This window comes from Lysobacter sp. Root916 (assembly GCF_001429785.1).
GTDB lineage: Bacteria > Pseudomonadota > Gammaproteobacteria > Xanthomonadales > Xanthomonadaceae > Lysobacter.
The window spans coordinates 57,672-114,635 of the sequence record NZ_LMJF01000017.1; the positions used below are offsets into that span (position 1 = coordinate 57,672).

Below are 56,964 nucleotides of genomic sequence, written 5' to 3' on the forward strand. Positions count from 1 at the left end.
GGCCGATCGGCCACAGCAATTCGTCCAGCGGCGATCCGCGATCGCGCTCGGCCGCCAGTTCCGGCGAATCCGGCGCGATCGCGGTGAGCACGAAGCGCTTGCTCTCCAGCGCCTTGCCCAATTGCGCCTGCTCGAAGTCCATGCAGTACGTGCGGCTGCGCGTGCACAAGTACACCGTGCCGTGACCCAGCACGCGTACGCGCAGCGTGTGTTCGACCGGGCGCACCAGCAGCCGCGCGAGCGATGAGGCCAGGGTCTTTTCGTCTTCGACGGCTTCGGCCGCCGCGGCGACGCCGCCCTGGACGGCGAGCTGCTCCTGCTGCAGGCGATCTATCGCGCCATCCAGCAGTTCGAGCACCGCCATGACGCGGAACGGAACCGCCAAAGCGAGCGCTTCGGCCGGCGCGGCCGGTTCGTGTTCGCGCACCAGCAAGCCCGACACGCCGGCGCGCACGCCGGGCCGGCGCAGGGTGCGCGTGTGCAGATACAGATCCGTGTCCGTGCTCTGCGCCCAGATCCAGCCGCGCAGGGATTTGGAGGCGACCACCTTCAGGATCGCATCGAGCGTCGCGTGTTCGTCGGCGTCGAGACCGTCGACGAGCAGGCGGAGAGGCGCAGTATCGCGTTCGGACGCCGCGCAAGCGGGCGTCGGATCGAAAATAGGGTCTGTATTCATCGGCGCGCACTCCCCTGGAATCGCTAATGCGATCGGCGGGTGCGGGGCCGAGTGGAACGGATGGCCTGCCGGTTCGAGGCAGTCGTTACGCCGCAGCGCGCTTGCGGGGCGCCAGGGCTGGGATAGACGCTAGTCCGGATCGCGAGGGCGTGTCAATTCTCGAAAATGCGACGACGATCACTAATCCGATCGGTCGCCATTCAGTGCCGAGGCCGCCAGCGCGTCGGCGGCGAACACGATGCCCTCGGCCAGTTCGGTCATTTTCCGCCGCTGCGAACGCGCCGTGTCGCGCAAGCGCAGCTCCGCTTCGCTGCGCGACAGCCGGTGTCGTTCCATCAGGATGCCGATCGCGACGCTGATGCCTCGCTGCTGGTCCAGCGCCTGCTCCAGCTGGCGCCCGGTGCTGCGCAAGCGGCTCAGATCGGCGGCGCGCTTCAAGGCCGCTTCCACCGCGGGCATGATTTGCGGGATATCGATCGGCTTGACCAGAAACCCCACCGCGCCCAGCTCGGTGGCCTCGTCGACCGTGGCTTCGTCGCCATAGGCGGAAAGGAACATGAAAGGAATCCCATCGCGCGCCTGCAGCTCGCGCGCGAGTTCGAAACCGCCGCGCTCGCCCATGCGAATGTCCAGCAAGGCCAGGTCCGGTCGCCAGCCGTCCAGCAGCGCGACCGCTTCGTCCACCGATTGCGCCGATTCGACCTGATATCCGGCGGCCTGCAAGCCGCGGCAGACCGTCGCGAGCACCAATCGATCGTCGTCCACCACCAGCAGACGGTGTATGCGGTTCATGCGATCGCCTCTTGGTCTTTCGTGCTTTCGCTGAGCACATCGGGCGCGTGCAGCGCGAGGGTGGCCACGACGCGACGGCCTTCTTCGGCCAGGCCGATGCTGGCGCCGCGCCGCGGCAACAGCGAGCGGATCAGACCCAATCCGTTACCGAGGCTGACGCCGGCGCTGAAGTCGAAGTTCGCGGGCAGGAAGCCCGGATTGCTGACCAGGATTTCCGCCCGTTGCGCATGCGCGATCGCGTCGATGGCGACGATGCCATTCACGCCAGAGCGCGATCGATGCTTCGCCGCGTTCATGATCAGCTCGTTCAGCACCATCGCCACCGGCACGGACTCCTCTTCGTTGACGCTGAATCTTTCCAGCGCCGCGCACCGATCCGATACCGTGATCGGTGCGTGCATGATGCCGGAAACGGACGCGGCCACCCTCACCATCAGCATGCGCAGATTGATCTGACCGTCCTTGGCCTCGCCGTGCAAGCCATGCACCGCCGCGATCGCCGACACCTGCGCGGAGGCGGCTTCGAGCAGGGGCTTCAGCAGCGGCTTGTCGGACAGGTGCTGGCGCAGCAGTCCGGTCACGCCTTGCAGGCTGTTCTTGATGCGATGGTGGACCTCGCGCACCAGGGCATCGCGTTGCGCGCGCGCGACCTCCGCCGAGTGCGCATTGGCCGCGCTGGACACGGCGTCCTCGATGGCGGCCACGATCACGCCATCGCCGCCGCCGGCGAACGAGACGATGGCGTCCACCGTGGCGCCGTTGGCACGTCGCAATTCCAGGCGCGTGGCGGGCCGGGCGCCTTCCAGTCCTGCGGCCGCCTGGTGCAGCGCATCCAGGCCCGCGGGCAGCGGTTGGCCCAGCATCCGCGTGGCATCGACCTCGAACAGGCGTTGCGCGCCGGCGCTCCACAGCACGATGCCAGCGCGCGGTTCCCAAGCGACGAATGCGACCGGCGTGTGCGACGACAACGCATCCAGTACCGCGATCAGGCGCCGCGACTCTTCGCGGCGCCCGTGGCGTCGCGCCGCATGCCAGGTCGCCAGCGGCAGTAGCGCACACGCGAGGATCAGCAGCAGCGCGAGAGAATTCATGCCAGCTAAGCGACCGGTGATGAGCACTGCCTGGCGGCGCCCGCAATGTCGGATCCATGCGAGCCCGCAGCCCTTTCCTACCCCTGCGTCGGCCGGGTATCGCCTACCCGCCGCCCTCTGCAAAGGTACCGTTGCCGACCACCGCCAGCAACACGGCCGCAAGCCGCGTGCTCGAGCTGCTGCGCCACAAGGCGCAAGGAGAACCCGGAGGCGGGTTCTCCTTGCCGCTGTCTGGCGACGCATGCGTCGGGATGCGCACCGACAAGAGCGAACTCGCGACGACACGCGACATGCAAGACCGCGCCTGCGTCACGCTTGGATCAGCGGGCAGCGCGAGCCGCGTCGGCGATCACCTCGGCCACCGCTTCCGGATCCGACGACATCGGCACATGGCTGGTCTGCAGCACGGTGGTCTTGGCCTTGAGCTTCTTCGCCAGCGCACGCTGCGCGCCCGGATCGATCATGCGGTCCTGGGCGGCGACGATGTACCAGGAGGGCTTGGCGGTCCACGCGGCGGCCGTGACCTTCTGTTCGAAGTTGGCGGCGCGCACCGGGCCTTGGGTGGCCGCGATCAGGTTGGCTTCCTGCGCGCTGACGTCCTGGGCGAAGTCCTGGGCGACGGCATCGGCCGGCAGGGTCAGGTAGCCGTCGGCATCGGCGATCACGCGGGCCAGGCCGGGGCTGGCCGGGAAGGCCTTGGTGCCCTCGCCCGAGCTTTCGCCCAGCGAAGGCGCGAACGAGGCGACGTAGACCAGCGACTTGACCTTGTCGTGAGTGCCGGCCTGGGTGATCACGGTGCCGGCCCAAGAGTGGCCGACCAGCACGACCGGGCCGGTCTGGGCATTGATGACGCGGTTGGTGGCGGCGACGTCGTCTTCCAGCGAGGTCAGCGGGTTCTGCACCGCGACCGCCTTGAGGCCCTTGGCCTGCAGCAGCGGGATCACCTTGTTCCAGGACGAACCGTCGGCGAAGGCGCCGTGGACCAGGACCACGGTGGTGGCGTCCTTGGCGGGGGCCGGAGCGGCCGCTTCGGCGGCCGAGGCGGTGGAGATCGCCGCCGACAGGGCCAGGGAGAGCAGCAGGACGGCGGAAGCACGGGGGCGCGAGGTGTTCATGGGTCTACTCCTGGAGGGCTGAGGGATGAATATCGCAATATCATTTATCGCGATAACGATAAGACTACACGAGCCCAAAAGACTGTCAAGATATTTTTTATCGTGATAAGCTTATTTCAGCTAAGTGCTTGCCTGAACAGGCTTCGAGGACTCCGATCATGGCCGGCAAGACCCCGTTTACGCTGGACGAGCAGCTGTGCTTCGCGCTGTACGGCGCCGGCATCGCGATCAATCGCGCCTACAAGCCGCTGCTGGACGCGTTGGGGCTGACCTACCCGCAGTACCTCGTGCTGAGCGCACTGTGGGAACACGACGGGCTCACCGTCGGCGCGATCGGCACGCGCTTGGCGCTGGAGCCCAGCACCATCACCCCGCTGGTCAAGCGCCTGGAACTGGCCGGCCTGGTCGAGCGCCAACGCAGCGCGCAGGACGAACGCCAGGTGCATGTGCGCCTGACCACCGCCGGGCGCGAGCTGCGCGCGCGCACCCGCTGCCTGGCCGAGACCCTGGGCGAACGTTCGGGCATGAGCGCGCAGGAGTTGGGCGCGCTGAACAAGCAGGTGCAGCGCCTGCGCGATGCACTGGCCCTGCCCTTGGAATGAGCGGCGATGACGTCGCCGCCCGCGTTGCGGCGGCGGCGCGCTTGCTGGCCTAGTCGGCGCCGCTGCGGCGTTGAGCGTGCGTCGCGCGCCTCAGAGCGCACTCAGCATCACGTAGTAGCCGTCGGGATCGCGCAGGGCGAACTCCTCGGTGCCGGTGTTCGGATTCACGCCGGGCTCCTCTTCCAGGGCCGCGACCAGCGCACGCGCGCGCGGCAGCGCCGCGGCGAAATCGTCGACGCGGAAGAACAGCAGCAAGCCGTTGCCGGGTTCGGCGCGCTCGCGGCTGGCCAGAGTCGGATGCTCGTGCGCGCCCCACTCGTGCAAGCACAGCAGCACCGTGCCGTCGGTATCCAGGATCTGTCCGAAGTAGCGATGCGCCGGCTCGGTGGCCGGCAGGCCCAGCAGCGACTGATACCACTTGAAGCTGGTGGCTACGTCGGTGACGCCGATGATGGTCCAAGTGCGTTTCATGCGACCCTCCTTGTTGCAACGGTTATTCGCTGCGCCAGCGCACCCGTCCCGGCAGCGCCGCAGGCAGCGGCATGGCTATCGGGGGCGACGCCCGTACACGCGATGGAGCGCATCCCGCCAGTCCAGCAGGTCGGCGAATTCCGCGGCCAGCGCGGCATCGTGCCAGCACTGGCGCTGGACCGGACCCAGCGCTTCGGGTCCGGCGCTGGGCACCACCGCTTCCAGCAGCACCGACATGCTGATGTCGGCGTAGCCGAAACGATCGAACAAGTAGCCCGTGCCCGCGCGCGCGAGCCCCGCACGCAGCGCGAGCAGCGATTCGCGGTGCGCGTTGGCTTGCACCAGATGCGCGTACTTGCGATCCAGACGTCGCGCCACCCGGCGCGCCACCGGCCTGAGCAACGCGCGACTGCCGCCGCGCAGCAGCGGCACCGACTCGTCCAGGGCGCGGTCGTCGGCGAGCACCGCGCGCACCACTCGCGTTCGTGCGGCGGCCAGGCCGCGTTCGCTGATCTCGTCCCAGGGCCGCGCCTCGGCGAGCGCGCCCAGACGTGAGTCGCCCGCGCATTGCGCCGCGTACTCGGCGATATTCCAAGAACCGCGGATCGCCTGCGCACGCGTCAACAGCACCGGCACCGACACCGGCTGGCGCCAGAGTCCCAGCCGCCAGCGCAGCCAGGGCTCGCTGATGCCAGGCGTGTATTCGCGATAGGCGTAGTCGACGCCGCAACGGTCCAGCGCCCAGCGCGCCTTAAGGGTCCATGGAGAGAATGCCTCGCCTACCAGCAGCGCCATATCGTCCACCTGGAGTCGTCCCGCCGCCGGTCTTCACCGCAGCCGACACGTCGGCCAACCCGTCCCGGCACGAGTATGCGCCTTGTCTTGCGGGCGCGATCGTCGCATCCTGATCCGGTGAAGAAATCGCCACCGACCGCCGCCGAACTCGCCATCCTGCGCATCCTGTGGCGGGACGGGCCGGCGACGGTGAAACAGGTGCATGAAGCGGTGTACGCCGGCACCGATACCGGCTACACCAGCGCCTTGAAGATCCTGCAGAACATGCTGGCCAAGGGCTTGGTCTCGCGCGCCACCGACGCGCGCCAGCATGTCTACAAGGCCGCCGTGTCCGAGCGCCCCACCCTCAACCGGCTGGTGCGCGGCTGGATGGACAGCGCGTTCTCCGGTTCGTCGCTGGCCTTGGCCATGCAGGCCCTGGACGCGCGCCCGATCGATCAGCAGGAGCTGGCCGAACTCAAGGCGGTGATCCAACGGCTGGAAGCCGGTTCCGACTGAGCATGGCACCGGCGACGCTGGCGTACGTCTTCGAGCTGCTGGCGTTCGCTCTGGGCGGGACGCTGCTGCAAGGCGTCCTGCTGTGGTCGTCGTGGCGCCTGTCCAGCCGGCTGATTCCCGTTGCCCGCCCCGGCCTTCGCTATCGCGTGGCCAGTGCGCATTTCGCGCTGCTGGCGGCCCTGCCCGTGCTCACGATCGTGTCGTTCCATCTGTTGTTCGCGACCATGGGCGGCGAGATTTCGCGCGAGAAGCCGGCCATCGATCTGCCGCCGCCGACGGTGAGCGCGGCCTACCTGGGCCTACTGGCGTCGGTCGCGGCATGCTGGCTGTGCGGCGCCGGCTGGCAGGCGATCGGGTTGTTCGGCGAACTCGCGCGCCTGGCGGCCATGCCGCTGCACGCGGCGCCGGCCGCGTTGGTCGCTACCGTGGATCGCTTGCGCGTCAACGACGGCGGGCACCGTCGGCTGGAGACGCGCATCGCCGCGGTCGCCGGGCCGCAGGTGATCGGCTTCCGGCGCGCGGTCCTGATGGTGCCGGCGGATTTCATGGCCCGCCTGCCGGCAGCGGAGCGCGAGGCCGTCCTGCTGCACGAGCTGGCGCACGCGCGCCGGCAGGATTTCGCCTGCAACCTGCTGCAGCGCCTGGGCCTGATGCTGGTGTGGTTTCACCCCGCAGCCTGGGCGCTGTATCGCAGCCTCGCTTTCGAGCGCGAGGCCGCCTGCGACGCGGCCGCGGTGCGTCGGGGTGCCGCGGCGAAGACGCTCGCGCAGGGGCTGCTGCGCCTGGCGGAAGACCGCCATGCGCATCCGGTCGCGATGGCGTCTTCCGGTGGCGCCGCGCTGAGCGTGCGCCTGCATCGGTTGCTGTCGCCCGAGCGCGCCGCGCCCTCGCTGCGCGCACGCGCGGGCGGCGCCGTCGGCGTGCTGGCGGTGCTTGGCGCCGCGCTGGCCCTGGCCGCGCCCGGCCTCAACGCCGCGCGCATGCAGGACCGCTATATCGCCAGCGGGTTCGGCCCCACCGTGGTCGTCAACGCGCGCGACCCGGCCGGCAGCTTCGCCTTGCGTATCCGCCAGGGCCGGGTCGTGCAGGCTTCGATCGAACGCCAGGCCGTGCCCAGCGAACGCATCATCCAGCAGGGCGATACGGTCCTGCTGCTGGGCGCGAACCGACGCCCGGCGGTGTCCTTGCGGGTGTTCGCGAATGGGCGAATCCGTTGGAATGCGCGCGGCTAGCCACCCGCCCGGCCCTGATATACGATGCGCGTCGTAGATAAGTACGACAACAATCGTAGAGGGATCGCATGGACCTGCTCTCCGGCCTGACCCGTTCCGCCCTGGCCGTCGCCCTGGCCGCCTTGTTGCTGCCGTCGCGCGCCACCGCCGCCCCCGACCCCGCCGACGCGGCCCGCGTGTTCGCCGAGGCGAAAGCCCTGTGCGAGCGCGACGAGGGCGCGCTGTGGGGAACCTCCTTGTGCGGCCCGATCCTGCTGGTCGACTACACGGATCGTTCGGTCGTGGCCAACGTCGCCGACAAGGAAGGCCGGCTGGTGGCGTCCGGCGCGCTGTTCGCCGGGACCTTGCCCGAGAGCGTGATCATCGCCAACACGCCCACCGAATGGGCGGGCGTGCGCTGGACCCAGCTGCTGTGGCCTTTGCCCACGGAGGCGGACAAACGCCAGGTGCTGATCGCGCACGAGCTGTTCCATCGCATCCAGCCGACGTTGGGCCTCACTCGCAACGAAGTCGGCAACCGGCACCTGGACACGCTGGAAGGCCGCTATCTGTTGCAGCTGGAATGGCGCGCCCTGGCGCAGGCCCTGAAAGCGACGACGCCCGCGCTGCGGCAGGCGGCCCTGAGCGACGCGCTGCTGTTCCGGCACGAACGCTATCGCCTGTTCGCGCAGGCCGCGCTGGAAGAAGGCCAGCTCGAGATCAACGAGGGCGTGCCCGAATACACCGGCGTCAAGGTCGGCCTCAACGATCCCAAGGCGCGCATCGCCCACGCCGAGTACGACCTGTCCGCGTTCGTGCAGGCGCCCAGCTTCGTGCGTTCGTTCGCGTACGCCACGGGCCCGGCCTATGGCCTGCTGCTGGACGAGGCCGATCCGGCCTGGCGCGACAAGCTCGGTTCCGGACAGCGGCTGGACCAGTTGTTGAGTGCGGCGATGCGCCTGCCCGATCCGGACCCGAAGACGCTAGCCGCGCGCGCCACGCACTACGACGACGGCGCACTGCGATCGGCGGAGGAGGCGCGCGACCGGCAAAAGCGCGCGCAGGCGGCGGAGCTGACGGCGCGCCTGGTCGACGGCCCGGTCCTGATCATCGCGCTCAAAAAGAGCAATCGTCAGTTCAATCCGCAAACCCTGATCCCGCTGGGCGAGCTGGGCATGGTCTACCCGACCCTGCGCTTGACCGGCGAATGGGGCGCGCTGCAGGTCGACAGCGGCGGCGCGTTGCTGACCGCCAAACAAGCGACGGTGTCCGTAAAAGGCGCGGACCCGTCCGGAATCAAGGGCGAGGGCTGGCGGCTCGATCTGGCGCCCGGCTGGTCCGTGCGACCGGGCGCGCGCGCCGGCGACCTGATCGTGGCGCAGACGCCGACGGATGCCGCCGGCACACCATAGCCGGCGCGGCGACGAGCGCTGCGAGCGCCTCGCGGTCGGGGCGCGCTGCACGGCGCCGCGGCCGAGCGCGGACCTCCACTACTCCCTAAGGTAGTAGGTCACCGAATCCGTTTCCGGGATCGCCACCGTCAGACCGCGCACCTTGCCCCAGGCGTCGCGACGGAAGTCGAAGACGATGGTGTAGAGCCCGGCATACACGTAGCGCGCCGGCCCCAGCGACTGCAAGCGCACCGGCTGCTCGCGTCCGGCCATCAGCAGCTCGACGGTGTCGCCGGCGACGTTCACGCGGAAGCCCGGGTAATCGAAGTTGTCGGCGGTGGCGCGGCGCAGATCCATCGGCGTCTGCGGGTCGAGCCGATAAGCGCCGACAAAATCCGGCGACGGCGGCAGACGCTGGGCCACCGCCCGTACCGGCGGGCGAGCGCCCGGCATGATCGCGTCGGCCAGGGCATTGCGGATTTCGTCGATCAGCACGCCGCCGTTGCTGGCGTTGGTCAGCACCACGTAGCCGTCGCCGGTTTCCGGATAACCCTCCATCAGGGCCAAATAGCTTTCGTTGGCGCCCATGTGGAAGAAATAACGGCTCTGGCCCGAGCCGCCCAGACGCGGACCCAGGCCGAATACGCTGGGCGAGACCTCGGTCATCATCGCCGTCGCCAAGGGCTGCGGCAGGAAATCGCCGCGCCCCTGATAGCTCTTGATCAAAGCGCCGACCAAGCGGCCCAGATCGTTCGCGCTGGTCCATAGCCCGGACGCGCCGCCCTCGCCGAAACTCTCCCAGCCGCGCGGCAGCGCGACCCGGTCGCCATCGAGGTCGTGGGCCTTGGCGATGTTGCCGCGCGCGGCCGACAGCGGGCTTTCGAAGGTGCTGCGGCGCATGCCCAACGGCGCGAATACCTGCGCCTGCGCCAGCGCCTGCAAGGACTGGCCGGACACGTCTTCCAGCGCGAGTTGCTCCACGGTGACGCCGCCGCCGGAGTAGTCCACGACCGCGCCGGGCGCATGCTTGAAGCGCACCGCTTCGCCCTTGGCCGGCGCCTGGCCGTCCAGCACCTGCACCAGCGTCGGCAGCGCTTCGTTCGGCTGGTAATCCGCGAAGCCGTGCACGCCCAGGCCCGAGGTGTGCGACATCAGCATGCGCAGGCTCACCCGCGGCGGCGATGCGTCCGCGACGGCGGCCGGCAGCTTCCAGCGCCGCAGGTAGTCGCCGACATCGCGGTCCAGATCCAGCCGCCCCTGCGCGACCAGGCGCAGGGTGGTGGTCGCGGTGGCGACCTTGCTGATCGAGCCCACCGAGAACAGCGTGTCGCCGTCCACCTTGTCCTGGGTGCCGGCCTCGCGCACGCCGTAGCCGGCTGCGCGCACCACTTCGCCGTTCTTCACCAGCGCGATCGCCACGCCGGGCACGTGGTAATGGCGCATGCGCTCGGCCAGCGACCAACGCGGCGGCGCCTGGCCGGCGGCGATCACGCTGGGACGCAGGCCGTGATCCAGAGCGGCGAAGGGATCCGGTTCGGTCGGCGGCTGCGCCTGCACCGTCGCCGCGACGACGCACGCGGCCAAACCCAAGCAACGCAGGCGCAGGCCGATGCCGGTGCCGCGCGCGGAGTTCGATGGACGACAGGCGGACTCGACGGGCATGGCGGCTTCCTTCTTGCGAGCTGACAGGCGGCCACCATACGTGCCGCGACGAGCTAGCCTACGGGCCGCGAGGCGTGGGCGCGCACCGGCCCGTCGCAACGCCGGAACTTTGCGCTAGGTCGCCGGCACGGCCGCGCGCCGCGATGCGCGCCGTCCGTACATCACCACTACCGCGGCCGGCAGGTACATCATCATTCCGTACATCAGCGCCGGCACCGCGATCTGCTCGGACTTCATCAGGCTCAGCGCCAGCAGGGCGGCCAGGGTCGCGTTCTGCACGCCGACTTCGATGCCGATGGTCAGCGCATCGGGCAGATCCAGGCGCAGCAGGCGGCCCAGGGCGACGCCGCCGGCGGTGGCGCCGCAGGCCAGCGCGAACGCGGGCAGGCCGACGCCGCGCAGCAAGGTCGGCAGATTCGCCCATTGCTGGACGATCAGCGCGACGATGATCGCGAACAACACCAGCAGCGCGAACGCGCCGGTCCATTTCTCGATCCGCAGCGCGAACGCCGGCGCCAGGCGGCGCACGCCCATGCCGACCAGGATCGGTACCAGCACCAATGCGGCCAGATGCAGCGCGGTGCTGCGGAACGGCACCTGCAGATCGGCGCGCTCGCCGGCGAACCACTGCAGGGCCAGATTGACCAGCAACGGCACGCTCAGGAAGGTGACCAGGCCGCTGATCACGGTGAGGCTGACCGCCAGGGCCACGTTGCCGCGCGCCAGGTAGGTCAGCGCATTGGAGGAAGAACCGCTGGGACAGGCCGCGACCAGGACCAGGCCGACCGCGAATTCCGGCGGCAGCGCGAACGCCCAGGCGATGAAGAAGCCCAGCGCCGGCAGCCACAGATAGTGACCGAGCACACCGACCAGCACCGGCTTGGGCCGTTCGCCTATGCGCAGGAAATCCGCGAGCGTCAACGACATGCCGATGCCGGTCATGATCAACGCGATCGCGATCGGCAGCAGCACCTGCAACAAACGGCTGTCTTCCATGCCTGCTTACCCCTGGGCCGGAGAGTGGGAATCCGCTGATTCTGGATTGACGCCCGAACCGGCCCCGAAGGTCAACTGTCGTAACCGGGGTTGAAGCGCTGCAGACGCCGCAGCAGCCCCGGCCACACCAACGCGCCGCCCAGGCCGCGCGTGACCTGCGCGGCCTGGGCCTGCATGCCGTCGACGATGGGCTGCGGCACGCGGACGAGCGCGCGATCGCCGGCCAGCGCGCGCACCTGGATCATGCAGGCCGCCTCGAAGATGTACAGCGCCAGGAAGGCATCGGCGATGCTGCGCGCGGCGGTCAGCAGGCCGTGATTGCGCAGCATGAGGAAGGTCTTGTCGCCGAGGTCGCGCACCAGCCTGGGCTTTTCGTCCTCGTTGAGCGCCAGGCCTTCGTAGTCGTGGTAGGCCAGCGACGACAGCACCAGGGTCGACTGCTGCGACAAGGGCAGCAGGCCCTGTTGCTGCGCCGAGACCGCGATGCCGTTGATCGAATGGACGTGCATCACGCACTGCGCATCCTCGCGGGCGGCGTGCACGCAGCTGTGGATGGTGAAACCGGCCGGATTGACCGGATGCGGCGAGTCGTCGAGCTTGTTGCCTTGCAGGTCGATCTTGACCAGGGACGAGGCGGTGATCTCGTCGAACATGTAGCCGTAGGGATTGATCAGGAAGTGGTGCTCCGGGCCCGGGATGCGCGCGCTGAGGTGGGTGAACACCAGGTCGTCCCAGCCGAACAGGGCGACCAGCCGGTAAGCGGCGGCCAGATCCACGCGCAGGGCCCATTCTTCCGCCGAAAATCCGGCACTCGTAGCGTGCGTATTTGTGCTCATGGCTTCGCCTCGGACCAGAAGCGCAGCACGCTAGCAGCCGCGCTGGACGGAGTCCGTCGGATTGCCGACACTCTGGCCATGCCCTTGTCGAACGCGAACGCCGACCCGTGGTTGCGCGACCTGCCGCCCGAAGTGACGGCCCTGCTGGCGAGCATGTCGCTGCGCAAGCGTCTGCGCCACGGCGAGCTGCTGTACGCGCGCGGCGACGACGCCGACGGCCTGTACGGCGTGGTGAGCGGGCGGATCCGGATCAGCCTGACCCATGCCGACGGCCGCGAAGTGCTGCTGACCTGGTTCGAGCCCGGCAGCTGGTTCGGCGAGGTGTCGATGTTCGATGCCAGCCCGCGCCCGCAGGACGCGCATGCGGTCGGCGACACCGAGGTGATGCTGCTGCCGCGGGCCAAGTTCATGGCGCTGCTGGACCAGCACCATCAGCTCTACCGGGCCTTCGCCAAACTGCTGTGCCGGCGCCTGCGCATGTCGCTGGACTTCGTCGAAGACATGATGACGCTGCCGTTGTCGGCGCGGCTGGCCAAGCGTCTGCTGGAGCTGGCCGGCGTGTACGGCAGCGCGACCCAAGGCGCGGGCATCGTGATCGACCTGCACCTGCCGCAGGAGGATCTGGCGCGCATGATCGGCGCGACCCGCCAAAGCGTGAGCAAGGAGCTCAACCGCTGGGAAGCGCTGGGGCTGATCCGGGTCGAGTACAGCCGCATCGCGCTGCTGGACAGCGAACGCGTGCGCGCCCTGACCGGCGGCGCGAAGCCTTAGAGCCTTGGGGGCCAAGCGCCGCGCGCGTGCGCGGCGATACTCAGGATTTGCCCGGTGCCGGCGACGGCTTGATCCGCACCTTGTCGCCTTCGCCCAGCAGCGCGTTCGGGGCCTGCACCACGGTATCGCCCGGCGCCAGGCCGGACACGATCTCGATCTCGCCGCCGAGGTTGCGGCCCAGGGCGACGCTGCGGAACTCCAGGGTCGCGTCCTTGCGCAGCGCCGCCACGCGCGGGCCGGCGCCGCCCTGGATCACCGCCGAGACCGGCACCAGCACCGCCGGCGCGGCGCGCGCGACCTTCAGGCGCACTTCGCCGACCATGCCGGCGGGAATGCGGCCATCGGCGTTGGGCAGACGCAGCTCCACGCGCATCGCGCCGAGATCGCGCGACAGGCTTTGCGCGCTGCGCGCGACTTCGGCCTTGAAGGTCTCGCCCGGCAATTCCGGGAAACGCACCTCCGCCTGCAGGCCGGCGTGCACCTGCAGCGCGGCGCTTTGCGGCACGTCGATCACGATCCGCAGCGGGTCCAGCGCATTGATCTCGAACATCGGCAGCGCCGAGGCCGCCGAATCGGCGACCACGCGGTCGCCGCGCTCGATATTGCGCGCCGAGACCACGCCGGCGAACGGCGCGCGCACGCTTTGGAACGCGCTGCGCTCGCGCGCACTGGTCAGACGCGCCTCGGCGGCCGCGCGCGCGGCGGCGGCGGCGTCGCGGTTGGCCTTGCGGTCGCTGTACATCTCCTTGGAGATCGCGCCCGAGCCGACCAGCACCTGGGCGCGGTCGAAGTTGACCTGGGCCAGCTCGCGATCGGCGTTGGCCTGGTTGAGATCGGCCGCGGCCTCGCGCACGGCCTGATCGACTTCCGGCGCGGAGATCGTCGCCAGCACCTGGCCGGCGGCGACGCGATCGCCCAGATCGACCTGGCGCTCGCGCACGAAGCCGGTGGCGCGCGCGTAGATCTGCGCCGACTCGCCGGCGTAGGCGCGCGCCGGCAGGCGCAGTTCGAGTTCGCTGTCGGCCGGCTTCACCGCCACCGCCAGCACTTCCGGCAAGCCCTTGGCCGGCGTGGTCTCGGCTTCGCTGCGGCTGCAGCCCGCGCCCAGCGCGAGGGCGATCGCCAGACTCAAGGCGCCCGCGGCGCGGGCGGAGCGAGCGTGCGTGCGGTCGGAATGGATGAGCAGATTCATGGGGTCGCTCCTGCCTCGGCGGCGCCGGCGGCGGTGGGTACGGCGTGCGCGTGGCGCGCCGCGCGTCGTTTGATGTGGCGGCCGAGCACGGCCAGGATCGAAGGCACCAGCACCAGGGTGGCGGGGGTGCCGAACAGCAGGCCGCCGATCACCGCGCGGCCCAGCGGCGCGTTCTGTTCGCCGCCCTCGCCCAGACCGATCGCCATCGGCACGATGCCCAGCACCATCGCGCTGGCGGTCATCAGCACCGGGCGCAGGCGCACCGCGGCGGATTCGTAGGCGGCCAGTTCGGGATCGTGGCCTTCGGCGATCAGGCCGCGCGCGAAGCTGGTGACCAGCACGCTGTTCGCGGTCGACACGCCGATCACCATCATCACGCCCATCAGCGCCGGCACGCTCAGCGGCGTGCCGGTCGCGAACAGGCCGAAGGCGGCGCCGGCGATCGCGATCGGCAGGCCCGACATCGCCACTAGCGGCTGGATCCAGGACTGGAAGTTCACCACCAGCACCAGGAACACCAGCACCGCGGACATCAGCAGACCGGCCGCGAGTTCGCCGTAGGCGCTTTGCATCTCGCCGGCCTGGCCGGCGATCTCGATGCGGTTGCCGGGCTTGAGGCGGGCTTCGAGTTCGTGGGTGATCGCGGTCAATCGATCGTAGACCGAGCCCAGGTCGGTGCCCTGCACGTTGGCCAGCACGCTGATGGTCGGCGCCAGGGTGGTGCGGCCGATGCTGGCCGGCACCGTGCGCGGGGTGACGGTGGCGATATTGCGCAACAGCACCGCCTGGCCGTTGGCGCCGATGCGCAGCGGCGTGTTCAACAGGGTGTCGATGTCGCCCAGGCGCGCGGGCGGCGCCTGCACCTGCACGGTGTAGGCGATCGCGTTGACGGTGTCGGTCCAGTACACCGGCGACACCGTGCCGGCCGAGCCCAGCACCGCCAGCACGGCGCGGCTGGCCTGCTGGGTGTCCAGGCCGAGCTGGGCGGCGCGGGTGCGATCGATCTTGACCTGATACTCCGGCAGATCCAGGACCTGACGCAGGGCCACGTCGACCGCACCCGGCACCTGGCGCAGGCGCTGTTCGATCTCGCGCGCTAGGGCGAGGTTGCCGGCGCTGTCGCGGCCGACCAGGCGTATCTCCAGCATCGTCGCGGCCGAGCCGGACAGGGTGCGGCTGGTCGCGTCCGGCGGACGCTCGAACACTTTGACGTCGGGGAATTTCTGCGCGATGCGTTCGCGCAGTCGCTGCAGGTACAAGCGGCTGGGCGCGTGCGGCGAGCGCAGCTGCAGCATCACCTCGGCCTCGAAGGAGCCGACCACGGCGCTGTCGACCATCGCCAGGTTGACCGCGTCGGGCACGCCGATCTGTTCGTAGACGGTTTCCAGTTCCCGCGCGGGAATGATGTCGCGAATCTCGCGCTGGATCTGGGTGAGGCGCGCCGCGGTCTCTTCCAGGCGCATGCCCGAGGGCATCCGCACCTGCAGGCGCAGCTGGCCGGCATCGACCTGGGGGAAGTACTCGCGGCCCAGCATCAACGCCGAGGCCGCGCCCACGCCGACGGTCAGCAGCGCGGCCAGGGCGAGCACGCCGCCGTGGTGGCCCAGCCGCACCAGCAGGTCGTGATGGCGCTCGCGCAGCGATTCCAGGGTGTGCTCGACGCGGTGGTTGATCGCCAGCAGCGCGCGCTCGGCGCGCCAGCGCGGGCGCGCGCGGCTTTCGATGTCGGCCGGCAGCAGCAGATAGCACAGCACCGGGATCAGGGTGCGCGAGAGCAGGAACGAGGCCGCCATGGCGAAGATCACCGCCAGCGCCAGCGGCGTGAACACCCAGGCCGACAGGCCGGTCATCAGCAGGATCGGGGTGAGCACGATGCAGATCGCCACCGTGGAGACGAACTCGGGGAACACCACCTCGCGCGCGCTGTCCAGGATCGCGGTGCGCACGTCCTTGCCCAGGGCGATGTTGCGGTTGGTGTTCTCCACGTCCACCACTGCGTTGTCGACCAGGATGCCGATCGCCAGCGCCAGGCCGCCCAGGGTCATCACGTTGAAGGTGTAGCCCAGCAGGTGCAGCAGCGACACCGAGGCCAGCAGCGCCAGCGGAATGGCCGACAGCACGATCAGACTGGAGCGCCAGGAGCCGATGAACACCAGCACCACCAGGGCCACCAGCAAGCCGACCAGCAGCGCCTCGTGCTGGATCGAACCGATCGCGTGATCGACGAACACGGATTGGTCGAAGATCGGTTGGATGCGCATGCCCGGCGGCGCCGAGGCTTCGATTTCGGGCAGGCGCGCGCGCACCGCGCGCACGATCTCGACCGCGGACGCGCCGCCGAGCTTGATCAGCGCCACCGACACCGCGCTGGAACCGTCCATACGCGCCACGTTGGTCTGCAGCGCGCCACCGTCGCGCACTGAGGCCACGTCGCGCACGTAGATCACGCTGCCGTTGCGCGCGGTCACCGGCAGATCGAGAAAGTCGGCCGCGGTCGCCGGGCTGGTGTCGAGCGAGATCTGCAGCTCGCGCGCGCCCTCGCGGATCGCGCCCGAGGGCAGGGTCGGGCTGCCGCGTTCCAGCGCCGAGGTCACGTCGCTGGGCGTCAGGCCGTAGGTCTGCAGCGCCGAGGGATCCAGGTCGACCATGATCTGGCGCGCCGCGCCGCCATAGGGCAGGGTCAGGCGGATGCCGGGGATGGTCTGGATCTGCGAGCGCAGTTGCAGGCGCGCATAGTCGTACAACTGCGCTTCGGTCAGCGAGTCCGAGGACAGCACCAACTGCAGCACCGGCGTGCTGGAGACGTTGTTGCGGATCACCAGCGGCGGCGAGGTGCCCGGCGGCATGCGCCGCAGGATGGTCTGCGAGACCGCGGTGATCTGGCCCAGGGCGCGGTCCAGGCTGACCGTGGGCTGGAAGTCGATGCGCACGATGCTGGCGCCGTTGATCGACTCCGAGCGCACCTCGCGCAGGTCGTCGACCGTGTTCATGATCGCGACCTCGGAGAACGAGGTGAGCTTGGCGGCCATGTCCGCGGCCGGCAGACCGTTGTAGGTCCAGATCAGGTTGATCGAGGGGATGCCGACCTCGGGCAGGATGTCGGTGGGCATGCGCCGCGCCGACAACGTACCGAACAGCAGGATCAGGATAGCCAGCACGCCGATGGTGTAGCGGCGGTCCAGCGCGTATTGAACGATCCACATCGCGGCGTTTCCCGGTGCGAGGGAACCTCGGCCGGGGGCGTCGGGGCGAGGCGCGCGCGCGCCGCGCCGGGGCGGGCCCGGTCGGGTCGGGGGGTGAGGCGTACGTTAGGCCCCGGGGGGCGTCGGCAGTTAGTACGATGCTGTCGAATCGTTGCCCAATCCTGCAATTTCGCCAACCGGGCCTGCCGAACGACAGGATCCGCAAACATAATCGCAGCGTCCCTGCCGGATGCTGGAAGCCATGAACGCCAACACTTCCGCCGAGTCTGTCGCCCGCAACGGGGTCTGCGCCCCGCAGGCGGAGCTGGCCGACCGGATTGCCCGATTGACCCCCGAGGACGGCGTGCACCCCACCGCCGTGCCGCAGCTGTACCTGATCCGCTCCAGCACCCCGACGCCGTGCAAGCCGACCCTGTACGAGCCGCGCCTGTGCATCGTCGCCCAGGGCAGCAAGGTCGCGATGCTGGCCGGCGAGACCTATCACTACGATCCGCTGAACTATCTGGTGGTGTCGGTGACCCTGCCGATGATCGGGCAGATCACCCAGGCCACGCCGGAGAAGCCCTACCTGTGCCTGCGCCTGGACATCGATCCGGACGAGATCGCCGCGCTGATCCTGGACGCCGGCCCGCAGGCGCCGTCTACCGGCATCGACCGCGGCCTGTACGCCGCGCGCGTGAACGCGCCGCTGCTGGACGCGGTGTTGCGCCTGATGCGCTTGTTGGAAACGCCGGCCGACCTGCCGGTGCTGGCGCCGATCGCGCTGCGCGAGATCTTCTACCGCGTGCTGGTCGGCGACCTCGGCCATCGCCTGTGCGATCTGGCGGTGGCCGACACCCGCTCGCACCGGATCGCGCGCGCGGTCGAGATGCTGCGCCAGCAGTACCTGCAGCCGCTGAGCATCGACGACCTGGCGCAGTCGGTGCACATGAGCACCTCCTCGCTGCATCACCAGTTCAAGGCCGTGACCACGATGTCGCCGCTGCAGTTCCAGAAGCAGCTGCGCCTGCACGAAGCGCGCCGGCTGATGCTGATCGACGGCATCGAGGCGGTCGCGGCCGCGCACAAGGTCGGCTACGAGAGCGCCTCGCAGTTCAGCCGCGAGTACAAACGCCTGTTCGGCGCGCCGCCGCGCTCGGAAATCGGCCAGGTGCGCAGCGCGCGTTTGGGTTGAGGCCGCCCGCTCAGTCCATGCACACGGCCTCGACGTTGTGGCCGTCGGGGTCGATCAGGAAGGCGGCGTAATAGGTCGGGCTGTAGTCCGCGCGCAATCCCGGCGCGCCGTTGTCGCGCCCGCCGGCCTGCACGCCGGCGGCATGGAAGCGTTCGACGCTGGCGCGGTCGGGCGCGCGTAGGGCGACGTGGCTCTGGCCCACGGCGTTGGCGTCCTCGTACAGCCACAGCGCGGGCGCGCCCTGCGGGCCCAGGCCGGCGCCGCCCTCGTAGCGCGAGTCCAGGCGATGGCCAAGCGCGCCTAAAGCGGCTTCGTAGAAACGCAGGCTGACGTCGAGATCGCGAACCTTCAGGCCGATATGGTCGTACATGGCGGAACCTCCTTGGATGGAGGCTCAGCCTGCGACGTAGGCGCCGATGCGTTCTTGGAGAATCTTGCGGTCGCCGCGCGCGGCGCGGCGGAAACCGCGCGGCGATACCCCGGCGGCGCGGCGGAAGGTGCGCACGAAATTGGACAGGTCGGCGAAGCCGCTGTCGTAGGCTACCTGCGTGATCGGCCGGCCCTCGTCGGCCAGCAGGGGCACCGCACGCCGCAGCCGCGCGCGCAGCAGGTACTGATGCGGGGTGACGCCGAGGACGGCCGAGAACAGGCGCAGGAAATGGAAGGCGCTGAGGCCGGCGCTGGCGGCGGTGCGCTCCAGATCCACCGCCTCGTGCGCGTGCGCGTCCAGCCACAGCGCGGCCTCGATCGCGCGCCGGCGATCGCGCGCCTGGGTGCGTGGGGCGCCGGCGTCGCCCGCGCCGACCGCGCTCAGGTAGCGCTGGGCGAACAGCAGGCCGAGCTCGTCCACGCCCAGATCGCTGCGTCCGTCGGCGGCGGCTTGCGCCAGTTCGCCCAGCACCATCAGTTCCGGCAGCGGCGGCAGGCCCGCGGCGAGCCAGTGGCTGGCCGCGCTACGACGCGCACCGGCCAGCTCGTCGACCAGCTCCTCGGCGAAGTGGAAGGACAGGCATTCGTCGCCGCACAGGTGGTGATCGTGGCTGCACAGGTATTCGTCGCCGGGGCGGCCGACCAGCACCGAGCCGGCGATTAGTTCGTAGCGGCGCCCGCGCGTCTGGTAGCCGAAACTGCCGCGACGCACATAGGCCAGCGAATGGCGGCCGTGCACCTCGACGAAGGGCGCATCCTGCGGGCCGGACTGACAGCGGTAGTCGACCACCGTGAGCGGGCCTTGCAGCAGCGTGGTGACGTGCATGGGGGGATGCTAGCACCGTGAATGTAGTGGCGCAGGGTCGGCGGTCTTGGTGGACGCAGCGCGTGCACAGCGGGAGCAAATCCCCCTCAATCCCCCTTTTTCAAAGGGGACGCCGATCCTTCGCAGCAGCGGCGCGGAGCCGCGCAGGGCCACGGTTCGTGCCGCTACGGCGTTTGCAGTCGGACGCGGTCCGCGCCGCTGCTGCGAAGGGTCGGCGGCGCGCGCCGCCTGCCGGGCCGGAGGCGTGCCTCCGGCCCGTCATCGTCAATGCTCGTAGGCCGATTCGCCGTGCGAGGTGATGTCCAGGCCTTCGCGTTCGGCTTCCTCCGCCACGCGCAGGCCGAACACCAGCTTGACCACAGCGAACGCCAGCACCGACACCAGCCCCGACCACAGCACGGTGATGCCCACGCTCAGCGCCTGCACGCCCAGCTGCGCGGCGATCGTGTCGTTGCCCGCGCCCAGGCCGTAGCCGCCCAGCGAGGGCGAACTGAACACCGCGGTGAGCAGCGCGCCGACGATGCCGCCCAGGCCATGCACGCCGAACACGTCCAATGCATCGTCCGCGCGCAGCAGACGCTTGAGCCCGTGCACGCCCCACACGCAGACCACGCCGGCGATCGCGCCGATCGCGATCGCGCCCATCGGCCCGACCGTGCCGCAGGCCGGGGTGATCGCGACCAGGCCGGCGACCACGCCCGAGGCGCCGCCCAGCATCGACGGCTTGCCCTTGATCACCGCCTCGACCAGGCTCCAGGCCAGGGCCGCGGCCGCGGTCGCCAGCAAGGTGTTGAGGAAGGCCAGGGCCGCGCCGGCGGTGGCTTCGAGGTTGGAACCGGCGTTGAAGCCGAACCAGCCCACCCACAACAACGAGGCGCCGATCATGGTGTAGGCGACGTTGTGCGGCTTGATCGCCTCGCGTCCGTAGCCCACGCGCTTGCCGACGAAATAGGCACCGACCAGGCCGGCGACGCCGGCGTTGATGTGCACCACGGTGCCGCCGGCGAAGTCGATCGCGCCCTTGGCGAACAGATAACCGTCGGGCCCGTACCAGACCATGTGCGCGATCGGCAGGTAGGCGAAGGTGAACCACAGCGCCGAGAACAGCAGCACCGCCGAGAACTTGATGCGCTCGGCGAAGGCGCCGACGATCAGCGCGCCGGTGATGCCGGCGAAGGTAGACTGGAAGGCGACGAACACGTACTCCGGCAAGGCCACGCCGGCGGTGAAGGTCGCGGCCAGGGTTTCCTTGTTCACGCCGGCCAGGAACAGCTTGTCGAAGGTGCCGATCCAGGGGCCGCCACCGCCGAACGCCAGCGAGTAGCCATAGGCCACCCACAACAGCACGATCAGCGAGAACACCGCCAGCACCTGCATCAGCACCGACAGCACGTTCTTGGAGCGCACCAGGCCGCCGTAGAACAAGGCTAGGCCGGGCACGGTCATCAACAGCACCAACAGGGTCGAGGTCAGCATCCAGGCGACGTCGCCCTTGTCGACCACCGGCTCGACCGCGGCGGCGGCGTCCTGCGCGCGCGCCGCCAGCGGAGCCAGCAGTGCAGCCAGGGGCAGCGCGCCCAGGGCCAGGGTTGGCAACGACCGCTCGCGCGAGCGGGACTTCAATGCATGCGTCTTCATATCGGATCTCGCGTCAGGGTCAGAGGGCGTCGTCGTCGAGTTCGCCGGTGCGGATGCGCACCGCGCTCTCTACCGGCAGCACAAGGATCTTTCCGTCGCCGACCTTGCCGGTGCGCGCGGCGTTCTGGATCGCTTCCAGCGCGGCCTCGAGCAGGCCCTCGGGGACCGCGCATTCGATCTTCAGCTTGGGCAGGAAATCGACGACGTACTCGGCGCCGCGGTACAGCTCGGTGTGTCCCTTTTGCCGTCCGAAGCCCTTGACCTCGGTGACGGTGATGCCGGAAACGCCGACCTCGGTCAGCGCCTCGCGCACTTCGTCGAGCTTGAACGGCCGGATGATGGCGGTGATCAGTTTCATCTCGCAGCTCCGTAGGTGCGTTGGCGCATCAGAACGCCTTGGTGAGGGTGAGGGTGAACGCGTCGCCGGCGATGTCGTTGCCGTGCGCGTTGGTGTAGAGCGCCTGCTCCGCATCCGTGTCGGTGTAGGCGGCGGCGATCGAGAACCCGTGGTCGAAGGCCTTGGTCACGCCGACTTTCCAGTCGGTGTATTCGTAGGCATCGTTGTTCTTGATCCACTGCTTGCCGCCGTGCAGGTTCAAGGTCCAGCCGGGCTGGAAGGTCCAGTTGACCGAGGCGTCCAGATAGCCGCTGCCGTCCGAATCGGCGTAGCCGAACAGATCGGTGAGGGCGTGGGAGTACTTCAATCCCAGGGCGACGGTCTCCACCGGCGTGACGGTGGCGCCCACATAGAACTCGGCGGTGTTCGGGCTGTTGAAGCCGCCCGGGTAGTCGCCCGGATACCAGTAGTACAAGGCGCCGATGTCGTAGGCGAAGATGTCGCCGGCCTTGCCGCGGTAACCGGCGTAGGCGTCCAGCTCCAGGCTGCTGGAGATGTCGTCGCCGACGACGACGGTGTCGGACAGCCAACTGACGTTGCTGCCCCAGGCGCCGACGTAGAAGCCGCTGTCGGCGGCGTATTCGATGCCGCCCTGCAGGGCCGGCTCCTGGTTGGTCTGCGACACTCCCCTAAAGATGTAATCGCTGGTCAAGCTCACCGAACCCGAGGTACCGGCGTGCGCGAGTGCCGGTGCGCCCAGGCAAGCGGCGAACACGGACAGAGCGAGCGCGGCGTGCGCGGTCGCGGTGGTGCAGGCGTTGGTACGAGACGACATGACGCAGGCTCCTCATAAGCGGTGGCCCCTCCCCGGTCAGTGCTTCGTGCTGTTGCGGCGCGGGCGTTTCGTCGTTGCCCGGGCTTTTTTTGGGACGCAGTCGCCTTGCGGCGGGGCGAGCCCGTCGTTGAGACCTCCTGGTTGTGGTGGTGGACTGGAAAAGCGAACGGCCCGTAGCTTTCGCCACGGGCCGTCGGGTGCGTCTACAGGTGCTTGCTCATGAAGACGCTGTTGGGGTCGTCGACGTAGTCCGCGAAGGGTCCGCAGGGTTCGAAGCCGTAGCGCGCATAGAGCCTGCGCGCCGGCTCGAAGCCGTCCATCGAACCCGTCTCCAGGCTCAGCCGCCGATAGGCGCGCCGCCCTGCCTCGTCGATCAGATGATCCAGCATCGCGGCCGCCACGCACTTGCGCAAATGCCGCGAAACCGTGCGCATCGATTTGATCTCGCCGTGCCCGGCATCGAGCTGCTTGAGCGCGCCGCAGCCGAGCAGTTGCCCGTCCTGCCAGGCGCTCCAGAAACTGATCTCCGGCCGCCGCAGTCCGTCCAGGTCCAGCGCGTGGATGCTCTCCGGCGGCGACAGTTGGGCCATGCCCTGCAGGTGTTCGCGCAGCAGCGCGATCACCTCGGGATGGTCCAGTTCGCCTGCGCGGATCTGCATCGGTGCTCCTGACTGCGGTGCGGCAACGCGGGACGGCGGCGCGGGCCGCCGCCCCTGGCGCGCGTTAGACGGCGTAGTACATCTGGTATTCCAACGGATGGGTCGCAGCGCGGAACTTGGTCACTTCCTGCATCTTCAGCGAGATGTAGCTGTCGATGAAGTCGTCGGTGAACACGCCGCCGGCCTTGAGGAAGTCGCGGTCCTTGTCCAGCGCTTCCAGGGCCTGGTCGAGCGAATGGCAGACGGTCGGAATGCCCTTCTCCTCTTCCGGCGGCAGGTCGTACAGGTCCTTGTCGCTGGGCGCGCCCGGGTCGATCTGGTTCTTGATGCCGTCCAGGCCGGCCATCATCAGCGCGGCGAAGGTCAGGTAGCCCGACTGGATCGGATCGGGGAAGCGCATTTCGATGCGGCGCGCCTTCGGGTTGGCCACGTACGGAATGCGGCAGCTGGCCGAACGGTTGCGGGCCGAGTAGGCCAGCATCACCGGCGCTTCGAAGCCCGGCACCAGGCGCTTGTAGCTGTTGGTGCCGGAGTTGGTGAAGGCGTTGATCGCGCGCGCATGCTTGAACACGCCGCCGATGTACCACAGCGCCAGCTGCGACAGGCCGCCGTAGCCGTCGCCGCTGAACAGATTGACGCCGCCCTTGGCGAAGGACTGGTGCACGTGCATGCCGCTGCCGTTGTCGCCGACGATCGGCTTGGGCATGAAGGTCGCGGTCTTGCCGTTGCGGTGGGCGACGTTCTTGATGATGTACTTCATCGTCAGCAGCTCGTCGGCCTTGGCGACCAGCGAGTTGAACTTGGTGCCGATCTCGCACTGGCCGGCGTTGGCGACTTCGTGGTGGTGCACTTCGACTTCGATGCCGACCTGCTCCAGGGTCTTGCACATCTCGGCGCGGATGTCGTGCAGCGAATCCAGCGGAGCGACGGGGAAGTAACCGCCCTTCACGCCCGGACGGTAGCCGCTGTTGCCGCCTTCGTATTCCTTGCCCGAGTTCCAGGCCGCTTCTTCCGAATCGATGTGGAAGAAGGTGTGGCCCATTTCATTGGCGTAACGCACCGAGTCGAAGATGAAGAACTCGGGCTCCGGGCCGAAGAAAGCCTGATCGGCGACGCCGCTGGACTTGAGGTAGGCCTCGGCGCGCTTGGCGACGCCGCGCGGATCGCGCGAGTAGGCCTGCATGGTCGCCGGGTCGAGGATGTCGCAGGTCAGCACCAGGGTCGGATCGGCGGTGAACGGATCCAGGAAGGCGGTGGTCGAATCGGGCAGCAGGATCATGTCCGACTCGTTGATGCCCTTCCAGCCGCTGATCGAGGAGCCGTCGAACATCTTGCCGTCCTCGAACAGCGCCGGCTCGACGATGGACTTGGGGAAGGTCACGTGATGCTGGACGCCGCGCATGTCGGTGAAGCGCAGATCGACGAATTCGACCTTGTGGTCCTTGATGAGCTTTTCGACGTGTTCGAGGGACATGGATTAGGGTCCGGGATTAGAGATTCGGGAAGGGGGATTCGTGCAAAACTTCAGGGCGTGGAGCCGCCTGCTTACTAGCTAAAGCAAGCAGCGTGCCAAGTCCCTACTGTTCTTAAGAAATTGATTTATATAGAATTAAAGTCTGACGCATCGCAGCAATGACCTATTGTGGTGCGTAAATCTAAGTATTCGCGCCAATTTGGTGCGACCGCTTTGAGCTGCTCGTTACCGCTGCACCCGCCGCTCTACGAATCCCCTATCCCAAATCCCGAATCCCGGCCGTCCAATGACCGATCTGCTCGCCGCGCTGCTGCTCGGCATCATCGAAGGCATCACCGAATTCCTGCCGATTTCCAGCACCGGACACCTGCTGATCGCGCAGCACTGGCTGGGGCACCGCTCCGACCTGTTCAACATCTCGATCCAGGCCGGCGCGATCCTGGCGGTGGTGCTGATCTATCGCCAGCGCCTGTGGCAGCTGGCGACCGGTTTCATGCAGCGCGAGAACCGCGACTACCTGCTCAAGTTGATCGTCGCCTTCGGCGTGACCGCGGTGCTCGGCATCGTGGTCAAGAAACTGGGCTTCGAGTTGCCCGACAAGGTGCTGCCGATCGCCTGGGCGCTGGTGCTGGGCGGCATCTGGATGCTGCTGGCCGAGCACTACGCGGCCAAGCGCGCGCAGACGCTGGGCGAACGCACCAACATCACCTGGACGGTGGCGATCCTGGTCGGCGTGGCGCAGGTGATCGCCGGCGTGTTCCCGGGCACCTCGCGCTCGGGCGCGACCATCTTCGTGGCCTTGCTTGCGGGCACCACCAGCCGCGCGGCGGCGACCGAATTCGCGTTCCTGGTCGGAATTCCGACCATGTTCGCGGCCACCGCCTACGAGCTGCTGGACGTGATCGGCACGCCGGCGGCGGCCAACGAGGACTGGACCGCGCTGGCGGTCGCGTTCGCGGCCTCGGCGGTGACCGCGTTCGTGGCGGTGAAGTGGCTGCTGCACTACATCCAGAGCCACCGCTTCACCGTGTTCGCCTACTACCGCTTCGCACTGGGCGCGGCGCTGCTGCTGTTGATGCCGTCGGGCAGCTGAGGGGCGGATTTCACCCGCCCTTTTCGTGAGCTGAACGATCATGAATAGGCGCAACCCCGCGCAACGCGCCGATGCGTTGGTATCGGCTCGTTAATCGCAATGGAAGACCGAAACATGAAAATGCTCGCCCCCGCCCTGCTCAGCCTGGCCCTGGCCGCCTGCGCGTCCGATACCGCGCCCGGCGGCAACGCCGCCGCCACCGGCAGCGAGGCCGGCACCAGCACCGCCAGCGCGGCGCTCAGCCTGGACGCCTACCACTGGCGCCTGACCAGCGCGAACGACAGCAGCGGCAAGGCGATCGCCGCGCTTGCGCCGGACCCGAAGCGTCCCCTGCAACTGGACTTCAACAGCGGCCGGGCCAGCATCAGCGGCGGTTGCAACCGCCTCGGCGGCAGCTACACGCGCGACGCCAAGACGCTGAGCTTCGGCGACATGGAGCAGACCTTAATGGCCTGCCCCGACACTCGCCTGATGGAGCTGGATCGCGCGATCGGCGAACGCTTGCGCGGCGCGCTGCCGGCGCGGATCGAGGGCGGCAACGACGCGCCCAGCCTGCAGTTGACCGCCGCCAATGGCGACCAGCTGCGTTTCGAAGGCAGCCCGACGCCGGCTACCCGCTACGGCGGCGAAGGCACCACGGTGTTCTTCGAGGTCGCGCCGCAGCGCGCGCCGTGCTCGCATCCGCTGATTCCGAACATGCAGTGCCTGCAGGTGCGCGAGCGCCGCTACGAAGCCAACGGCGTGGCGATCAAGAGCGACGCCGCCTGGGAGCCGCTGTACCAGGACATCGAGGGCTACACCCACGAACCGGGCGTGCGCAACGTGCTGCGGGTGAAGAAGTACGACATCAAGAACCCGCCGGCCGACGCCTCGTCGGTGGCGTACGTGCTGGACATGGTGGTCGAGAGCGAGCTGGTTTCGAAGTAGGTCCGCGCGCCTTGATCGCACTCGCCCCTATGCGGGCGAGTGCGCGCCATCGGCTAAGGCGAAATCTCGGCCGTCGTGGTTACGGCGTTGGGGCGAGCCGCTTGCGGCAGAACACCACCGGCGAATTGATCGCTGATCGAATGGCGCGGCTTGCCCGCCGGCATGCCGTCGCGCGGACGATCGATCACGTAAGTCTTGGCCAGGGAATCGTGCCAGCCCCGGCGGATGTGATCCTCGCTCATCAATAACGAGAACGCATCGAACGGAATCAGCCGACCCAAGCTGCGTAGAAAAGCGCGCCAGAACGTGGGCTGCCGACCGTACTGGTCGACGACGCGGGTCTGGGTAATCAGTTTGCCGATGGTGAAGCCGAACGCACCTTCCATGAAAGTGTAGTAGACGACGAGCGTGGCGTAGGTCAGCGCGTAGTCCATGCTCCAATGCAGCTCGTCGAACCACTTCATGGCCGACTCGCCGCCGATCAGAACCGCGACCACGCCGATGCCGATCCAGATCACGTAAAACACGATCTTGTCGATCAGCCAGTTGAGGAAGCGCCGCACCTTGGTGGTGGACTCGATGTCCAGCAGTTGCGGCGCGTCGGAGATCGCCGCCGTCGAGGCGCTGTAAGGATTGTGCTCGTCCATCGTTCCCCCCCAGGAATGAGGGGAAACTAACAGTTCCGATACGGGGCGGCTAGAGGAACGCGCCCTCGTGCCTGCGCGAACGCAGATCGGTTACGCGAGCGCGGGATTCAGGCTGTAGGTGCCATACGTCGCCGCCTCGGCCAGCACATGCCCATGCATCGCGCGCAGCACGTCGGCGGCGCCGAAGCGCTGCGGCAGGTCCAGGCGCTCGACGTCCAGCGCGAACACGCGGAAGAAATAGCGGTGCAGGCGCAGGTCGTTGGGCGGCGGGAACGGGCCGTCGTAGCCGCGCCAGTCGCCGGCCATGTCGGCGTTGCCGGCGAACCAGCCGGTGTAGTCGTTCAAACCCTGGCGCGCGCCCGACGGGCCGTTCGGATCGGCCTTGCCGTGCGCGACCACGCCGTCGCTGCAACTGCCGGCGACGATCTCGCGCAGCTCCGGCGACAGGTCGACCATCGCCCAATGGCAGAAGTCGGCACGCGGCTGCGCGACCGGAATCTGCACGTCGTCGCGGCCGACCATCTCGGCCACGGTGGGCACGTCGGGGTCGATGCACAGCAGCGCGAACGAACGCGTCTGCGCGGGCACGTCGGTCCAGGCCAGGTGCGGATTGCGATTGGGCGCGAAGCCGAAACCGTCGGCGGTGGGCTGGCCGGCGGCGAATTCGGCGGCCAGACGCTGACCGCGTTCGAAACTGTCGCTGTGGATACGCATACCGCCTCCAGAGAAGGATTCGCGATCGATGCCTGCATGTCGCGGCATCGACTGACGGGACAAATTACACCAGAGCGATACGCAGTCCCATGTCCGCCTTCATCGCGAGCAAGGCTTCTGCGTTGCCTTTGGCGTCGTCGACGGGGTGATGCGTGTGACGGGTGCGGCGCAGGTGCTTGAAGTTCTTGGCGGTGTCGCCGACCAAACCCTTGTACAGCGAGCCCAGGTTGGTCGAGCTGTGGCCGAAGGGGTTGGCGCCCAGGAAATGATGGAAGTACCAGTTGATGAACTGCCAGTCGAAGCCGTTGTTGTCCGAGACGAACATCGGCCGGCCCTGGACGTTGCCATCCAGCCATTGCCGGAACGCGCGCATCGCCGCTTCGGGTTCGTCGAAGGTCAAGGTGGTTTCGCGGCTGTTTCCGCTGACGGCCAGAGCCTCGGGGATCCAGCGTTCGGAGATCGGCCGCAAGGTCGCGTAGAAGCTGCGATCCAGACCGGGTTCGACCACGACCGCGCCGAACGAAATCATCGAGTAGTCGCCCGGGATGGGACCGTCGGCTTCGATGTCTACCATGATGTAACTCAATATCGTCTCCTCTGCTTACAGCCGCCGGAGCCCTCTCCGGCGACCCGACGCGGGATGCATGCGCATCCCGCGTCCGTGTTTCAGGCGTCCGCTTGGAACGCTGTAGAACTCAGGCTTCCGGATACCCCAGACGCTTGGCCACCGGCGTCAGCGCCGCGAAGGCTTCGGCCAGCGGCTCGGCGAAGGCGCGCCAATGGCCGGGAGCGAAACGCTGCGGGCCCACGGCTTCGGGCGGCATCGGCGCGATGGTGATGTCCAGCGCCTGGGCGATCGCGTCGGCCATGGCCTGCGGGTCCTGCGAGATGGCGTCCAGCTTGACCAAACGGTGCGGGAACAGGTCCTGTTCGTGCAGCGCGGCGACCTGGTTGAGCACCATCGCCAGCCAGCGCGCGCCGGCTTCCGGCGACTCCAGCTTGAACGGCGCCGGCGAGCCGTAGGCCAGCCAGTCCAGCAGCATGTCGCGCGGATCGCGCAGCACGATCATCAGCACCGCTTCGGGCAGGTGCGGGCGCAGCGCCAGCAGCAGCGCGTTGTCCCACCACAGCAGCCAGTCGAAGATCGCGCCGTCGTTGATGCCGCGGGTCGGCAGCGCCGCGCGCCACAGATTGACCAGGTAGGCCGGGTCCATCGTGCCGTTGAGCAAGCTTTCGGCGGTGCCGTAGCGCTGCAGCGGATCGTTGGGCGGGTTGGAACCGAAACGGTCGGCGCGCAGCGGGCCCTGGGCGAGGTCGAAGGTCAAGGCGATGCGTTCGACCAGCGAACCCGGCGGACCCCACAGCAGCAACACGCCGGGCGCGTTTTCCGGCAGCGGGGTCAGGTCCGGCCAGTTGGTGCGCGGCGTGGTCACCGGCGGCAGCGGCAGGCGCTGCGACGCGGCTTCGGCCTGCAGTTCGGCCCAGGTCGCGGCGGCGGCGCCGGGCTGGCCGGCGTTGTCGAGCGTGCGCGCGAGCAAGTGACGCAGGGTCAGCTTGACCTGTTCGTCCGGCGCGCGCGCGAGCAGGCTTTCCACGCGCGTGACCGCGGCGTCGGGATCGCTCTGCATCAGGCTGTCGATGATGCGCAGCTCCGAACGCGTGTCGCCCGGATTGAGCTCGACGATGCGATGGGCGATGGCGTCGGCCTGTTCGCGCTCGCCGGCGTGATCGTGGATGGTGGCGCGCGCTTCCATGGCCGGGATGTAGTCGGGCATCGCCGCCATCCAGCGCTCGACCACGACGCGCGCTTCGTCGCCCGCGAAGGGTTCGAACAGCAGACGCGCACGCCACAGATCGTCGGTTTGCGGATGCGTGGCCAGGGCCGCTTCCAGGGTGGCGCGCGCGTCGTCGGCGTCGCCGAGACGGCGCCAGACTTCGATCAGCGCCGACAGGGTGCGGCGGTCGCGCGGCTCGGCGGCGAGCGCGTTACGCAGGCGCGGCAGCGCGCTGTCGGCGCGGCCGGCTTCGAGTTCGATCTCGCCCAACCAGCGCTGCAGGCCGGGGCTGGGATCGGCCTCGACCAGCGTCGCGAGTTCGTCGGCGGCTTCGACCGCGCGGCCCTGCAGGCGCATCAGCTCGACCAGCAGCACGCGCAGCGAACTGGTGGACGCGGGCGAGCGCTCCATCATGCCGCGGAAGGCTTGCTCGGCGAAGGCGTAGTGGCCCTTGGCGAGATAGGCGAAGCCCAGCGCGTGGCGCAGCTGGGGTTCGTCCGGCGCGCGTTCGGCGGCGCCGCTGAGCAGGGCCAAGGCGGCGTCGGCGTCGCCGCGACGCAACAGCAGGGTGCCTTCGACGGCGGCGACTTGCGGATGATCCGGCGCGATGCGCGCGGCGGTGCGGATCAGGCGTTCGGCTTCGTCGAGGTCGCCGCGCGAGATCGCCAGCTGCGACTGCACGATGTAGGCGGGAAATTGATTCGGGTCCAGGCCGATGGCCTGCGCGAGCGCGGCCTGGGCCTGATCGAGCTGACGGCCGTCCAGCAACAGACCGGCGCGCTCCAGATGCAGGTTGGCGTCCTCGGGCGCGATCGCCAGGGCGCGATCGATCGCGGCGATGGCGCCGTCGCGATCGCCGCTGGCGCGCAGCGCGGCGGCGTGCAAACGGTGAGCGTGCGGGTCTTGCGGCTGCGCCGCCACCAGTTCCTGGGCGGCGGACAGTGCCTCTGCCGCCGCGCCGCGGCGCAGGGCATCGAGGGTGGTCTCGTACATGGGTTCGGGACTTCAGGCCAAACCCGCATTGTAGCGGGAGGATCGGGGGCGGGCGGGCGGCGGCGTATGGGCGCTGTTGGCCTCTCTCCCGCTTGCGGGGCGAGGGCTGGCGCTTGCGAGCGGCAGGCGCGCGCTGCACGGAACGCCCCACCGCGGCGCGGGCGGGCCGGGGCGTGGGTTTGTGAGGGTCGACGCAGGCAGCGGGCTTCAATCTCGTGCGCCGCTCTCACCCGTCCGTCGGGCGCCTTCTCCCGCAAGCGAGAGCAGGGACCGTCGCGGAGTGCCTAGGCCGAAGCGACGGATTCCAGCCGATCGGCGATCCAACGCTCCGCGAACCCGTCCAGGCGCGCGCTTTCGAGGAAACCGCAGTGTCCGCCCCAGGGCGCGATCTCCAGGCTCGCGTTCGCCGGCAGCTTGAGCGCGCGGAAGCCTTCGACCGGGATCACCGGGTCGTCCTCGGCCATCAGGATGCTTACCGGCACCTGCAGCCGCGACAGCCGGTCGGCGGCCACCGAGTAGCCGTCGAAGTAACGGTCCAGGGTGCCGTAATCGGTGTGGCGCTCGACCATCCACTGGGTCAGCGGACGCATGCGCAGGCCCAGGGTGCGATCGTCGAAGTCGTGGAACTGCGGAAACAGCTCGCGCTTGCGCGCCAGCGAGTCGCGCCATTTGCGCTCGAAGTACCACAGATAGATCGGCAGCCCCTGCTCCATCGATTCCATGGTCCGGGCCGGATCCAGCACCGGGCACACCGCGGCCGCGTGGGTCAGCGCCAGCCCGGCCTCGGGCGCCTGCAGGGCCAGGCGCAGGGCGAAGTTACCGCCCAGCGAGTAGCCGGCCACCGACATCGGCCGGCACGGGAAGCGGCGCGCGACATCGCAGGCCGCGTGCAGCACTTCGCCGATGCGGTTGGAGTGGAACAGGCCTTCGTTGAGATGGTGGGTGTTGCCGTGATCGCGGAAATTGAGCCTGAACACCTCGAAGCCGCGGCCGAGCAACTGCGCCGCGGTCATGCGCATGTAGTTGGAGTCGGCACTGCCTTCCCAGCCGTGCAGCAGCAGCACCAGTCCGCGCGGTTCGATCCCGGGCACGACGCTGTGCAGGCCGTGCAGGCGCACGCCGTCGCCGCCGTCGATCAGGTGTTCGGTGGTGGTCGCGCCGAGTTCGGCCAGGCGGCGTTCGGCGCGGCGCCGGCGCAGCGGACTGGAGCCGAGCACCGACTGCAGGTGCGCGTTTCGCAGCCAGCGTGGCGGACGGTAGTCGGCGGCGGTCAGCATCGGGGAGGTGGCATCGAGTGGGCGTGCGCGGTGGCTGCGCGCAGCGCCATCGTAGGGATCGCCGGCCCCGGCGTTCAACGCCCCATCGCCTCGACGATGCGCTGGCGCGCCAAGTCGGCGATGCGCCGGCGGCCGTCGGTCTCGCCGGGCAGGATCGGCTGCAGGAAATGGATTTCGGCGCTGCGCGAGGGTTCGCCCAGCAGGCGCACGAAGTTGGCGAAGAAGCTTTCGCGGTTCTGGAACGCAACCACGGCCTGGGCGTCGCCGCCCTCGCCGTAGCACAGCGCGACCGGCTGCACCGGCACGCCGGCTTCGACCGCGGCCAGGAAGATGCGTGCATGGAAGGGACCGATCTCGCCGCCGCCGCGGGTACCGCCTTCGGGGAACACGCCGACCGAACGGCCCGCGCGCAGGCGCGCCAGCATTTCGTGCAGCACGCCGCCCAGCGACTCGGTGCTGCCGCGGTGATGGAAGATGGTCTCGCCGCGCGCGGCCAGCCAACCCACCACCGGCCAGCTGGAGATCTCGCGCTTGGCGACGAAGCCCATCATGCGCTGGCTGTGCAGGGCCTCGATGTCGATCCAGCTGACGTGGTTGGCCACGAACATCGCCGCCCCCGGCAACGGCGTGCCGACCCGGCGCAGGCGGAAGCCGAAGATGCGCATCAGCCCGGCCGACCAGGCCCGGATCGCGCGATGTTCCAGGCGCTCGTCGCCGACCCGGATGCCGGCGGTCAGGGGCGAGATCAGCAGCAATACCAGCGGCAGGTCGATCAGCAGGTGCCACGACAACAGCGGCACACGGATCAGGTAACGCAGCGCGCGCGCGGACGACGCGCCGGAGCGCGCGGCCGCGCCGGCGTGGGGAGACGGCGCATTCATTGTGTGCACGATACCGAAGCGCCGAGGGCGTGGCGAGCGCGGCGCGCCGATCGCGGCAGACGCCGGTTCAGATCGCGATTACCGCCACCGTCAGGCGCGAGACGCAGACCAGGCGCGCGGCCTCGTCCTCGATCCGGATCTCCCAGACCTGGGTGCGCCCGCCCAGATGCAGCGGCCGCGCGGTGCCGGTGACCGTGCCTTCGCGCACGCCGCGCAGGTGGTTGGCGTTGATCTCAATCCCGACCACGCCCTGCCCTTCGCCCACCGCCATCATCCCGGCCGAGCTGCCCAGGGTTTCGGCCAGCAGCACCGAGGCGCCGCCGTGAAGCAGGCCGTAGGGCTGGTGGGTGCGGGCGTCGACCGGCATGGTCGCGCGCAGGTAGTCGGGGCCGATCTCGGTGAAGACGATGCCCAAGGGCTCCATCGCGGTGTTGCGCGAGCTGGCGTTGAGCTGTTCCAGGGTGCTGGGCTTGCGGAAGACGGGGCGGTCGCTGGCTTTCATGCCGCCACGATAGCCCAGGCGCGGCCCGGGAAAAAAAGAACGCAGGGTCAGCCTGGGGATTCCTTAGCCGGGAATCGGGGCTGTCCTGCGTTTAGGGGGTAGGACGGTGCTGCTGGTGGGAACTACGGTCGGCGGGCTCGGCCTTCTGACCGGCGCACTGCGTGGAGAGGGGCGCAGCGCGCCGGTCCCGGCGTTATGGAGCGGACCGACACACGACCAAGAGGACACCGTGGATTACGCGAAGCGGAAGCGGGGCTGCGCCCAGTCGTTGGTGTAACGACGGCTGCTGGCGTAGCCGGAGCTGTTGCCGTAGCCGACGCCGAAATCGCGTTCGCGGTGGACGTGGCGGACCGGAGCGGCGGGCGCCGTGCGGTTCTGGGAACTCGTGGAAGCGACGTTGCGGTCGAAGAGCTTGGAGACGTTCATGGTGGTGTCCTTGGTCGGTGGGGGAGTGATAGTGCTTCGGTGTGTTGGTAGAGTACAACACCTGAGCTCTTGTTCCATATGCCGGAAGTCACCCCACCTAAGACCTAGCACCTGCGGCGGGGCTGCAACACTGGAACTTGCTGATAGAGATGAGGTTTGCGGGCCAGGGGTTGCATCGATCCGCCCATGACTGACGACCTATGCCGGCGGATGTGACGGGCTGGGAGGGGCTGTGGCGGGGGCGGGGGCCCGAATGGGGCTCCACGGTCGTCGCGGTAAAGCAAATCCCCCCTAGCCCCCCTTTTTCAAAGGGGGGAACTGATTCGCGGCGGGTGGGGGCGCGCGTTTCAAAGGGGGAAACTGATTCGCGGCGGGTGGGGGCGCGCGTTTCAAAGGGGGAACTGATTCGCGGCGGGTGGAGGCGCGCGTTTCAAAGGGGGGAACTGATTCGCAGCGGGTGGAGGCGCGCGTCGGAGCGCAGCGTTTCGGAGCCCGTGGCGGCGCTAAGCGGCCACAGGCTTTGCTTCCCCCCTTTGGAAAAGGGGGGCTAGGGGGGATTTGCTTTTAGCGGCCGCAGGCCGCCCCAGCCGACTAAAGAATCGGCGCCAGCCCCGCCCCGAAGGCGGTGAACATGCGCGTGATCAGGCGCTTGGGCCCCAGGCTGACCTCGGGGAAGTCGCCGACCGGGCGATAGCAGGCGCGGAAGCCCGGCTGATTGCGGTACAGCGGAAGCGGGCAGTTCGGCCCGGGCACGAATTCGTAGCTGGTGGCGTAGCGGATCGGCCACAGGTCGAACAAGGGCAGATGCTCGGACACCTTGGTGATCGAGTACTCCAAGCCGGAGAACACCGGCGGCTTGTCGCGGCGCGCGATCACCCACGAGTTCGCCGGCGCGATGTCGCGACGAATGCTGGCGGCCAGTTCGGCGGCGAACGCGGCGTCGTCGATCACCACCGCGCTCTCGGTGTTGTAGCGGTCGCCGCGCGGATCGAAGTTGTGGGTGCCGACCACGCCGATGCGTTCATCGATCACCATCGACTTGGCGTGCATGCCGATGCGCACGCCGGCGCGCTTGAGCGGCACCGGTTCGTTGGCGCGCCGACGCGCGTAGCGCATGGCCGCGTACTCGCGCGACAACGGCGTGCGGTACTGGGCGCGCGAGATCACGCTGGAGCGGTCCAGGCGCTCGCGCCGCAGCGCCGCGGGCTCGGGCTGCGGCGGCAGGTCCAGCCCCAGGTCCGGCAGCGGCGCGCCGGTGGCGGCGATGTCGATCGGCGCGTCGGCCGGGAACGGCTTGTACTCGTAGATGTCGAAGCCGAACTCGCGCAGGTAGCGGCGCTTGTACTTGTACGACAGCGCGTAGGCGATGAAGGCGTCGGTCGCGGCCAGGCTGTTGGTGGACACGATCACGCGCGGCGGCTGCGGGCGTTTGCGCAGGTCGCGGAACAGGTCCTGGGCCGCGTCCGAGAGCACCAGATAGGGCGTCTGCAGCAGCACTTCGCGCTGCGACGATTCGATCAGGCCGCGCAGCGAGGCGGAGGACTGAGACCCGTCGATGCCGTTGCCGCGGTGCTTGTCCGGCGAGTCGGCGATGTAGCTCACCGCGCCCACCGGCAGCGCGCGCGCGACCAGGCGCGAACGCACCAGTTCGACGTCGCTGGCGTCGCGGCGCATGGCCTGGGCGCGCTCGGGGCGCTCGTAATTGGCCGGCGGCAGCGCCGGCACGCCGCTGCGCAGCAGATAGGTGCCTACGTCCTTGAGGCGCTCGACCGGCACGCTGCGGCGGTCGTCCCAGAAGCGCACGAAGTCCTGGTCCATCACCTGCGCGGTCGGGCCGGCCACCAGCAGGTCGCGGTCGCGGAAGTTGTACTCGTCGTCCCAGTCGTAATAGTCGTCCTGGTAATTGCGCCCGCCGGTGATACCGACCGCGCCGTCCACCAGCAGCAGCTTGGTGTGCATGCGCTGGTTGAGGCGGCGCCAGCAGCAAGCCGCGGCCAACAGGTATTGCGGGTAGCTGATGCGCGCGCGCTTGAGCACCGGGTTGTACAGGCGCACTTCGAAGTTGGCGTGCGCGCCGGACAGCGCGGCCAGGGTATCGAGATGCTTGAGCGCGGCCAGCTGGTCCAGCAGCAGACGCACGCGCACGCCGCGGCGCGCGGCCGCGATCAGCTCGTCCAGCACCAGCCGGCCGGCGTCGTCTTCGTCGTAGATATAGGTCTGCAGGTCGATCGCGGTGGTCGCGCTGCGGATCAGGTTGATGCGCGCCAGCAGGGCGTCCTGGCCGTGGTCCAGGATCAGGGCGTAATGGCGCGGCGCGTCCGCGCTCGACTCGTCCAGCGCGCGCGTGGCCAGGTCGCGCAGCGGCGAAGCCTGGGCGCAGGCGTGGGGCGCCGCGCAGTCGATCTGGGTAGGCCGCGCGGCCAGGGCGATCTGCGAGGCGCGATCGCGCTGCACCCGCGACAGGCCGGCGCAGGCCGACAGGCTCATCGCCAGCGCGGCGATCGCGATCCGTTGCCAGCGCTTCACGGCGTCGCGCTCCCGGCCAGGTCGTGCTTCAGGCGCACGCGCAACGTGAAGCGCACGCGGTCGCTCAAGGCCAGCTGCCAGCCGTCCAGGCCGTAGTCGTCGCGACTGACGCTGCCATGGGCGAGCACGTCGCAGTCCTTGCCGGGTCGCAGACAGGTCGAGGGCGCCAACACGAAGGTTTCCATCCGGCTGACGCCGTGCAGGGTGAGACGGCCGCGCAGCTTACCGCCTGCGCGCACCAAATCGGCGGGGTGCGGCTCGGACAGGAACTCGATGCGCGGGAAACGCGCCGAGTCGAAGAAGCGCCGGCCGCGCGCGAGTTCGGTGTAGCGGGTCGAATCGCCGACCTGGACCGCGCCGGTGGCCAGGGCGATGCGGACCTGGTGGCGGCCGTCGGGCAGCACCACGACTTCGCCCTCGTAGCTGGGGAAGGCGCCTTCCACTTTCTGGCCCCAGCGCGTGCGCAGCTCGAAGCCGAAGCGGGTGTAGAACGGATCGAAGCCGGACGACGACGGCGCCGGCGTCTGCGCCGCGAGCGGGGCGCAGACCAGGGCGCAAAGCAGGAAGCCGATCGCGGCGGAGGTGCGTGCGGCCTTAGGTCGCTGCGGCCTCACGGCCACCAGAAGGCGCTGAGCTGGGCGACGCCCGGCTCCAGGCTGGTCTCGGCCGGCACGTTCAGCACCGCGATGCCGCCCGGCGGCATGCCGCGGTAGTCGCCGGACTGGCCGCTGTGCAGCAGCGCGGCCAGACGCTCCAGGCCGGGGTTGTGGCCGACCAGCATCAGCCGCTCGGCTTCGACATGCAGATCGGCCAGGGCGATCAGGGTGCCCGGGGTGGCTTCGTAGATCGAGGGTTCGATGCGCTGATCGACGTAGCCGATCGCGGCCAGCACCGCCTCCAGGGTTTCGCGGGTGCGGCGCGAGGGCGAGCACAGCACGCAGTCGGGCACCAGCTTGTTCTGGGCCAGCCAGCGGCCGGCGGCCTCGGCCTCGGCCAAGCCCTCGGCCGACAACGGGCGGTCGAGATCGGCCTGGCCTTGGGCGGCCGGCTCGGCATGGGCGTGGCGGAGCAGGATCAGTTCGCGCATGGATTAGGCCGCTAACGAGTGGAAGGGGACGCGCGACGCGCGAACGCGCAGCACTTGGGAAGGAGGATGCCTGTCGGCGACGCAGAAAGGTAGCCGTCGGCTTGCGCCGGCCATGTGAACGCAGCGATGCGAGGCACGCTCAATACGCCACTGCCTTCATGGGCTGCGCGCGCCGCCGCTCGGGCCTACTTCTTCAACCACTTCAGCAGCGACTGCCAGTCGGCCTGGTGTTCGCGGATCTGCGCGGAGTGGTAATCGAACAGGCTTTTGCCCAGCGCGGTCATCACCACATAGGCCTGGCTGTCGCGCAGTTGCCCGACCACCGGATACGGCCATTCGCTGAGCAGCTCCACCGCTTGCTGGGAGGCGTTGGTCCAGGGCTTGAGCTTGTTGCCGACCAGGCCCACACGCAGCTGGCCGCGGCGCACGCGCGGGTGCTTGGCCAGGGTGTCCAGAAACGGGACCGTGGCTTCGATGTCCAGGGTCGAGGGCTGCACCGGCACGATCACCGCATCGGCGACCTCGAGGAAGGCCTCCAGGTCCTCGGCCATCGCGCCGGCCGGGGCGTCGATCACGACCCGCTGGGTGTCCTCGGGCAGGCCCTTGCGCCAGGCTTTGCGGCGGGTGCCGTCCAGCGGCAGGACCGCGCTGTCCAGGGTGGCGCGGCGCTGCGCCCATCGGGTCGAAGACCCTTGCGGATCGGCGTCGACCAGCGCGGTGCGCAGGCCTTCTAGCGCCGACTGCGCGGCGAGATGGGTGGCGATGGTCGTCTTGCCCACGCCCCCCTTGGAACTGGCCACCAGCACGGTCTTCATGCGAGCTCCCTCTAGGCGGAAGCCGCAGCGTACACCGGGGGTGGGGTTGGAGCTATCGCGGGGCGGGGGCCGGGGGCGGCGTGGCCCGGGGCGGGCGGCGACCGGTCTGGATCAGCGCACGCTGCATGGGATGGTCCGGCAGCCAACCCGGTGGCGGGTCGACGCGTTGGCCGCGCTCGACCAGCCAAGCCTCCGCGGCCGGCATTTCGCCCTGTGCGAACACCCGCAGGGGCCAGTCCGGCGGCGTCGGCTGACCGTTCTCTCCCGGGAAGTGATGGCGCAGCCAGCTCAGGCGGCGCAGGCGCTCGCGCCAGGCGACACCCTCGGAGGTATTGGCGACCAGCGGCACGCCGAAGTGCAGGCCGATCACCTGATCGATCATTTCGCTGCCGCTGGCCATGTGAGCGAGCAAGCCGATGCAGGACTCGCGCCTGGACGGCGGTGGTTGTTCGCACAGTTCCGCGATCGGCGAGATCGATGGAAACCCGTTGGCCATAGCGGTATTCATTGCCGCAACGCCGATAAGGTTCTCGCGCGTGGCCGGCACATCGGACGCCGCGGCGTACGCCTTCTGTGCGCATGCGGACACCGCCAGTGGCGGCAGTTCGTCCAGGGCCGCGTACATGACGCTACCGAGCTCACGGAAATGGATGCGGTAGCGATCGGCGCGCGCGGCGCGCCGCAGCAAGGCTTCCTGAGTGGGCAGGTCGTCGCCGCGCTCGATGGCGCGGGCGAGGCTGGCCAGCCAAACGGCCGCGTTGTCGGGGTCCAGCTGTTGCAGTCGAGCCACGGCGCGGTCCGGATCGCAATCCTCCCCTATGCCGGCGCAACCGCCGCTGGCTGCAATCCACTGTACCAACGGCTCGTCCGCCCCCAGGCGCAAGGCCGTGGTCATCGCGGCGGCGCCTTCGCCATGCGCTTCCTCGTAGAGGGAGTCGTTCAGTACCGCGCTCCCCGACGTGAACAAGAACGCCGCGGTCAGCGCCGTGCGCGCATCCGGATCGACCATGGTGCGTCGCGCCCGCTCGCTGGTGGCGGCGGCGAACGCGCGTTTCCATTGCATCGGGTCGCAGTCGGCCGACGCGGCCGCTGACGCGGTCTTCGTGGCCGCGTCGCCGAGCCGCGCCGCGGAGGCCTCGTCTCGCTGCGCCGTCGCGCTCGGCGGCGGCGCCACGGTCGCGAGCTGCGCCGATTCCCACCACCCGGCCCGGCGCGCGCCCACGAACGACACCAGCGCCAACGCGATCAACGCGACGACCGTCGCCCAAACCTTCCGCATCCCCACTCCCTTACCGGCGACCGGCCGCAGGGCCAGCCTACCGGCATCGGCGCCCTCGGCGGTCGGATCGCGCGCGACGGCCGCCTGCGCGCCGCCGCTCAGCGGACCTGCACGAACCTACCGCGGTGCCAAGCGGTACCCATCCGCGGCGCCGGAATCCGCTCGGCCGGTGAGGATCAAGGCACGACTGCCGGGATCGGGCGGCAGCCAGTCCAGCGGCGGAATGCCGGCTTGGCCGGTTTCGGCCAGCCAGGATTCGAATCCGGGGATCTCGCCCTCGCGCAGCAGGCGCAGGGGCTGCTCCGCGCGCAAACGATCGGCGGACTCGGACAGGCGCAGGGCCAGCCAGCGATGGCGACGCAGGCGTTCGCGCCAGAGCGCATCGGAATCGTCGGGGATCGAGCCCACCAGTAGCGCCGTGGCCAGGCCGCGGCTGGCGACGTCGTCGGCGTCGGTCGCCATCCGGCTCAGCACATCGATGCAGGCTTGGCGACGCCGCGGCGGAGGCTGCGCGCACAGTTCGGACAACTCGGTGAATACGGGCGTCGGCAGGGCGCTTACGAAGTCCTGCGCCAAAAAACCGATCGCACCGGCCTGGGTGCCGGCGAAGCCGGTCTCGGGCCGCATGCGCGCGGCGGTGCAGGCGCCGATCGCCGGGCCGGGCACGCGCAGCAGGAGCTGGGTCGTCTCCTGCGCGTACTCGGTATTGAACAGCCGGTACTGGCGCGCGCTGGCCGCACGCTGCAGCACGGCGTCCGCGGCCGCCGCGTCGTCGCGATTGCGCGCCTGCAAAGCCAGCAACCAGACCGCGGCGTTGTCGGGCTCGAGTTGTTGCAGGCGCCGCAAGGCCGGACCGGGGTCGCAGTCGGCGGACGCGGCCGGACAACGCAACGCTTCGACCCAACGCACCAGCGGGTCGTCGGCGCCGAAGCGCACGGCATCGGCGTAAGCGGCGGCGGCCTGGATGCGGGCCTCCGTGTCGTCCGCGTAGTGACCGAGCAGGCTAGCCGCGATCAGGCGGGCGCGCGCGTCGGGTTGGGTCAGCAGGCCGCGCGCGTAGGCCTCGCTGGCCTCCCGGTACTGGTCGATCCAGACCCCGGGATCGCACGCGGCAGCCGCCGGTGTGGCGGCATGAACCGCCGTCGCGGGCGGCGATTCCGGCGCGGCCGAGTCCCGGACCGCGACACCCGCGCCGCGCGCTTGCGCAGGCGGCGACGAGAGCAGGCGCAGGCCGATGACGGCCAGGATCGCGCAGCCCGCCAGCAATGCGATCCCTATCCACGACCTTCGTCCCCGCTCCTTCATCGACCTCGTCCCTGTATGCCGCTGATCGCGTCCACCGCGATCCGCAGCAAAGCACAGCCGCCGCGCGCGGCCAAGGCGCCAGCCCCGCCCGTCGGCATGCGCTGCGTTGAACCGGTGGCGCACATCGCGGCGTGCGCAAGCGCTCGTCGATGCCCTTTCGTGGCGCACTTTCTACACAGTTTTTGTGTGCATTGGCCGCAGTAGCACCCCATGCGACGCGACATCCCAGCAAAAAATTTTCCAGTAGAGAAATTTTCGGGTAGGGGTAGCCGACCTCATCGCGTTGAACAAAGTGTGCCGAGCGACAGCGCCGCCCTTCGATCGCGACGAAGAGCGTCGCGCTCGGCACGAACGATCGCCCACGCCCATCCGCCGTCTCCCTTATGTGCGCACGAACGTGCGGCGCAGCGATCCCCTACGGCCCGTCATCAGGAACACCTCGAATGAAGAAGGCGATTTTGAAGAAGAACGCAGCGATCGGTTTGGCGGCGGCCTGCGCCGCCGTGCTGCTGTGGACGCAACGCGATGCGACTCCGAACCCCGACGCCGCATCGCAGCCGAACGGCAACGCCAATAGCAGCACCTACGCCAGCGGCATCGCCGCACCGCCGGCCTCGCTGCGCGTGGCCTACACCGCGCCGACGCCGCGCACGCCCGCGCAGGCCAAGCTGGGCGCCGGCCAGTTGCTGGAAGCCGTGCAGACGCTGCCGCCGGAGCTGCGCGCGCAGGCGCTTGCCGCGGCCGCGCAGGGCACCCCGTCCGCGCAGGCCGCGACCGCCGCTTCGGTGCGCGCGCAGATCGCCGCGCTGGACCGCGCCGGCATCCCGCAGCGTTGGCGCGAAGGCGAGAAGGTCAAGGTCAACGTCGACCTGGCGCTGGACTACGCCGCCATCCAGAACCCGCACCTGCTGGCCCAAGCCTCGGGCGCACTGCTTGCCGTGCTGCGCGCCGGCGGCATCCAGGCCCAGGACATCCCCGGCTCGCCGGTGCTGGAAGCGCTGGTGCCGCTGGCGCAACTGGAATGGGTGGCCGGCCAGGACGCCGTCGCGGGCGTGGGCCTGATGCACATGGCCGACACGGTCGCGTTCTCCGACGGCGCCACCGCCAGCGGCATCGACCAGCTGCGCGCGCTCGGCAATGCCGCCGAACTGCCGCAAGCGCTGCGCAAGAGCCTGCAGGGCGAAGGCCTGACCATTGCGATCATGGACCAGTTCGGCAATACCGCCGGCGAAATCGCGGCGCTACAGACCGCGAACGAGTGGCCCAGCAACACCGCCGCCGAGCCGGACAACCTGGTGATGACCCCGCCGACCGGCAAAGCCTTCGGCGCGGGCGGCGCGAAACACGGCAACGCGGTCACCGAGATCGTCTACGACATCGCCCCCAAGGCCAAGTTCAGGGTCTACGACGCCGGCGCCAACGCCGACTGGGTCCGTGGCATCCAGAATGCAGCCAATCTCAACGCGCAGAACCAGCCGCAAGGCGAACCGCGCGCCCAGGTCATCACCGCCTCGCAGGGCGGCATCGCCGGCGCGCCGGGCGACGGCACCGCCACCTCGGGCGTCTACAAGGGCCTGTACGACGCGATCGACGCGGCCAGCCGCAACGGCGTGATCGTGATCAACGCCGCCGGCAACCACGCCCAGGCGCACTGGGACGGCGACAGCGGCGGCGCCGCCATCGCCAACGTGGCGCAGGACTTCGACACCGCCACCGCGGGCGTCCAGGACACCAACACCCTCTCGATCAATGTCGGCCAGGGCGCCGCCTTCGCTCAGTGCTACCCGCTCTTCACCGCGGCCGGCGCGGCCGTCGCCAACCAGTTGCCCATCACCGCCTACCTGAGCTGGAACGACTGGGCGTCCAACGGCAACCTCGTCGATACCGACTACCGTCTGGAACTGGTGCGCTGGCGCGACCAGACCCAGACCTTCGGGCGCGATCCGGTCACCGGCCGCTGGGGCAACATCGTCACGCCGGCCGGCTGGGTCGCGGCCACGCAGTCCGATCAGTCGCAAAACGGCGGTGCCGGACAGGAGCCGCTGGAAGGCTTCAGCTTCGTGCCGTCCTCGAACATGGCCACCGCGCGCTGCGTCGACGCCTACCGCGGCCTGAGCCTGGGCGGCGCGGCCATCTCCGGCGGCGGCATGTTCGCGTTGCGCGTGGTACGCAAGAGCGCCGGCGCGGCCAACTTCCTGCGCATCACCACCGGCAAGCTGCCGCTGCAGTACGCCCAGAACGAGCGCTCGATCCTGCATCCGGCCGACTCGGCCAGCGTGATCACGGTGGCGGCGTTGAACGCGGCCGATTCGGCGTTGGAAGCGTACAGTTCGCGCGGGCCGGTGCTGGCCGCGGGCGGCGCGCGCCCGGCCGGTCAGGCGGCGGGCAACGCCAAGCCGGACATGGGCAGCTTCGCCAATGTCGACACGGTGTCCTATGGCGACAACGCGTTCAACGGCACCTCCGCCGCCGCTCCGCACATCGCCGCGCTGGCGGCGCTGGGGCTGCAGCATCAGCGCCAGCGCAGCAACGCCACCGAGCCGGCGGCGCTGCCCGCGAACGCCACCACGCAGCAAAAGGCCGACCGTGCCGCCTTGTTGAGCCAGCGTCGCAGCCTGCTGGCCGATGCGACCTACGACGCGCTGGTGCAGGTGTCCGGCACCCAGGGCAACGATCTGGGCGCGGTCGGGTTCGACAGCAGTTTCGGCAACGGGCGCCTGAAGTTCCACGCCCAGTCGCAAGCCTGCTTCCTGTCGGCGCTGTACGCGCCGGCCTATCGCAGCCTGCTGCCGGCACAGGCCTCGCCGCTGCCCGCGGGCCAGCTGAGCTACGACCAGCTGCGCACCAACAACAGCGCGACCTGCTCGACCGTGAACTGAGCCAGACCTAGTCCGCGGCCCGTGCGCGGGCAGGTCGACGGCGCCGGAGCGATCCGGCGCCGTTTTTTTTCGCTAACCCACCGCCACCCGCGCCCACAGCGGCAGCGTCGCCAGCGACAGCAGCAGGCCGTAGCCGACCATGGCCGCGGCCAGGCGCGGCGCCAGCTGCTGCGCGATCGCCAGGGCGCCGGCGGTGACCATCGGCGGCATCGCCGATTCCAATACGGTCGTGCGAGCCATCTCGCCGTGCAGGCCCAGCAGCGGCACCAGCACGCAGGCCAGCGCCGGCATCACCGCCAGTTTCAAGGCCAGCCCCGACAGCAGCGGCTTGAGTTCGTCGCGCGGCAAGGTCAGTTTCACCGACAGGCCGATGGTGAGCATGGCCAGCGGCAGCAGCGCGTCGGACAGGCGTTGCAGGCCGCCGGCGATCCAGCTCGGCGGCTGCGCCGGCATCACCGTGAAGCCGATCAGCAAGGCCCACAGCGGCGGAAAGCGCAACACCCGGCGCAGCATGTCGCGCGCGTTCGGCGGGGTGTCGCCGCCGTAGCGCGCGAGCACCCACAGGCCGAAGGTGGACAGGATCAGGAAGGCGCCGAACTGGTCGTAGACCACCGCATAGGGCAAGGCGTGCTCGCCGATCAGGGCGCGGGTGAGCGGATAGCCGAGGAAGCTGGTGTTGCCCAGGGCCGCGGTCAGCAGCAGCACCGCGTGTTCGTCGCGGCGGAACTTGAGCCAGCGCGACAGCGCGCTGACCAAGGCCACCGTCGCGCCCAGCAGCAGCCAGGGCACCGCGGCCACGCCCAGCAGCGCCGGCTCCAGCTGCAGGCGCGGCGCGTAGCGCAGCACCGCGGCCGGCAGACAGACGTACAGCACCACCAGGTTCAGGGTCTGGGCGGCGTTGTCGGGCAGCGCCCGCAGGCGCTGGAACAGATAGCCCAGCGCCAGCAGCGCCAGCACCAGGGCAAAGGCGTCGAAGGCCATCGCGTTCGCGGTCGGCGCGCCGCAGGGCGCGATGGGCCATGGTCGCGGTTGCGGCCCGCGCGCTCAAGCGTTCGGCGGCGCGCGCCGATATCATGGCGGCGACCTCGAAGATCCCTCCATGACCGACCTGCAAGACCTGACCGCGCTGATTCGCGCCAATACCTCCCTGATCGTGATCGAGACCCGCGACGAAACCCGGGTGGTCGAACTGTTCCGGCAGGCGCTGATGCAGGTGTGGCGCGCGCTGTACCGCTGGTCGATCACCGAAGGCCTGCGCCGGGTCGATTTCGACCGCGACGACGAGGAGACCCGGGTCGCGCCCGACATCTCGGCGACGTTGCAGGCGATCCGCGACGCCGACCAGCGCGGCATCTATCTGCTGTTCGACGCCCATCCCTACCTGGGCTATGCCAGCACCCAGCGCCAGCTGCGCGAGATCGTGCAGCGGCGCGGCTGCCAGCCGCACGTGCTGGTGCTGATCGGGCACAAGGTCGAGCTGCCGCCGGACCTGGACTCGCTGGCGGTGCGCTACACCCCGCGCCTGCCCGACGCCAACGCCCTGCTCAAGCTGGTGCGCGAGGAAGCGGCGAACTACATGCGCGAGCACGGCGGGCGCCGGGTCGAGGCCGATGCCGAGGTGGTCCAGCAGATCGTGCGCAACCTGCAGGGCCTGGACCCGGTCGATGCGCGCCGGATCGCGCGCCATCTGATCTTCCGCGACGGCGCGATCGCCGCCGACGACCTGCCCGAGCTGGCCAAGCTCAAGTTCGAACTGCTCAACCGCTCCGGGCACCTGCATTACGAATACGACAGCGCGCGCATGAGCGACGTCGCCGGCGCACGCCGGCTCAAGCGCTGGGTCGAGCAGCGCCGTGCGGTGTTCACCGGCGGCGAGCCGCCGCCGGGCCTGGACCCGCCCAAGGGTGTGCTGCTGCTGGGCGTGCAGGGCTGCGGCAAGTCCATGCTGGCCAAGGCGGTCGCGGCCGGCTTCGGCGTGCCGCTGGTGCGGCTGGATTTCGGCACCCTGTACGACAAGTTCCACGGCGAGACCGAGAAGAACCTGCGCTCGGCCCTGGCCTCGGCCGAACAGCTCGCGCCCTGCGTGCTGTGGATCGACGAAATCGAGAAGGGCCTGGCCAGCGATGGCGGCGACGGCGACGGCGGGGTGTCGCGGCGCGTGCTGGGCTATCTGCTGACCTGGATGGCCGAACGCAAGTCGCGCGTGTTCCTGGTGGCCACCGCCAATCAGATCGACGCGCTGCCGCCGGAGCTGCTGCGCAAGGGCCGCTTCGACGAGATCTTCTTCGTCGACCTGCCCGACGCCTCGGCGCGCATCGAATTGTTCGCCCTGCATCTGCGCAAGCGCTCGCTGGAACCGGACGCTTTCGACCTGCCCGCGCTGGCCGCGGCCAGCGACGGTTTTTCCGGCGCCGAGATCGAACAGGCCATCGTCGCCGCGCTGTACGCCGCGCACGCGGCCGGCGCGCCGATGGCGGATTTCCAGCTGCGCGCCGAGCTCAAGCAGACCCGGCCCTTGTCGGTGATGATGGCCGAGCAGGTCGAGGGTTTGCGCGAGTGGGCGCGTTCGCGGACGGTGCCGGCGGATTGATCGGCGGCGCGGGCGATCGTGGTGTCGCGGCGATGCGGTTCGCTTAGGGCTCACCGCATCCTACGAAGCTGGGCTTGAGGCGGGTGCTCTTCGAGTGGTTTGTGAGAAACGCGTGTGTCGTAGGGTGCGGCGGTAGCCGCACCGTCGCATCGCTACGAATTCGCGCGACGATGCGGTTCGCCTTTGGCTCAGCGCATCCTACGTGGCGCTTGGCGATGCGACGCGGTGAGCGCTTACGCCTGCGGCCGCACCATCAACGTCTCGAACCCCGCGATCAGCGCACGCAGGCCGTAGTCGTAATCGGCCTCGGTATCGTTCTGGCTCAGCACCGCCTGCGCTTGCGCCAGCAGCGGATAGCGCTGCGGATCCGGCGCCATCGGCGCCTGCCCGGGGCCGCGTCCGGCCTCGGTCGCGGCCTGTTCCTCCAGCAGCCAGCCGATCGTGTAGTAGCTGAGCGAGATCATCGCGCGCAAAGCGTCCGCCGGAGCGAAGCCGGCCGCGACCAGATACGCCAGCTGTGCCTCGCCGTCGCCGAATTCGCCGGCCTGCGGGCGCGTGCCGATGTGCACGCGCGCGCCGTCGCGGTGCGCGCGCAAGCAGCGGCGGAACTCGTGCGCCTGGGCGGTCATCCAATCGCGCCAGTCCGGGTAAGCGGCGCGGTCCACCGGACGCTGCTCGGCCAGCATCGCGTCGGCCAGGGCGTCGAGCAGCTCGCGCTTGTTCTTGAAATGCCAGTACAGGCTGGGCTGCTGCACGCCCAGCGCCTCGGCCAGGCGGCGTGTGGTCAGGCCGTCCATGCCGACCTCGTCCAGCAGCTTCAGGGCGGCGGCCACCACCTTGTCCCGTTGCAGTTTCATTGCGCTCCGGCCATGGGCCTTGTTCCCCTATCGGCGATAGATTAGCATGCGCACAATCTATCGCTGATAGGGAGATGCCATGAGCACCCTACCCTCCGGCCGGCCTGCGCCGCCGACCCGGTCCCCCGCCCGCTACGCCCTGGCCCTGATCCTGGCCACGGTCGCGCTGGACGCGATCGGCCTGGGCCTGATCGCGCCGGTCCTGCCGCAGCTGCTCGACTCCTTCGGCCTGCAGCGCAATCTGGCCCTGCACGCCGGCGCCCTGACCGCGCTGTACGCGCTGATGCAATTCGTGTGCGCGCCGGCGCTGGGTGCGCTCAGCGACCGCTATGGCCGCCGCCCGGTGCTGCTGTTCTCGCTGCTTGGCAGCGCCTTGGACTACCTGCTGATGGCCTGCGCGCCCTGGCTGTCGCTGCTGTATCTGGGCCGCGCCATGTCCGGCATCAGCGGCGCCAGCGGCTCGGTCGCCGGGGCCTACATCGCCGACATTTCCGACGCGTCCCAGCGCGCGCGCCGCTACGGCTGGATGGGCGCGAGCTTCGGCCTGGGCCTGATCGCGGGGCCGGTGATCGGCGGCCTGCTCGGTGCGATGTGGTTGCGGGCGCCGTTCGTCGCGGCGGCGGTGCTGGCAGCGCTGAACTTCTGCCTGGCCTGGCTGGCGCTGCCCGAGCCGGCGCGCGAACGCGGCCGCGCGCCGGCGCTGCGCGAACTGGTGCCGTGGCATTCCTTGCGCGAACTGGGCCGGCTGCCGGACCTGGCGCCGCTGCTCTGGCTGTACCTGGCCATGCAATTGGCCGGCCAGGTGCCGGGCACGCTGTGGGCGATCTACGGCCACGACCGCTTCGGTTGGAATCCGACCGCGGTGGGCCTGTCGCTGGCCGCGTTCGGGGTGATGCACGCGCTGTTCCAGGCGCTGGCGACCGGCCGCATCAGCGAACGCTTCGGCCCCGCGCGCAGCCTGGTCGGCGGCGTGGTCAGCGATGTGCTGGGTTACCTGACCTTCGCGTTCGCGCGCAGCGGCTGGACCGTGGCGCCGGGCCTGCTGCTGGCCGCCGGCGGCGGCATCGGCGGGCCGGCCTTGCTGGCGATGTCCAGCACGCACACCGACGAAGCCCGCCAGGGCGCGTTGCAAGGCGTGCTGGCCAGCCTCGCCAGCTTGGCCGCGGTGATCGGCCCGCTGGTGTTCGGCGCGGTCTACGTCGCCGGCGCCGGGCATTGGAACGGCTGGGCCTGGGTCGTGGGTGCGGCGCTGTATCTGCCGTGCATTCCGGCTTTGCGCGCGCTCTTGCGTGGCGCGCGCGGGGTGGCCGCACGGGGCGTTAGCGCCGACGCCGCGACGGGCTGAGGCCCGTGGCGTGTGGCGGCGTGCAGTTGCGAGCTTGCGCGACGATGTCGGCGGATGGGGCGCGCGGGCGCTCGTAATGGCGCGACGATGCGGTTCGCCTGGGGCTCAGCGCATCCTACGCGGCTGGAGGCGCGGCTTGAAAAGCAAATCCCCCTCGATCCCCCTTTGCAAAGGGGGAGGCAGAGCGGTGATCGAAGCTGGGGACCGGATCAGCCGCCGTTGCGTTTCACGTACACCCAGGCGCGTCGCCCCGAGGCCAGCGGCGCCTCGACGCGTTGGTAGGCGTCGACTTCGTAGGCGTCGGCGTGGCGCAGCTCTTCGGCGGTGATCGCGAACACCGCGCCGCTAACGCGGTCGGCCGGGTCGTCGCTGCGCTCGACGATGGGGTGATGGGCCTGGCCACTGATGGCCACGACCTGCGCGTCTTCGATCTTCAACGCGGCGCGCCGATAACCGACCAGGGCATCGGCCTCGCCCTGCAGCAGGCGGCCGAAGGTGGCGCGCTGCACGCCTGCGTCCTGCAGGGTGCCGTAGGAGAACAGGGCCTGGTCGCGGGCGTCGTCGGTGCTCATCTTGCGTTCTGGGCGAGCGCGGCGCCGCCCTAGGCAGCCGCGAGATCGAAGGAAATGCTGATGCGTTCGCCGCTGCCCTGGTAAGGCAAGGTGCGGTGGAACACATAGGACGGGAACAGCAGCAGGCGGCCCACCTGCGGGCGCACCAGACGCAACGCATCCGCGGGCCATTGCGGCAGGCCCGCGTAGGGCCGGCCGAATTCGATCCAGCCGGCGTGATCGGGATTGGCGTGATCGGGATCGGCTTGATCGAGATCGTCTTGATCGGGAGCGGCGTCGACGATCGCCTCGGGCAGTTCGACGTAGTACGCGCCCGACAGCCAGGAATCCTCGTGGATGTGGGTGTCGATGTAGCCGCTCTCGGCGGCCTGGGTCGCCCACACGTGCAGGCGGTAGCGCAGTGGCACGTTGCGCAGGAATACGTCGTCGTGCGCGTCCGTGCCGGCCTGGCGCTGGCGCGCATCGGCGATGAAGGCGTCGATCGCCGCGCGCAGGCGCTGCTCGAAGCCGACGATGGCCGGGGTGCGATCGGCGAGCAGATCGCCGCTGAGATAGGCCTTGCGCGCGGCCAGACCGGCCGGCTCCCAACGCTGCTGGCTGTGGCGGCGGATGTCCTGGGCCAACTCGGCATGGAAGGCGGCGGCATCGGCATACGCGGGCGGCGGCGCGAGATCGATCGCGTGGATGTGACGTTGCAGCCCAAGCAGGTCGACCGCGTCGGCGACGCGGCCATCGGCGGCCAGCGCCACGCCGAGGTGGGCGATGCTGCGCTGGTCGTCGCCTTGCTGCCGCAGCGCCGCGCTCAGCTGCTCGTGCGCGGCCCGGGCCCGGCCGGCGTGCAGCAGTGCTATGCCGTGCTGGCGTTGCAGCACCGGCGTGTCCAGGCCGCGACCGATCGCGTCGGCGTAAATCGCAGCGGCATCGCCGCCGCGACCGTTCAAGATCAATTGATCGCCGAGGATCTCGACGCTGCCGGGATGATCGGGCTGCAGCTGCAAGGCCCGGCGCGCATGCGCTTCGGCGCGTACCGGCTCGCCGAGCTTGCGCAGCAGCACCGCGGCGTTGCGATGCGCCGCGGCCAGGTTCGGGTCCAGTTGCAGGGCGCGTTCGGCCGACCGCAGGCCCTCCAGCAAGGAAGGCCGATCGAACAGATTGGACAGCAGCACAGCCAAGGCCTGGTGCGCTTCCGGGTCCTGCGGCGCCAGCCGCAAGGCGTTGCGCGCGGCCGCGATCGCCTGCGGATATTCCTGCAACCGGCTGTGCGCCGCGGACAGGTTGTTCCAGGCCTCGGGCCAGTTCGGATCGCGCTCGGTCGCGGCAGCGAAGCCGGCGGCGGCGGCGGCGTAGTCGCCCAGTTGGAAAGCCGCGTTGGCGTAGCGGAACGCCGCGCGCGCGTCCTGCGGCAGGCGCTGCATGGCCAGTTGCAGCAAGGGCGCCGCGGCCGCGGCCTGGCCGGCGTGCAGCAGGCGCGTGCCCAGGTCCAAGGCGGCCGGGCCGTCGTCCGGGCGCAGTTGCTGCGCGCGCGTCGCCGCCGCCAGTCCGCGCGGCGCGTCGCCCAGCGCCTGCGCGGCGACCGCGAGCATGCGCCAGGCATCGAAGTTGTTCGGATCCTGGGCGAGCACCGCTTCGCAACGCAGGCGCGCCTGCGCCGCGTCGCCGCGTTGCAAGGCCGCGTAGGCTTCGCGCAGCAGACCTGCAACGGCGTTCATGCCGGCGTGCCGCCGCCGACCGCGGCACGATCGCCCGAACGCCGTAGCGCGAGCGGCCTGCGATCGCTCATCAGTAGCCCGCCGCCTGGCCGTCCTTGCGCGATTCGCTGGCGCCGACGTAACCGCCGTGGGGATTGACCATGATGGCCTGGTAGCCGCCGTAAGGGCCGTTGGCGAAACGCACGCTATGGCCCTTGCGCATCAGCTCGCGCACGGTTTCGTAGGGATAGCCGGTTTCCAGATCCAGCTCGCCGCCGTCGCTCATCACCGTGGCCTGTCCGGCCGGCTCAGTGGAACCGTCGTGCTGGATGCGCGGCGCATCGCCGGCTTCCTGCAGGTTCATGCCGAAGTCGATCAGGTTCATGACGATCTGCGCATGGCCCTGCGGCTGCATCGCGCCGCCCATCACGCCGAACGACAGCCAGGGCTTGCCGTCCTTGGTCACGAACGCGGGAATGATGGTGTGGAACGGGCGCTTGCCCGGCGCGAACGAATTCGGGTGGCCTTCCTTGAGCACGAACTGCTCGCCGCGGTCCTGAAAGATGAAGCCCAGGCCCGGCGCGGCCATGCCGCTGCCCATGCCGCGGTAGTTGGATTGGATCAACGAGACCATCATGCCGTCGGCGTCGGCCACGGTCATGTAGATGGTGTCGCCCTCGTCCAGTTCCTTGGGCGTGGCCGGCTGCACTTCGCGCGCGGCCTTGTCCATCGAGATCAGCTTGCGGCGTTGTTCGGCATAACGCTTGGAGATCAGCTGTTCGACCGGCAGCTTGCCGAAGGCCGGATCGGCGTACCAGCGCGCGCGGTCGGCGAAGGCCAGCTTCTTGGCTTCGGCGAACAGGTGCACGTGCTCCGGGCTGCCGAAGCCGTAGCCCTTGAGGTCGTAGCCTTCCAGGATGTTGAGGATCTGCAGCGCGGCGATGCCCTGGCCGTTGGGCGGCAGTTCCCAGACGTCGTAGCCGCGATAGTTGCTGCTGACCGGCTCGACCCACTCGCCCTGGTGCGAGGCCAGATCGTCGTAGCTGAGGTAGCCGTCGTTGGCCTTGAAGTAGGCGTCGATGGTGCGCGCGATATCGCCCTTGTAGAACGCGTCGCGGCCGCCGTTGGCGATCTTCTCCAGGGTCGCGGCCAGGTTGGGATTCTTCCAGGTCTCGCCGGTGCGCGGGGCGCGCCCGTCGATGGTGAACTGCTCCTTGAAGCCGGGCCACTTCGACAGGCGCGGCAGCGAGGCGTTCCAGTAGTAGGCGATCACCTCGTGCACCGGATGGCCTTCGCGCGCGTAGCGGATCGCCGGGGCCAGGTCGTCGGCCATGGACTTGCGGCCGAAGCGGCCATGCAGGGCGAACCAGGCGTCGACTGCGCCGGGCACGGTCACCGGCAACGGGCCGTAGGACGGCACGTCGCTGAGGCCGCGCTTGCGGAACTCGGCCAGGCTGAGCGACTTGGGCGAACGCCCGGAGCCGTTGTAGCCGTAAAGCTGCTTGGTCTTGGGATCCCAGACGATCGCGAACAAGTCGCCGCCGATGCCGCTACCGGTGGGCTCCATCAAACCGAGCGCGGCGTTGGCGGCGATCGCCGCGTCGACCGCGCTGCCGCCCTGCTTCATCACGTCCAGCGCGATCTGGGTGGCCAGCGGATGCGAGGTCGCGGCGATCGCGTGCGGCGCGTAGACCTCGCTGCGGGTCGCGAAGGGTTTGCCGGTGACGCGGTCGGCGGCGGCGGCCGGCGCGGCGTGGCCGGCGGCGAGCAGCACGCCGAGCAGGAGCAGCGGCAAGCGGTGGGGCACGAGGCGTGAGGTCATGGCGCGGCTCCGCGGATCGGACCGCGACGATAACGCAGACCGGCGCGGGAGGGAGCGGCACGGTCGCGCCGAGGGGCACCCGACGGCGGCGTATGCGGGGGAGCACGCGCGGAACCTGTGGTCTGGAGTGCAGGCGTACGGCGCGGGCGTTCGGGCTTGCGTGATCGCAGCTCGCGCCGCTCCTACCCCCAGCGCGGCGATGCGGCGCGGGCTCGGTCGCCTGCGCCGAGGTCAGCTCGACGGCAGTTGCGCCGCGAGCAGACGCAGGTGCTGCAAGGCGGTGTCCAGATCGGCGGACAGCGGCAGGATCGCCGGCCAGTCGCCGTGGCGGCCGGCCGTTTCCAGCGCCGCGGCCGCCTGCGCCAGTTCGGTCGCGCCGACCATGCGCGCGGCGCCCTTGATCTTGTGCGCCTGGCGCGTGAGCGCGACGGTATCGCCGCCCTCGCGCGCCGCGTGCAGGCCCGCCACGTCCTGCGCGGTCGCGGCCAGGAATTCCTCGAGCAGGGCACGCGCTTCCGCGGGCGCGCCGCCGGTGAGCGCGCCCAGCACCTCGGCGTCCAAGGTTCGGGCCTGATCGAGCTGCGGCAAGGCCGTCGTCGCGCCCGTCTCGGCGGTCGCGGCATCGACGCCGTGGGGCAGCGTATGCGGCAGCCAGCGCTGCAGGCAGGTCGCCAGCACCGGCACCGACACCGGCTTGCTCAGGTAGTCGTCCATGCCCGCGGCCAGGCAGCGTTCGGCCTCGCCCTTCAGCGCCGAGGCGGTCAGGGCCACGATCGGCGTGCGCTCCAAGCCTTCCTCGACCTCCGCCGCGCGGATCGCGCGCGCCAGGGCATAGCCGTCCAGGCCGGGCATGTGCACATCCGACAACAGCAGCGCATAGCGGCCGCTGCGCCAACGCTCCAGCGCCTGCAGGCCGTCCTCGGCCGCCTCGCTGGCGTAACCGGCCAGGGCGAGTTGGCGCGCGATCACCATGCGGTTGGTCGGATGGTCGTCGGCCAGCAGCACCAGGCTGCGCTCGCGCTCGGCTTGCTCCAGGCTGGGCATGGGGCGCGGCGCGATCGTGGCCGGCGCCTCGGCGCCGTCGGGCTCGGCGGGCAGTTCCGATTCCGGCGCGCGCGCCAGGCTCACCGTCAGACGCATGCTGGTGCCCAGGCCGGGCCTGCTTTCCATGCTCACCTCGCCGCCCATCAACTCGGCCAGGCGACGGCAGATCGCCAGGCCCAGGCCGGTGCCGCCGTAACGGCGCGTGGTGTCGCCCTCGGCCTGGCTGAAGGGCTGGAACAGATGGCGCTGCTGCTCTTCGCCCACGCCGATGCCGGTGTCGGTGACGCGGAAGCACAAGGTGTCGCGCACCGTGCCGTCGGCGTCCTTGGCGCTGGACTGCCATTCCAGCGCCGCCTGGACCAGGCCTTCGGCGGTGAACTTGAGCGCGTTGGACAGGAAGTTGCCGACCACCTGGCGCAGGCGCAGTCCGTCGGCGCGGTGCGCCGGGCCGACGCGCGGATCGATTTCGCACAACAGGTTCAGGCCCTTGCTGGAGGCGGCGCCGGCGTAGTTGGCGACCGTGCTGCGCAACAGCGTCGGCAGCGCGACCACGCTGGGCGACAACTCCAGACGGCCGGCCTCGATCTTCGAGAAATCCAGGATGTCGCCGATGATCTGCAGCAGCGAAGCGGACGACTGCTGGATCACGTTCAAGGCGCGCCGTTGATCGGGATCCAGGCGCGAGTGCGCGAGCACTTCGATCATGCCGGTCACGCCGATCATCGGGGTGCGGATCTCGTGGCTCATCGCGGCCAGGAACGAGGACTTGGCGCGGCTGGCCTCCTGCGCGCGCGCCTCGCTCGCGCGCAGCTCGCGTTCCAGGCGCCGGATCGCGCTGAGATCGGCGGCGACCAGCAACAAGCCGCCGTCGCCGCCGTCGGGCTCGTTCATCGCCGACACCGCCACCAGCGCCGGCACCCAGGTGCCGTTGCGATGGCGCAGCATCATCTCGCGCGGCGCGGCGCGCATTCGCGCCAGCTCGCGCAGCGCGGTCCAATCGGCCTGCACCGGCCGCCCCAGCCGGTCGCCGAGTTCGAACGCCAGCGTCTGCAACGCCTTGGGTTCGAACAGCGCGTGCAAGCGCTCGCGCGCCAGCAGATCGCTGGCGTGCCAGCCCAGCAACTGCTCGGCGAAAGGATTGACCTGACTGAACTGGCCGCGCGCGTCGACCGCGACGATCGCGGTCTGGGCCGCGTCCAGCAACGAACGCTGGAACTGTTCGCGACGCTCCAACTCGGCGCGCGTGCGTTCGTTGCGAATCAGCTGGCCGGTGAGTTCGTTCTCGAAGCCCAGCACGTCGCGGCGCATTTCCATGAAGGCCTGCATCACCGTGGCCAGCTCGCCGCGCGGCTCGTGCTTGGGCGTGGCGGTGTAATCGTGCTCGCGCATGCGCCGCGCCAGCCAGGTCAGGCTTTCGACGCCGCGGTAGGCGTTGCGCAACACCCGGCGCCCGACCACCGCCGCGATCAGCAGCGCCAACACCGACAGCCCGATACGCAGCATGCTGGCTTGGCGGTTGCGTGCGATATCGTTGCGGACCACGCCGTCGGCCTCGACCATGGCCAGGTCCGACAGCAGCTTCAGGCGCTGGGTGACCGGATCGATGGCCGGGTACAAACGCGTGTCGGCGAAACGGCCCAGGGCGTCGATATCCTCGCGCACCAGGATCGCGCGCAACTCCGCCGCGGCCGCGTCGGCGGCCACGCGCGCGTCGGCGGCGGCGCGGAAGTGAACCTGCTCCTCGGGCGTGCGCGGCAGCCGCGCCAGCACCGCCCAGCTTTCGTCGATGCGTTTGCGCGCCTGGTCGATGGTGGCCACGCCCTCGCGCCAGGGCACCAGGTCGTTGCGCACGCGAAAGGTGGTGTCGACCACGTCCAGGCCGTAGGCGTCGGAGACCATCTTGATCCGGCGCAGGCCGCGCAGGGAATCGTCGCGCAGGGTCAGCAGCGATTCGCGGGCGCGGTACTGGGCGACCTCGTCGATCACCAGCACCGCCGCGCCGGTCAGCAGCAGCAGGCCGAACAGCGCCCACAGCTGGCGCCGGATGCTGAGCGTGCCCAGCCAGGCGCGCATGCGGCGCGCTCTACTCCGGCCGCCGCCAGCGGCCGAGCACGCTGGGCAGATCCTCGCCGGGCACCGGTTCGGCGATCAGATGGCCCTGGGCCATGCCGCAACCCAGCTCGGCCAGCATCTGCCAGTCGTCGACGGTTTCCACGCCCTCGGCGACCACGTCCAGCCCGAGCTTGCGCGCCAGGTCCAGGCTGGCCTCGATCACCGCGCGCTTGCGCGGCTGCTCCTTGGCGCCGGAGACGAAGCCCTGGTCGATCTTGAGTTCGGTGAACGGAATCTGCGACAGCTGCGAGAGCGAGGAATAGCCGGTGCCGAAATCGTCGATCGACAGGCCGAAGCCTTTCAGACGCAGGCGCGCCAGCACGCCCAGTCCGCGCGCGGCGTCGCTCATCAGCGAGCTCTCGGTGATCTCCAGCACCACTTCCTCCGGCTCCACCCCGGCCTCGCGCACCAGGTGCTGGAAGCGGTCGGCCGCGCCGCTGTCGGCCAGGGTCGCGGGCGAGACGTTGACCGACAGATTCAGGCGGATGCCCTGCTGATCCCAGCTGCGCTTCCAGCGGCAACCCTCGACCAGCATGTGATCGGTGAGCAGATCGACCAGGCCTTCGCGCTCCATCATCGGCACGAAATGCATCGGGCGCACGATGCGGCCGTCGGGACGGCGCCAACGCGCCAGCGCCTCCACCCCGACCGGCTTGCCGTTGCCGAACTCGACCTGCGGCTGGAACCACGGCCCGATCTCGCCCGCCGCCAGCGCCTCGCGGACCAGCAGCGGCGTGACCTCGACCGGCTCGTCGGCCTCGGCCGCGTGCAGGGCGTGCTCGTAGCCTTCCAGCGCCTGCTGCAGCTTGGCCAGGGTCAACGGCTTTTCGACATTGCCCAGCACGCGCAGGCCGTAGGCGCGCGCCATGGTCTGCACGGTGTTGAGCAGGGCCGGATCCAACGCGCTGACCACCGCCACCGAGCGCGCCAGGCTGCGCTGGGCGACGTGGTCGATGAACTCGATGCCGTCCATGCCGGGCATGTCCAGATCGACCAGGATCACGTCCGGCGGCGTGCGCACTTCCTCCAGCAGGCGCAGCGCGCCGGCGCCGTCGGCGGCTTCGAGCACGTTGACCACGCCCAGCTCGGCGAGCAGGCGCAGCGCCATGCGGCGCTGGAACCCGTGATCCTCCA

The 56,964-nt window shown here is 69.7% G+C and carries 50 protein-coding genes (2 of these 50 running past the window's edge); 11 read left to right on the forward strand and 39 right to left on the reverse strand.

The window, feature by feature from the left end; translation table 11 throughout:
• The 4 genes from ASE35_RS19770 to ASE35_RS19785 all read right to left on the reverse strand — a co-directional run.
• Window positions 1–676, reverse strand: the 5' portion of a protein-coding gene (locus ASE35_RS19770) for a hypothetical protein (RefSeq protein ID WP_057164884.1). Its footprint begins 311 nt before the window's first position; only the first 676 of its 987 coding nucleotides appear in the window; it begins with the start codon at window positions 674–676; the stop codon falls past the left edge of the window.
• 180 nt (window positions 677–856) lie between these two features.
• A complete protein-coding gene (locus ASE35_RS19775) occupies window positions 857–1,468 on the reverse strand; it encodes a response regulator (protein WP_057161567.1) in 612 nt (203 codons plus the stop codon).
• Complete coding sequence (locus ASE35_RS19780) at window positions 1,465–2,559, reverse strand: histidine kinase dimerization/phosphoacceptor domain -containing protein (RefSeq protein ID WP_057164885.1); 1,095 nt, start codon at window positions 2,557–2,559, stop codon at window positions 1,465–1,467. The genes ASE35_RS19775 and ASE35_RS19780 overlap by 4 nt, the downstream gene beginning before the upstream one ends.
• 320 nt (window positions 2,560–2,879) lie before the next feature.
• The gene (locus tag ASE35_RS19785; protein WP_057164886.1) at window positions 2,880–3,674 is read right to left on the reverse strand and encodes an alpha/beta hydrolase; all 795 of its coding nucleotides are present in this window, start codon (window positions 3,672–3,674) and stop codon (window positions 2,880–2,882) included.
• 158 nt (window positions 3,675–3,832) lie between these two features.
• On the opposite strand from ASE35_RS19785, the gene ASE35_RS19790 reads away from it, so the two are divergent.
• A complete protein-coding gene (locus ASE35_RS19790; RefSeq protein ID WP_057161565.1) occupies window positions 3,833–4,276 on the forward strand; it encodes a MarR family transcriptional regulator in 444 nt (147 codons plus the stop codon).
• Window positions 4,277–4,366: 90 nt separating this feature from the next.
• Here the strand turns inward: ASE35_RS19790 and ASE35_RS19795 are convergent, their stop codons facing one another.
• The gene (locus ASE35_RS19795; protein ID WP_057161564.1) at window positions 4,367–4,747 is read right to left on the reverse strand and encodes a VOC family protein; all 381 of its coding nucleotides are present in this window, start codon (window positions 4,745–4,747) and stop codon (window positions 4,367–4,369) included.
• A gap of 75 nt (window positions 4,748–4,822) precedes the next feature.
• On the reverse strand, window positions 4,823–5,542 hold the full coding sequence (locus tag ASE35_RS19800; RefSeq protein WP_057164887.1) for a glutathione S-transferase N-terminal domain-containing protein: 720 nt from the start codon (window positions 5,540–5,542) through the stop codon (window positions 4,823–4,825).
• A gap of 117 nt (window positions 5,543–5,659) precedes the next feature.
• Here ASE35_RS19800 and ASE35_RS19805 point away from each other — a divergent pair, with 117 nt between their 5' ends.
• The 3 genes from ASE35_RS19805 to ASE35_RS19815 all read left to right on the forward strand — a co-directional run bounded on the left by ASE35_RS19805 (window position 5,660) and on the right by ASE35_RS19815 (window position 8,663).
• Window positions 5,660–6,040 carry a BlaI/MecI/CopY family transcriptional regulator gene (locus ASE35_RS19805; RefSeq protein ID WP_200943975.1) on the forward strand — a complete coding sequence of 127 codons (381 nt, stop codon included), beginning with the start codon at window positions 5,660–5,662 and terminating at the stop codon, window positions 6,038–6,040.
• A 2-nt stretch (window positions 6,041–6,042) separates the two neighbouring features.
• Complete coding sequence (locus ASE35_RS19810) at window positions 6,043–7,272, forward strand: M56 family metallopeptidase (protein ID WP_057164888.1); 1,230 nt, start codon at window positions 6,043–6,045, stop codon at window positions 7,270–7,272.
• A gap of 68 nt (window positions 7,273–7,340) precedes the next feature.
• Window positions 7,341–8,663, forward strand: coding sequence for a hypothetical protein (locus ASE35_RS19815; protein WP_082611395.1), 1,323 nt, complete (start codon window positions 7,341–7,343; stop codon window positions 8,661–8,663).
• A 78-nt stretch (window positions 8,664–8,741) separates the two neighbouring features.
• On the opposite strand, the gene ASE35_RS19820 is transcribed toward ASE35_RS19815, so the two are convergent.
• The 3 genes from ASE35_RS19820 to ASE35_RS19830 form a co-directional block, all read right to left on the reverse strand.
• Window positions 8,742–10,304 carry a serine hydrolase domain-containing protein gene (locus ASE35_RS19820; protein ID WP_082611396.1) on the reverse strand — a complete coding sequence of 521 codons (1,563 nt, stop codon included), beginning with the start codon at window positions 10,302–10,304 and terminating at the stop codon, window positions 8,742–8,744.
• A gap of 114 nt (window positions 10,305–10,418) precedes the next feature.
• On the reverse strand, window positions 10,419–11,300 hold the full coding sequence (locus ASE35_RS19825) for a bile acid:sodium symporter family protein (RefSeq protein WP_056177129.1): 882 nt from the start codon (window positions 11,298–11,300) through the stop codon (window positions 10,419–10,421).
• Between the two features lie 71 nt (window positions 11,301–11,371).
• Window positions 11,372–12,136, reverse strand: a complete 765-nt coding sequence (locus ASE35_RS19830; protein WP_056177131.1) for a class II aldolase/adducin family protein — start codon at window positions 12,134–12,136, stop codon at window positions 11,372–11,374.
• A gap of 78 nt (window positions 12,137–12,214) precedes the next feature.
• On the opposite strand from ASE35_RS19830, the gene ASE35_RS19835 reads away from it, so the two are divergent.
• The gene (locus tag ASE35_RS19835) at window positions 12,215–12,907 is read left to right on the forward strand and encodes a Crp/Fnr family transcriptional regulator (RefSeq protein ID WP_056177134.1); all 693 of its coding nucleotides are present in this window, start codon (window positions 12,215–12,217) and stop codon (window positions 12,905–12,907) included.
• A gap of 40 nt (window positions 12,908–12,947) precedes the next feature.
• Here ASE35_RS19835 and ASE35_RS19840 read toward each other — a convergent pair whose 3' ends face one another.
• On the reverse strand, window positions 12,948–14,099 hold the full coding sequence (locus ASE35_RS19840; protein ID WP_057164889.1) for an efflux RND transporter periplasmic adaptor subunit: 1,152 nt from the start codon (window positions 14,097–14,099) through the stop codon (window positions 12,948–12,950).
• A complete protein-coding gene (locus tag ASE35_RS19845) occupies window positions 14,096–17,302 on the reverse strand; it encodes an efflux RND transporter permease subunit (RefSeq protein ID WP_057164890.1) in 3,207 nt (1,068 codons plus the stop codon). Before ASE35_RS19845 ends, ASE35_RS19840 begins: the two co-directional genes overlap by 4 nt.
• Before the next feature lie 241 nt (window positions 17,303–17,543).
• Here ASE35_RS19845 and ASE35_RS19850 point away from each other — a divergent pair, with 241 nt between their 5' ends.
• A complete protein-coding gene (locus tag ASE35_RS19850) occupies window positions 17,544–18,476 on the forward strand; it encodes an AraC family transcriptional regulator (RefSeq protein WP_056179714.1) in 933 nt (310 codons plus the stop codon).
• A 10-nt stretch (window positions 18,477–18,486) separates the two neighbouring features.
• On the opposite strand, the gene ASE35_RS19855 is transcribed toward ASE35_RS19850, so the two are convergent.
• The 7 genes from ASE35_RS19855 to glnA form a co-directional block, all read right to left on the reverse strand.
• Window positions 18,487–18,846, reverse strand: a complete 360-nt coding sequence (locus ASE35_RS19855) for a VOC family protein (protein ID WP_057164891.1) — start codon at window positions 18,844–18,846, stop codon at window positions 18,487–18,489.
• Between the two features lie 24 nt (window positions 18,847–18,870).
• Window positions 18,871–19,731 carry an AraC family transcriptional regulator gene (locus tag ASE35_RS19860; protein ID WP_057164892.1) on the reverse strand — a complete coding sequence of 287 codons (861 nt, stop codon included), beginning with the start codon at window positions 19,729–19,731 and terminating at the stop codon, window positions 18,871–18,873.
• 264 nt (window positions 19,732–19,995) lie between these two features.
• Window positions 19,996–21,297, reverse strand: a complete 1,302-nt coding sequence (locus tag ASE35_RS19865; protein WP_343123529.1) for an ammonium transporter — start codon at window positions 21,295–21,297, stop codon at window positions 19,996–19,998.
• A 91-nt stretch (window positions 21,298–21,388) separates the two neighbouring features.
• The gene (locus ASE35_RS19870) at window positions 21,389–21,727 is read right to left on the reverse strand and encodes a P-II family nitrogen regulator (RefSeq protein WP_056177145.1); all 339 of its coding nucleotides are present in this window, start codon (window positions 21,725–21,727) and stop codon (window positions 21,389–21,391) included.
• Between the two features lie 28 nt (window positions 21,728–21,755).
• Entirely contained in the window at window positions 21,756–22,541 is a 786-nt protein-coding gene (locus ASE35_RS19875) for a TorF family putative porin (protein WP_082576399.1), read from the reverse strand.
• A 203-nt stretch (window positions 22,542–22,744) separates the two neighbouring features.
• Entirely contained in the window at window positions 22,745–23,200 is a 456-nt protein-coding gene (locus tag ASE35_RS19880; protein ID WP_057164893.1) for a GNAT family N-acetyltransferase, read from the reverse strand.
• 64 nt (window positions 23,201–23,264) lie between these two features.
• Complete coding sequence (gene glnA / locus ASE35_RS19885; RefSeq protein WP_057164894.1) at window positions 23,265–24,674, reverse strand: type I glutamate--ammonia ligase; 1,410 nt, start codon at window positions 24,672–24,674, stop codon at window positions 23,265–23,267.
• A gap of 286 nt (window positions 24,675–24,960) precedes the next feature.
• On the opposite strand from glnA, the gene ASE35_RS19890 reads away from it, so the two are divergent.
• Together ASE35_RS19890 and ASE35_RS19895 are read left to right on the forward strand one after the other, a co-directional pair.
• The gene (locus ASE35_RS19890) at window positions 24,961–25,767 is read left to right on the forward strand and encodes an undecaprenyl-diphosphate phosphatase (RefSeq protein ID WP_057164895.1); all 807 of its coding nucleotides are present in this window, start codon (window positions 24,961–24,963) and stop codon (window positions 25,765–25,767) included.
• A 114-nt stretch (window positions 25,768–25,881) separates the two neighbouring features.
• Window positions 25,882–26,694, forward strand: a complete 813-nt coding sequence (locus ASE35_RS19895) for an META and DUF4377 domain-containing protein (protein WP_082607381.1) — start codon at window positions 25,882–25,884, stop codon at window positions 26,692–26,694.
• Between the two features lie 53 nt (window positions 26,695–26,747).
• Here the strand turns inward: ASE35_RS19895 and ASE35_RS19900 are convergent, their stop codons facing one another.
• The 14 genes from ASE35_RS19900 to ASE35_RS19965 form a co-directional block, all read right to left on the reverse strand.
• Complete coding sequence (locus tag ASE35_RS19900) at window positions 26,748–27,341, reverse strand: RDD family protein (RefSeq protein WP_057164896.1); 594 nt, start codon at window positions 27,339–27,341, stop codon at window positions 26,748–26,750.
• Window positions 27,342–27,431: 90 nt separating this feature from the next.
• Window positions 27,432–28,055 (reverse strand): YbhB/YbcL family Raf kinase inhibitor-like protein, encoded by a 624-nt coding sequence (locus ASE35_RS19905; protein WP_057164897.1) that lies wholly within the window; start codon window positions 28,053–28,055, stop codon window positions 27,432–27,434.
• A 64-nt stretch (window positions 28,056–28,119) separates the two neighbouring features.
• Complete coding sequence (locus ASE35_RS19910; protein WP_056177160.1) at window positions 28,120–28,641, reverse strand: exonuclease domain-containing protein; 522 nt, start codon at window positions 28,639–28,641, stop codon at window positions 28,120–28,122.
• Window positions 28,642–28,750: 109 nt separating this feature from the next.
• Window positions 28,751–30,823: a tetratricopeptide repeat protein gene (locus ASE35_RS19915; protein ID WP_057161555.1), complete on the reverse strand. Its 2,073-nt coding sequence runs from the start codon at window positions 30,821–30,823 to the stop codon at window positions 28,751–28,753.
• 284 nt (window positions 30,824–31,107) lie between these two features.
• On the reverse strand, window positions 31,108–32,097 hold the full coding sequence (locus ASE35_RS19920) for an alpha/beta fold hydrolase (protein WP_056179725.1): 990 nt from the start codon (window positions 32,095–32,097) through the stop codon (window positions 31,108–31,110).
• 77 nt (window positions 32,098–32,174) lie between these two features.
• Window positions 32,175–32,981 (reverse strand): lysophospholipid acyltransferase family protein, encoded by an 807-nt coding sequence (locus ASE35_RS19925; protein ID WP_056177165.1) that lies wholly within the window; start codon window positions 32,979–32,981, stop codon window positions 32,175–32,177.
• 67 nt (window positions 32,982–33,048) lie between these two features.
• Entirely contained in the window at window positions 33,049–33,483 is a 435-nt protein-coding gene (locus ASE35_RS19930; RefSeq protein WP_056177167.1) for a hotdog fold thioesterase, read from the reverse strand.
• A gap of 234 nt (window positions 33,484–33,717) precedes the next feature.
• Window positions 33,718–33,909, reverse strand: a complete 192-nt coding sequence (locus ASE35_RS19935; protein WP_056177169.1) for a hypothetical protein — start codon at window positions 33,907–33,909, stop codon at window positions 33,718–33,720.
• 591 nt (window positions 33,910–34,500) lie between these two features.
• On the reverse strand, window positions 34,501–36,396 hold the full coding sequence (locus tag ASE35_RS19940; protein ID WP_057164920.1) for a phospholipase D family protein: 1,896 nt from the start codon (window positions 36,394–36,396) through the stop codon (window positions 34,501–34,503).
• A gap of 35 nt (window positions 36,397–36,431) precedes the next feature.
• Entirely contained in the window at window positions 36,432–37,049 is a 618-nt protein-coding gene (locus ASE35_RS19945; RefSeq protein WP_235567194.1) for a YceI family protein, read from the reverse strand.
• Window positions 37,046–37,522: a histidine phosphatase family protein gene (locus ASE35_RS19950; RefSeq protein ID WP_056177173.1), complete on the reverse strand. Its 477-nt coding sequence runs from the start codon at window positions 37,520–37,522 to the stop codon at window positions 37,046–37,048. The genes ASE35_RS19945 and ASE35_RS19950 overlap by 4 nt, the downstream gene beginning before the upstream one ends.
• 185 nt (window positions 37,523–37,707) lie before the next feature.
• Window positions 37,708–38,337 (reverse strand): ParA family protein, encoded by a 630-nt coding sequence (locus ASE35_RS19955; protein WP_056177175.1) that lies wholly within the window; start codon window positions 38,335–38,337, stop codon window positions 37,708–37,710.
• Between the two features lie 52 nt (window positions 38,338–38,389).
• The gene (locus ASE35_RS19960; protein ID WP_157489590.1) at window positions 38,390–39,586 is read right to left on the reverse strand and encodes a hypothetical protein; all 1,197 of its coding nucleotides are present in this window, start codon (window positions 39,584–39,586) and stop codon (window positions 38,390–38,392) included.
• A gap of 147 nt (window positions 39,587–39,733) precedes the next feature.
• A complete protein-coding gene (locus ASE35_RS19965; RefSeq protein ID WP_057164899.1) occupies window positions 39,734–40,882 on the reverse strand; it encodes a hypothetical protein in 1,149 nt (382 codons plus the stop codon).
• Between the two features lie 482 nt (window positions 40,883–41,364).
• Between ASE35_RS19965 and ASE35_RS19970 the strand changes: the two genes are divergently transcribed.
• Window positions 41,365–43,800: a S8 family serine peptidase gene (locus tag ASE35_RS19970; protein WP_057164900.1), complete on the forward strand. Its 2,436-nt coding sequence runs from the start codon at window positions 41,365–41,367 to the stop codon at window positions 43,798–43,800.
• Between the two features lie 72 nt (window positions 43,801–43,872).
• Here ASE35_RS19970 and ASE35_RS19975 read toward each other — a convergent pair whose 3' ends face one another.
• Window positions 43,873–44,781 (reverse strand): AEC family transporter, encoded by a 909-nt coding sequence (locus ASE35_RS19975; protein ID WP_057164901.1) that lies wholly within the window; start codon window positions 44,779–44,781, stop codon window positions 43,873–43,875.
• A 118-nt stretch (window positions 44,782–44,899) separates the two neighbouring features.
• Here ASE35_RS19975 and ASE35_RS19980 point away from each other — a divergent pair, with 118 nt between their 5' ends.
• Entirely contained in the window at window positions 44,900–46,390 is a 1,491-nt protein-coding gene (locus tag ASE35_RS19980) for an AAA family ATPase (RefSeq protein WP_057161596.1), read from the forward strand.
• Between the two features lie 233 nt (window positions 46,391–46,623).
• On the opposite strand, the gene ASE35_RS19985 is transcribed toward ASE35_RS19980, so the two are convergent.
• Window positions 46,624–47,247, reverse strand: coding sequence for a TetR/AcrR family transcriptional regulator C-terminal domain-containing protein (locus ASE35_RS19985; protein ID WP_057164902.1), 624 nt, complete (start codon window positions 47,245–47,247; stop codon window positions 46,624–46,626).
• A gap of 79 nt (window positions 47,248–47,326) precedes the next feature.
• Between ASE35_RS19985 and ASE35_RS19990 the strand changes: the two genes are divergently transcribed.
• Window positions 47,327–48,592 carry a TCR/Tet family MFS transporter gene (locus tag ASE35_RS19990; protein WP_057161549.1) on the forward strand — a complete coding sequence of 422 codons (1,266 nt, stop codon included), beginning with the start codon at window positions 47,327–47,329 and terminating at the stop codon, window positions 48,590–48,592.
• Between the two features lie 209 nt (window positions 48,593–48,801).
• Here ASE35_RS19990 and ASE35_RS19995 read toward each other — a convergent pair whose 3' ends face one another.
• The 5 genes from ASE35_RS19995 to ASE35_RS20015 all read right to left on the reverse strand — a co-directional run.
• Window positions 48,802–49,164, reverse strand: coding sequence for a gamma-glutamylcyclotransferase family protein (locus tag ASE35_RS19995; RefSeq protein WP_057164903.1), 363 nt, complete (start codon window positions 49,162–49,164; stop codon window positions 48,802–48,804).
• Between the two features lie 29 nt (window positions 49,165–49,193).
• Complete coding sequence (locus ASE35_RS20000; protein WP_057164904.1) at window positions 49,194–50,873, reverse strand: putative 2OG-Fe(II) oxygenase; 1,680 nt, start codon at window positions 50,871–50,873, stop codon at window positions 49,194–49,196.
• Window positions 50,874–50,943: 70 nt separating this feature from the next.
• Window positions 50,944–52,674: a gamma-glutamyltransferase gene (gene ggt, locus ASE35_RS20005; protein WP_057164905.1), complete on the reverse strand. Its 1,731-nt coding sequence runs from the start codon at window positions 52,672–52,674 to the stop codon at window positions 50,944–50,946.
• 231 nt (window positions 52,675–52,905) lie between these two features.
• Entirely contained in the window at window positions 52,906–55,791 is a 2,886-nt protein-coding gene (locus tag ASE35_RS20010) for an ATP-binding protein (protein ID WP_057164906.1), read from the reverse strand.
• 10 nt (window positions 55,792–55,801) lie between these two features.
• Window positions 55,802–56,964: the 3' portion of an EAL domain-containing response regulator gene (locus ASE35_RS20015; protein WP_056177199.1), read on the reverse strand. The gene runs 31 nt beyond the window's last position; the window shows 1,163 of its 1,194 coding nt (coding positions 32–1,194); its start codon lies off the right edge, out of view — the gene reads right to left on this strand; its stop codon occupies window positions 55,802–55,804.

Coding starts and splice junctions, on each gene's coding strand:
- ASE35_RS19775 (WP_057161567.1), bottom strand. CDS start 1,468: ATGAACCGCATACACCGTCTGCTGGTGGTGGACGACGATCGATTGGTG.
- ASE35_RS19780 (WP_057164885.1), bottom strand. CDS start 2,559: ATGAATTCTCTCGCGCTGCTGCTGATCCTCGCGTGTGCGCTACTGCCG.
- ASE35_RS19785 (WP_057164886.1), bottom strand. CDS start 3,674: ATGAACACCTCGCGCCCCCGTGCTTCCGCCGTCCTGCTGCTCTCCCTG.
- ASE35_RS19790 (WP_057161565.1), top strand. CDS start 3,833: ATGGCCGGCAAGACCCCGTTTACGCTGGACGAGCAGCTGTGCTTCGCG.
- ASE35_RS19795 (WP_057161564.1), bottom strand. CDS start 4,747: ATGAAACGCACTTGGACCATCATCGGCGTCACCGACGTAGCCACCAGC.
- ASE35_RS19800 (WP_057164887.1), bottom strand. CDS start 5,542: ATGGCGCTGCTGGTAGGCGAGGCATTCTCTCCATGGACCCTTAAGGCG.
- ASE35_RS19810 (WP_057164888.1), top strand. CDS start 6,043: ATGGCACCGGCGACGCTGGCGTACGTCTTCGAGCTGCTGGCGTTCGCT.
- ASE35_RS19815 (WP_082611395.1), top strand. CDS start 7,341: ATGGACCTGCTCTCCGGCCTGACCCGTTCCGCCCTGGCCGTCGCCCTG.
- ASE35_RS19820 (WP_082611396.1), bottom strand. CDS start 10,304: ATGCCCGTCGAGTCCGCCTGTCGTCCATCGAACTCCGCGCGCGGCACC.
- ASE35_RS19825 (WP_056177129.1), bottom strand. CDS start 11,300: ATGGAAGACAGCCGTTTGTTGCAGGTGCTGCTGCCGATCGCGATCGCG.
- ASE35_RS19830 (WP_056177131.1), bottom strand. CDS start 12,136: ATGAGCACAAATACGCACGCTACGAGTGCCGGATTTTCGGCGGAAGAA.
- ASE35_RS19835 (WP_056177134.1), top strand. CDS start 12,215: ATGCCCTTGTCGAACGCGAACGCCGACCCGTGGTTGCGCGACCTGCCG.
- ASE35_RS19840 (WP_057164889.1), bottom strand. CDS start 14,099: ATGAATCTGCTCATCCATTCCGACCGCACGCACGCTCGCTCCGCCCGC.
- ASE35_RS19845 (WP_057164890.1), bottom strand. CDS start 17,302: ATGTGGATCGTTCAATACGCGCTGGACCGCCGCTACACCATCGGCGTG.
- ASE35_RS19850 (WP_056179714.1), top strand. CDS start 17,544: ATGAACGCCAACACTTCCGCCGAGTCTGTCGCCCGCAACGGGGTCTGC.
- ASE35_RS19855 (WP_057164891.1), bottom strand. CDS start 18,846: ATGTACGACCATATCGGCCTGAAGGTTCGCGATCTCGACGTCAGCCTG.
- ASE35_RS19860 (WP_057164892.1), bottom strand. CDS start 19,731: ATGCACGTCACCACGCTGCTGCAAGGCCCGCTCACGGTGGTCGACTAC.
- ASE35_RS19870 (WP_056177145.1), bottom strand. CDS start 21,727: ATGAAACTGATCACCGCCATCATCCGGCCGTTCAAGCTCGACGAAGTG.
- ASE35_RS19875 (WP_082576399.1), bottom strand. CDS start 22,541: ATGTCGTCTCGTACCAACGCCTGCACCACCGCGACCGCGCACGCCGCG.
- ASE35_RS19880 (WP_057164893.1), bottom strand. CDS start 23,200: ATGCAGATCCGCGCAGGCGAACTGGACCATCCCGAGGTGATCGCGCTG.
- glnA (WP_057164894.1), bottom strand. CDS start 24,674: ATGTCCCTCGAACACGTCGAAAAGCTCATCAAGGACCACAAGGTCGAA.
- ASE35_RS19890 (WP_057164895.1), top strand. CDS start 24,961: ATGACCGATCTGCTCGCCGCGCTGCTGCTCGGCATCATCGAAGGCATC.
- ASE35_RS19895 (WP_082607381.1), top strand. CDS start 25,882: ATGAAAATGCTCGCCCCCGCCCTGCTCAGCCTGGCCCTGGCCGCCTGC.
- ASE35_RS19900 (WP_057164896.1), bottom strand. CDS start 27,341: ATGGACGAGCACAATCCTTACAGCGCCTCGACGGCGGCGATCTCCGAC.
- ASE35_RS19905 (WP_057164897.1), bottom strand. CDS start 28,055: ATGCGTATCCACAGCGACAGTTTCGAACGCGGTCAGCGTCTGGCCGCC.
- ASE35_RS19915 (WP_057161555.1), bottom strand. CDS start 30,823: ATGTACGAGACCACCCTCGATGCCCTGCGCCGCGGCGCGGCGGCAGAG.
- ASE35_RS19925 (WP_056177165.1), bottom strand. CDS start 32,981: ATGAATGCGCCGTCTCCCCACGCCGGCGCGGCCGCGCGCTCCGGCGCG.
- ASE35_RS19930 (WP_056177167.1), bottom strand. CDS start 33,483: ATGAAAGCCAGCGACCGCCCCGTCTTCCGCAAGCCCAGCACCCTGGAA.
- ASE35_RS19935 (WP_056177169.1), bottom strand. CDS start 33,909: ATGAACGTCTCCAAGCTCTTCGACCGCAACGTCGCTTCCACGAGTTCC.
- ASE35_RS19940 (WP_057164920.1), bottom strand. CDS start 36,396: ATGAGCCTGTCGGCCTGCGCCGGCCTGTCGCGGGTGCAGCGCGATCGC.
- ASE35_RS19950 (WP_056177173.1), bottom strand. CDS start 37,522: ATGCGCGAACTGATCCTGCTCCGCCACGCCCATGCCGAGCCGGCCGCC.
- ASE35_RS19955 (WP_056177175.1), bottom strand. CDS start 38,337: ATGAAGACCGTGCTGGTGGCCAGTTCCAAGGGGGGCGTGGGCAAGACG.
- ASE35_RS19970 (WP_057164900.1), top strand. CDS start 41,365: ATGAAGAAGGCGATTTTGAAGAAGAACGCAGCGATCGGTTTGGCGGCG.
- ASE35_RS19975 (WP_057164901.1), bottom strand. CDS start 44,781: ATGGCCTTCGACGCCTTTGCCCTGGTGCTGGCGCTGCTGGCGCTGGGC.
- ASE35_RS19980 (WP_057161596.1), top strand. CDS start 44,900: ATGACCGACCTGCAAGACCTGACCGCGCTGATTCGCGCCAATACCTCC.
- ASE35_RS19985 (WP_057164902.1), bottom strand. CDS start 47,247: ATGAAACTGCAACGGGACAAGGTGGTGGCCGCCGCCCTGAAGCTGCTG.
- ASE35_RS19990 (WP_057161549.1), top strand. CDS start 47,327: ATGAGCACCCTACCCTCCGGCCGGCCTGCGCCGCCGACCCGGTCCCCC.
- ASE35_RS19995 (WP_057164903.1), bottom strand. CDS start 49,164: ATGAGCACCGACGACGCCCGCGACCAGGCCCTGTTCTCCTACGGCACC.
- ASE35_RS20000 (WP_057164904.1), bottom strand. CDS start 50,873: ATGAACGCCGTTGCAGGTCTGCTGCGCGAAGCCTACGCGGCCTTGCAA.
- ggt (WP_057164905.1), bottom strand. CDS start 52,674: ATGACCTCACGCCTCGTGCCCCACCGCTTGCCGCTGCTCCTGCTCGGC.
- ASE35_RS20010 (WP_057164906.1), bottom strand. CDS start 55,791: ATGCGCGCCTGGCTGGGCACGCTCAGCATCCGGCGCCAGCTGTGGGCG.